This window comes from Cereibacter azotoformans (assembly GCF_021391315.1).
Classification (GTDB): Bacteria; Pseudomonadota; Alphaproteobacteria; order Rhodobacterales; family Rhodobacteraceae; genus Cereibacter_A; species Cereibacter_A azotoformans.
This window is the reverse complement of sequence record NZ_CP090021.1, coordinates 2,785,001-2,840,103: the sequence shown is the minus strand read 5'-3', so window position 1 is coordinate 2,840,103 and position 55,103 is coordinate 2,785,001. Positions and strand designations below refer to the sequence as shown.

Here is a 55,103-nt window from a genome sequence, read left to right as displayed (position 1 = left end):
TACAAGCACTGCCACGGCCGCCTCGACTGATTGCGGCGAGATTGAGGCATAAACCGGCTTCTTTCTCACGCTGAGCGGGAGGAAGCCGGTTCTATCGCGGGCATCGGCAAGTTGTTGCCACCAATTTGCCCCGTTTCCTCCTTATCAGCTTCTGACCGGCAGCAGGCAGGGCGGAAGGATGGAGCGGGTTCGGAGACTGGCAACAGCCGGGGTGACGGTGACGCTGGCGCTGGGTGCCGGCCACTATATGGAAGCGTCGGCCCAGCGGGCGCGCGACGATCTGCGCCCGACGCATGTCATCCCCGTTTCCGCAGAGATCCCTGCAGCCGAAACCGCTCAGACAGCCGAGAGCCCGGCGCCCAAACTTCCCCAAGGCTCGCCGACCGCAGGGTCGGACACCGAAGCGGCCTGCCTCACCGGCCTGACGCTGGCGGCCGAGCCCGCGGCCATGCTGGCCCTGACCATCACCGCCCCCTGTCGCGCCGACGAGCGCGTGGTGCTTCGGCATGGCGGCCTTGCGGTGACGGGCCGCCTCTCGTCGGCCGGCCACCTCAGCACCCACCTTCCCGCGCTCGACACCCAGGGGCGCGTGGCTGTCCTCTTCGCCGACGGGTCGCAAGCCGAAGCCGCCCAGCCGATACCCGAGGCGGCTGCCGTTCACCGCTTCGGTGTCCAGTGGCTCGGCGCGCACGGTATTGAAGTCCACGCCTTCAACGGTCCGGTGCAGCACGGAGGTCCCGGACATGTCTCGGCGGTCGATCCGGGCCGCACCTCCGGGCGGGGCGGCTTCCTCTCACTGCTGGGCGAGGCGGAGGTGCCGCTGCCCATGCTGGCCGAGATCTACACCTTTCCGATCGCCGACCCGCGCGCCACCGTTCAGCTCGAGGCCGAGGTGCGCGCGTCCACCTGCGGCCGCGCCCTGCTGGCCGAAGTGGTCGAGAGCGTCGGGGGGCGCACTTCGGTCACCGAACTCACCCTGGACATGCCGGCATGCGACGGTGTGGGCGGCCATATCGTGTTGAAGAATCTGCCCCGAGACCTGAATATGGCCGCTTCTCGGTAGGGCAGGCAGGGATTCATGGGTGTGAAGGGGTGGCACGCGGCCTGTCTCGCCGCGCTTTTCTGGCTGGCCGGATCGGCCTCAGCGCAGGACATCACCCTCACGTCGCGCAGCGGCGCCATCACGCTTGAGGGAACGCTGCTCGGCTTCGACGGCGAATTCTACCGGATCGGGACGAAGTACGGGCCGCTGACGGTGGATTCGGCGGGTGTCACCTGCTCGGGGCCAGAATGCCCCGAACTGGTCGCGCCGCTGGCCGAGATCCGGATCCTCGGGGCGACCGAGGCGGGACATGGCCTGCTGCCCCGACTTTTGCGGGCGCAGGCCGAGGCGCGCGGCTATGCCCTCCGGTCCTTGAAGGCGGAGGCAGGTTTCGCGACCGAGGTTCTGGACGGAAAGGGCGCTCCCGTGGCGCGGGTGAGCTTCACGCCAGCCACCCCGGCAAAGGCTGCCGAGGCGCTCGCCTCCGGCGCGGCCGACCTGGTGATCACGGCCCATGCGGATCCCGAGATGACGACCCGGGTGCTGGCCCTCGACGCTCTGGTGCCGATCGTGGCGACCGACAATCCGTTGCCGCGCATATCCACCCGCGATCTCGCGCGGGCGCTGTCGGGAGAGGTGAAGAACTGGAAAGACCTCGGCGGGCCTGACATGCCGCTCGTGCTCCATGCGCTGGCGCGCGACATCAGCCTTGAGGCCGCGCTCGAGGCGCGGCTCGGCCGGCCCATTGCGGCAAGCGTTACCCATGGCGATCTGGCGAGCCTTGCCGCCGGCGTGGCCCGTGACCCTTATGCGCTCGCAATTACGGGGCTCACGGCGCAGGGCCGGGCGCGGGCGCTGCCTCTGACCGACAGCTGCGGCTTTCCCCTCATCCCCTCGCCGCTCGCGGTGAAATCAGAGGACTACCCGCTCTCCCTTCCGGTCTTTCTGGTGACTCCGCGTCGTCGCCTCCCGCTTTTTGCGCGCGAGTTCCTAGAGTTTCTTTCGACGGCGCCGGCCCAGCGTGCGGTGGCTGAAGCGGGCTTCGTGGATCGTCGGCCGAGCCGCGTGCCGCTCGTGTCCGACGGGCAGAGGTTGATGAACGCGATCCGCGTGGCGGGCGAAGAGGTCCCGCTTGCGGAACTCAAACGGCTGACCGGCCTGATGGCCGGCGCCGAGCGCCTGTCGATCACCTTCCGCTTCGAGGAGGGCGGCAACAAGCTGGAGGCACAGAGCCGTGAGGCCCTGACGGACCTCGTCAAGCTGGTGGAGGTCGGCCGCTTCCGGGACCAGCAGCTGATGCTGGTCGGATTTTCCGATGGACGCGGGTCGGCCGAGGCGAACCTCTCCCTCTCGCGCGATCGGGCAGCAACCGTGGCGAGGGCGCTGCAGGAGGCCGCCCCCGATCTTGCACCGCCGCTCGTCGAAGGGTTCGGCGAAGCCCTTCCCCTGGCCTGCGATACGACCGTGGCCGGGCGGCGCATGAACCGGCGGGTGGAGCTGTGGCTTCGGCCGCTCACAGGTAACCTTGGGCCCTGAAGCTGAGCTCCCGCTCGCGGCCCACGATCAGATGGTCGTGGAGCACGATGCCCAGCGTGGCCGCCGCGTCCTGGATCTGGCCCGTCATGGCGATATCCTGTTCCGAAGGTGTCGGATCGCCTGAGGGGTGATTGTGGACGAGAATCAGCGCCGAAGCGTTCAGCTCCAGCGCGCGCTTGACCACCTCGCGCGGATAGACGGGGACGTGATCCACCGTTCCCCGCGCCTGCTCTTCATCCGCGATCAGGACGTTCTTTCGGTCGAGGAACAGAACACGGAACTGCTCGGTCGCGCGGTGGGCCATGGCCGTATGGCAGTAGTCGAGCAGCGCCGCCCACGACGACAGCACCGGCCGATGCATGACCCGTGCCCGCGCCATTCGCTGGGCCACGGCCTCGACCAGTTTGAGATCCTGCGCCACCGCCTCTCCGACCCCGTCGATCTCGAGGAGGCGAACGGGCTCGGCGGCAATGACGCTGTTCAGGTCGCCGAACCGGTCGATCAGGCGCCGCGCCAGCGGCTTCACGTCCTGACGCGGAAGGGAGCGGAACAGCAGCAACTCCAGCAGTTCGTAATCCGGCATGGCCGCAGCCCCACCTTCCTGAAACCTCAGGCGGAGGCGCTTGCGGTGATCGGCGATATAGGACGGCAGCCGGCCGGCGATCGGCGCTGCCGTAGCCTCATCCCCGTCGCCGGGGAAAAGGGGAAGCGCCGCTTCATGAAAGGCCCGAGTCGCACACATGGTGCCCAGTCTGCGCGGCACAGGGTTGCAAAACCCTTAACGACTCATGCAAACCGCTCGGAAGGGGCTGCGCCGGCCGGGGCGCAGCCCTCGGACCGGCTCAGCCGGTCATTCCATCCCAGAAGCCCTTCACCTTCGAGAAGAAGCTCTTGCCCTCGGGATTGTTGTCCTCGGACAGCTTCTCGAACTCGCGCAGAAGCTCTTTCTGGCGCGCGGTCAGGTTCACCGGCGTCTCGACGGCAAGCTCGATCAGCATGTCGCCCGCGCCACCGCCGCGAAGGGCAGGCATCCCCTTGCCGCGCAGACGCATCTGCTTGCCGGTCTGGCTGCCGGCCGGGATCTTCACCCGGCTCGAACCGCCGTCGATGGTCGGCACCTCGACCTCGCCGCCGAGTGCGGCCGCGGTGATCGAGACCGGCACGCGGCAGAAGAGATGCACGCCGTCGCGCTGGAACAGCGCATGCTCACGCACCTCGATGAAGATATAGAGGTCGCCCGAAGGGCCGCCCCGCATCCCGGCCTCGCCCTCGCCGGCGAGGCGGATCCGGGTTCCGGTCTCGACCCCGGCGGGAATGTTGACCGAGAGCGTGCGTTCCTTCTCGACCCGTCCGGCGCCGTGGCAGGACTTGCACGGGTTCTTCACGATCTGCCCCATGCCGTTGCAGGTCGGGCAGGTGCGTTCCACCGTGAAGAAGCCCTGCTGGGCCCGCACCTTGCCCATGCCCGAACAGGTCGGGCAGGTCACGGGCTCGGCCCCGCCCTCGGCGCCGGTGCCCTTGCAGCTGTCGCAGGCGACCGAGGCCGGCACGTTGATCGTCTTCTGGACCCCGCGATAGGCCTCGTCGAGCGTCACGCGCAGGTTGTAGCGCAGGTCCGAGCCGCGCTGCGCACGGCTGCGGGCGGCGCCGCCACGGCCCCCCATGAAATCGCCGAAAAGATCCTCGAACACGTCCGAAAAGGCCGACGCGAAATCGGCCTGCTGGCCGTAGGCGCCGCGCGCACCGCCGCCACCGCCCATGCCGCCCTCGAAGGCCGCATGCCCGTAGCGGTCATAGGCCGCCTTCTTGTCGGCATCCCGCAGGACGTCGTAGGCTTCGTTCACTTCCTTGAACTGCGCCTCGGCCTGAGGATTGTCCGCGTTCCGGTCGGGGTGAAGCTCTTTCGCCTTCGTCCGGTAGGCCTTCTTCAACTCGTCCGCCGAGGCACCGCGGGAGACGCCCAGAACCTCGTAATAGTCGCGTTTTGCCATTGGCACATCCCCTTGGGCAACGTGAGTGGGGCGGCCCTTTCGAGACCGCCCCCTTCACGTTCCGCTGCGGCCTTACTTCCGCTTGTTCTCGCCGAGATCCTCGAAGTCGGCGTCGACAATGTCGTCATCCACCGACCGAGGACCGTCCTCGTCCGGCGCGGCGCCGGTCTCGGACTGGCTGGCCTTGTAGATCGCCTCGCCCAGGCGCATCGCGGCCTCGGTCAGGTTCTGGATGCCGCCCTTGATCTTGCCGGCGTCCTCGGTCTTGAGGCTTTCCTCGAGCGCGCCCATCGCCAGTTCGATGGCCTCGACGGTCGAGGGATCGACCTTGTCGCCATGCTCCTCGATCGACTTGCGGGTCGAGTGCAGCAGGCTCTCGCCCTGGTTCTTGGTCTCGACCAGCTCGCGGCGCTTCTTGTCGGCCTCGGCGTTGGCCTCGGCATCGCGCACCATCTTCTCGATGTCCTCATCGGACAGGCCGCCCGAGGCCTGGATGGTGATGTTCTGCGACTTGCCGGTGCCCTTGTCCTTGGCGCTGACCGACACGATGCCGTTGGCGTCGATGTCGAAGGTCACCTCGATCTGCGGCATCCCGCGCGGGGCCGGCGGGATGTCCTCGAGGTTGAACTGGCCGAGCATCTTGTTGTCGGCCGCCATCTCGCGCTCGCCCTGGAAGACGCGGATCGTCACCGCGTTCTGGTTGTCCTCGGCGGTCGAGAACACCTGGCTCTTCTTGGTCGGGATCGTGGTGTTGCGGTCGATCAGGCGGGTGAACACGCCGCCCAGCGTCTCGATGCCGAGGCTCAGCGGGGTCACGTCGAGCAGCACCACGTCCTTGACGTCGCCCTGCAGCACGCCCGCCTGGATGGCGGCGCCCAGAGCCACGACCTCATCGGGGTTCACGCCCTTGTGCGGCTCCTTGCCGAAGAACTTGGTGACCTCTTCCACCACCCGCGGCATCCGGGTCATGCCGCCGACGAGAACCACCTCGTCGATGTCCGATTTCGAGACGCCGGCATCCTTCAGCGCGGCCTCGCAGGGCTTCAGCGACTTCTTGATCAGGTCCGCGACCAGGCTTTCCAGCTTCGCCCGGGTCAGCTTCATCACCATGTGCAGCGGCTGCCCGGTGTTGCGGTCCATGCTGATGAAGGGCTGGTTGATCTCGGTCTGCTGGCTCGACGACAGCTCGATCTTGGCCTTTTCGGCGGCTTCCTTCAGCCGCTGCAGCGCCATCTTGTCGAGCGTGAGGTCGACCCCGTGCTCTTTCTTGAACTCGTCCGCAAGGTAGTTGACGATCCGCATGTCGAAGTCCTCGCCGCCGAGGAACGTGTCCCCGTTGGTCGATTTCACTTCGAACAGGCCGTCGTCGATCTCGAGGATGGTGATGTCGAAGGTCCCGCCGCCGAGGTCATAGACCGCGATCGTCTTGGTGTCCTTCTTGTCGAGACCGTAGGCGAGCGCCGCCGCCGTCGGCTCGTTGATGATGCGCAGCACCTCGAGGCCCGCGATCTTGCCGGCGTCCTTGGTCGCCTGACGCTGGGCGTCGTTGAAGTAGGCGGGCACGGTGATGACGGCTTGCGTCACCGACTCGCCAAGGTAGGCCTCGGCGGTCTCCTTCATCTTCTGCAGGATGAAGGCGGAAATCTGGCTGGGCGAATACTTCTCGCCGCGCACCTCGACCCAGGCGTCGCCGTTGCCGCCGTTCACGATGGCATAGGGGACGAGCTTCTTGTCCTTCTCCACCTCGGCATCGCCCACGCGCCGGCCGATCAGGCGCTTGACGGCGAAGACGGTGTTCGAGGGGTTGGTGACCGCCTGACGCTTGGCCGGCTGGCCCACGAGGCGTTCGCTGTCGGTGAAACCGACGATCGAGGGCGTCGTGCGCGCCCCTTCCGAGTTCTCGATCACACGGGGTTGCGCGCCGTCCATGATGGCAACGCAGGAGTTGGTCGTCCCGAGGTCGATCCCGATGACTTTGGCCATGTATGCACCTCTCTTGCGGCGATGTTGTGGGGGTCAGGCCCGACTGTCGGCGTCCGATCCCCGATCCCGTATTCAGGCCGAAGGAGTGGCACCCACTTCGGCTACCGGGCGTATATAGGGGGGGGCATTTGGGGCTGCAAGCGTCACGCCGCCGTGAAAATCATGTCAAACTGCCGATGATTTTCAGGCCCCGGCCGCGAGCCGGGCCTAGCGGGGAAGCGTGTCCATCACGCGCACCAGCTCGGCGCTGATGCCGGGTTCCGAAAGTGCGTGGCCCGCGAAGGGCACCAGCCGCAGGTCCGCCTTCTCCCAGCCCTCGGCCAGTTTCCAGGCAGAGAGCGGGGGGCAGATCATGTCATAGCGCCCCTGCACGATCACGGCCGGAATGTGCGCGATCCGCGAGCGGTTGGCGAGGATCCAGCCGTCCTGCTCGAGGAAACCTGCATTCGAGAAATAGTGATTCTCCAGTCGGGCGAAGGCGCGCGCATATTCCGAGGGGCTCTCGCCCACCGGAACGTCTTGCGAGACCGAGGCGAGCGCGTTCTCCCAGTTCGCCCAGGCGCGGCCGAACCGGCTCTCTTCCATCAGGTTCCCCGAGAACAGCCGCCGGTGATAGGCGGCGATCAGGTCGCCTCTCTCGGCCGCGGGGACGGGGGCCACGAACCGCGCCCAGATGTCGGGGAAGAAGGTCGCCGCGCCTCCGCCATAAAACCAGTCCAGTTCCGCCCGTGTCATCAGGAAGACGCCGCGCAGCACGAGGTTCGTCACCCGCTCGGGGTGCGAAATGGCGTAGATCAGCGCCAGAGTGGCGCCCCAGCTGCCCCCGAAGCAGGTCCAGCGGTCGATCCCGAGCTTGGCGCGGATCACCTCGATGTCCGAGACGAGATGCCAGGTCGTGTTGGCCTCGACCGAGGCATGGGGCCGCGACCGCCCGCAGCCGCGCTGGTCAAAGAGCACCACCCGGTAGCGTTCCGGGTCGAAATAGCGCCGCATCGAGGGGCTGCAGCCGCCGCCCGGTCCGCCATGAAGCACGAGCACCGCCTCACCTTGCGGGTTGCCGCACTGCTCGACATAGATCCGGTGGCCGTCGCCCATGTCGATCACCCGCTGATCGAACGGGTCGATCGACGGATAAAGGAACTCGACTGCGCGCTTTTGGCCTGATCTTTGATCCATGGTCGTCCTATATAACCCGGCCAGCCTGATCCGCTACCGCTGAAACCGCAAGGAGTTTCCCATGTCCGCCACCTCCACCATCGACCCGGCCGAAGTCGCGAAGTTCGAGGCCATGGCGGCGGAATGGTGGAACCCGCACGGAAAGTTCAAGCCCCTCCATCAGATGAACCCCTGCCGGCTGGATTACATCACCCGGCAGATCGCGGCCGAGTTCGACCGCGACCTGTCGGCCCCCCTGCCGTTCCAGGGTCTGCGGCTGCTCGACATCGGGTGCGGCGGCGGGCTTCTGTCGGAGCCGATGGCCCGCCTCGGGGCCGACGTGGTGGGCGCCGATGCGGCGCCGCGCAACATTCCGGTGGCAAGGCTGCATGCCGAACAGTCGGGCCTGACCATCGACTACCGCAACACGACCGCCGAGGATCTCGCGGCCGCAGGCGAGCGGTTCGACGTCGTGCTGAACATGGAGGTGGTCGAGCATGTGGCCGACCCGCTGGCCTATCTCACGGCCTGCCGCGAGCTGCTGAAGCCCGGTGGCCTGATGGTCTGCTCGACCCTCAACCGCAATCCCAAGAGCTTTGCGATGGCGATCGTCGGGGCCGAATGGATCATGCGCTGGCTGCCCAAGGGCACGCACGACTGGTCCAAGTTCATCACGCCGGACGAGCTCTACGACCTGATCCGCAAGGCCGGCCTCGACCCGGTGGACCGCAAGGGCATGGTGTTCAACCCCGTCAGCTGGAGCTGGAGCCTGTCTGACCGGGACCTGTCGGTGAACTACGTCACGGCCAGCGTGCGCCCGCGCTAGCGGCCGGAAGGCCGGTAGCCCGGCCCGACCGCATCATGGGTCGAGGCACGGTCGGGTCGGATCGGGAGGATCGGTCGCGGGACGAACGGCATGACCCGTTCGCCCCGGGATCAGGCGGCCTGCGGTGCGCGGGTTTCCGTCAGGATCGCGTGCAGCTTGGCCGGATCGGTGTTCGCGCGCAGCTTGGTGCAGACACCCGCATCGCGCATGGTGCGCGACACGAGCGCCAGGGCCTTGAGGTGGTCCACCCCGGAGTCCTTCGGCGCGAAGAGCGCGAAGACGAGGTCCACCGGCTGGCGGTCCACGCTGTCATAATCCAGCGGCTTTTCAAGGCGCAGGAACACGCCCACGATCCGGTCGAGATCCTCGAGCCGGGCGTGCGGCAGCGCGATTCCGTGACCGACGCCCGTCGGGCCAAGGCTCTCACGCTCCTGCAGCCCGTCGACGGCCACCGAGGCATTCAGGCCATAGGCCTGAGCGGCAACCTCTCCCAGTTCGTGGAAGAGGCGCTTCTTGCTGGTGACCTGACTCAGAACCCGAACGGCTTCCGGCATCAGAAGTTTGGATAGTTCCATGGGCGGTCGCTTGTCCTGCGCCTTGAGCGCGCGCTATTTGCTGTTGCGCGGGTCAATCCAGCCGATGTTCCCGTCATCCCGACGGTAGACGACGTTCACCCCGCCATGACCTTCATTGCGGAAGACAAGCATGTTGTGGCCCGCGAGTTCCAGCTGCATGACGGCCTCGCCCACGGTGATCGAAGGAACCTTCGTCTCCATCTCGGCGATCACCATCGGCTGAAGCGTGTCGGCCTCTCCATCCTCGACTTCCTCGGATGCGGCGAGGATATAGGAGGAACCCGGACCGAATTCAACCGGCGCCGTTCGCTCGCGGTGATGGTCCCGCAGGCGGCGCTTGTAGCGGCGCAACTGCTTGTCCATCTTCTCGCGGCAGCTCTCGAAGGCGGCGTAGATCTCGGTCGCCCGGCCCGTGGCCTGCGCGGTCAGGCCGGTGGACAGATGGATGGTGGCTTCGCAGACATGTTCATGCGCAACGCGCGAAAAGACGATCGTCGCTTCGGTGGGGCGCTGGGCGTACTTCTCGATCACCTCGCCAAGCTCGGACTTGACGTGGGTCTGCAGTGCCTCACCGATGTCGATCTGTTTCCCGCTGATCTGGTATCGCATGATTCCTCCTTTTGACTCGGCATGGCCAGTCCGCCCCGAACCGGGGTGCCCGCCGATCTGTTATTGCGGATGCGGGCAAACGTCGGGACCGGTGGGGCCTTGCACTTCTGCGGGGCCTTGAGGGAGCGGCGACGAGGGCGGGTTCTGCACGCATCAAGGTCATTTGGCTGCTTTTGGCGCGCGCTTGTCAACAGCAAGCTCAAGCCCTTCGCCTGACCTGAAGGCGCTACGAGATGCGGAAGTTCTGCCCGAGATAGACCCGCCGCACCATTTCGTCGTGAACCACTTCTTCCGTCGTTCCGCTCTTGAGGACGGTGCCGTCGTGGAGAATGTAGGCCCTGTCCACGATTTCCAGCGTTTCCCGCACGTTATGGTCGGTGATCAGCACGCCGATGCCCCGGCTCTTGAGGTCGTGGACGAGGCTGCGGATCTCGCCCACGGCGATCGGATCGACGCCTGCGAAGGGCTCGTCGAGCAGCAGGTAGCGGGGATCTGCGGCAAGACAGCGCGCAATCTCCACCCGCCGCCGCTCACCCCCGGAGAGGGCGAGCGCGGGCGTGCGCCGCAGATGGGCGATCGAGAACTCGCCCAGCAGTTCCTCGAGCCGCTCGCGCCGGGTGTGGGGGTCCTTTTCGGTGATCTCGAGCACCGCGAGGATGTTGTCCTCGACCGACAGGCCGCGGAAGATCGAGACCTCCTGCGGCAGGTAGCCGATCCCCATCCGCGCGCGGCGATACATCGGCAGGGCCGTGACGTCGCGGCCCTCGATCAGGACCTGCCCGCCCTCGGGGCTGATGAGACCGGCGATGGCGTAAAAGCAGGTCGTCTTGCCCGACCCGTTCGGCCCGAGCAGCGCCACGACCTCTCCGCGGTCGAGATGCATGGTCACGTCGCGGATGACGGGACGGCGCTTGTAGCTCTTGCGCAGGCCGATGACTTGAAGACCGGACCTTTCGTCCGAGAGGATGAACCCGGATTTCGCGTTCATGGCGACGTGCCCGGACGGAACACGGTCTGCACCCGGCCCTCCATGCGGCCGGTGCCCGCGGTGAGGTCGATCACCAGTCTCTGACCGGCCAGCGTGTTGGGCCCCTGCGTGAGCAGGACGTCGCCGGTCATCACGACCTCGCCGCTCTCGATCGTGTAGATGGCCTCCTGCGCCTCGGCCGCCTCGCGCTCGTTGGCCAGCGTGACCCCGCCCGAGGCATGGAGCCTGCGGATCCCGCCGCCTTCGGGCGCATATTCCACCCGGACCGACTGCGCGGCGAGGCGCATCGGGCCCTGAACGACGCGGACATTGCCGAGAAAGATCGCCGTTCCGTCCGCCTGGTTCACCTGCAGCTCGTCGGACTCGATCTCGACGGGCAGCGAGGTGTCCTGCGTCAGCCCCCCCCCGAAGGCCACGTTGGCGCCCTGTGCGAGCGACGCCGCGGGCAGCCAGAGCGCGGCGGCCGCCGCCATCAGGATCGTCTTCATCACATGCCTCGACATCGGGTCCATCACTTCGTCGGATCGTACACCAGCTTCACACGATTCCCGAAGGTCAGCACATAGCTGCCGGGTGCCTCGGGATCCTCGCTCAGGCGCATCGATCCGGCATCGATGCGGCCGACGGGGCCCGTTGCCTCGAGCGCGCCCACGGACCGCACGTCGGTCTCGTCCAGTCCGGCCGTCATGGCCTCGGTGGTCAGATGGTAGCCGGTCGAGGTTTCCAGTTCCACCCCGCCGCCAAGCCGCAAAAGACGCGCCTCGCCGTCGAGCGATCCGGTCGCCGCCACAAGGCTTGCAACTGCGCCGTCCGGTGTCTCGAGGCGCGCGCGCAGCGCCGCGGCCCGGCCCTCTTCACCCGCGGTCTGGCCCGGCCGGGCCTCGGCCGCCTCGACGCTGAGGGCGGCGCCGTCGCTCGTGATGCCCGCCCAGGTTGGCGCGGTGATCCGGGGTTCGCGCACCAGCCCTTCGACATCCACCTCGGCGTAGGGAATCGCATCGTCGGGATTGATGGTGCGCGCGACGAGGAACAGGGTGGACAGCACTGCCAGCGCCGCCAGCGGCAGGACGATCTTCAGCCAGGCGACCAGCCGGGAGTGAAGATTGTCGGGCCGCTGCGCCGCCATCGGTCACACCACCCCGGCGCGCAGGCAATCGTGGATGTGGATCAGCCCGGCGGCCGCGCCCGAACCCTCGGGATCGACCACGAAGAGCGAGGTGATCTTCCGGGCGTTCATCTCGGCCACGGCCCGTTCGGCCAGCGCGTCGGGTGCGATGGTGCGTGGATTGCGGGTCATCACGTCGTCAACGCAGAGCCCGAGCAGCCCGTCCAGATGACGCCGGAGGTCGCCGTCGGTGATCACCCCCTCGAGCCGCCCGTCCTGCCCGGACACGCCCAGCACCCCGAACCCGAGCCGGCTCATGGTGATCAGCGCCTCGCCCATGGGAGTGCCCGCATCCACCAGCGGCAGGTTGCGGTGCATGAGATCGGACACCTTCGCAAGCCGCGCCCCGAGCTTGCCGCCGGGGTGGAACACGCGGAAATGCTCGGGCGTGAACTGCCGATGCTCCATCAGGGCGATGGCCAGCGCATCGCCCAGGGCCAGCGTCATGGTCGTCGAGGAGGTCGGCACGATCCCGTTGCCGCAGGCCTCGGGCGCGGGTGGCAGCAGCAGCGCCACGTCCGACTGCCGCAGGAGCGTCGATTGCGCCCGGCCCGCCACGCCGATCAGCGGAATGTCGAAGCGCCGGGTGTGGGCGATGATGTCGGCCAGTTCCGGCGTCTCGCCGGAATTGGAAAGCACAAGGGCCACGTCGTCCCGCGTGACCATCCCCAGGTCGCCGTGACTGGCTTCGGCCGGATGGACGAACTGCGCGGGCGTGCCCGTCGAGGCAAGCGTTGCGGTGATCTTGCGCCCGATGTGGCCCGATTTGCCCATGCCCGAGACGATCACGCGCCCGCGCGCGCGCAGGATCATCTCGACAGCTTCGCCGAAGGCCTCGCCCAGGCTGTCGCCCAGCAGCGACAGGGCCTCGGCCTCGGTCGCGATGACCCGGCGGGCGGTGGTGAGGAAATCAGTGGTGGAAGATGTCATTCGGTTCGTCCCAGCCCATCAGGTCGAGCTCTGCCCGCGTGGGAAGGAAATCGAAGCAGCGTTGCGCCAGTTCCATCCGACCCTCGCGCAGGAGCCGCGCCTCGAGTTCCTCCTTCAGCCGGTGGAGGTGAAGCACATCCGAGGCGGCATAGTCCTTCTGGGCATCTGTCAGTTCGGCCGCGCCCCAGTCCGAGGTCTGCTGCTGCTTTGACACATCGACCCCCACCAGTTCGAGCAGGAGATACTTGAGTCCGTGCCGGTCGGTGAAGGTGCGCACCATCTTCGAGGCGATCTTGGTGCACCAGACCGGCTCGGTCCGCACGCCGAAGGCGCGCTGCAGGGCCGCGATGTCGAAGCGGCCGAAGTGGAACAGCTTCAGCACCTGCGGATCGGTCAGCAGACGTTCAAGATTCGGTGCGCGGGTCTGCCCGCGCTCGATCTGCACCAGATGCGCGTCGCCATCCCCTGCCGAGAGCTGCACGACGCACAGACGATCCCGCCGCGGGTCGAGGCCCATGGTCTCGGTGTCGATGGCGACCACCCGGCCGAGATCGAGCCCGTCCGGCAAGTCATTCCGATGCAGGTGGATTGTCACTGTCTGATCCTTCGAATTGGCACGAAGGATCGATGGTGCCCAGGAGAGGACTCGAACCTCCACGCCTTGCGGCACACGGACCTGAACCGTGCGCGTCTACCAATTCCGCCACCTGGGCCGGTGTCGTGAGCCGCGATGTATATGGGGGATTCGGCAGTGTCAACGGGGTGTCACGAAAAATCCGCAGGATCATTCACGCTTGTTCCGCTGCCGCCGTAAAGTTATGGGAAGGGGCAATCTTTGGGGCCAAGCCGGGGTGAGGACGGAAGATGAGCAAGCTGGTGACGATCTACGGCGGGTCGGGCTTCGTGGGGCGCTACATCGCGCGCCGGATGGCCCAGCAGGGCTGGCGCGTTCGCGTCGCCGTCCGCCGTCCGAACGAGGCGCTGTTCGTCAAGCCCTACGGGGTGGTCGGGCAGGTCGAGCCGGTGTTCTGCAACATCCGTGACGATGCTTCCGTGCGGGCGGTGATGCACGGAGCCGATGCGGTGGTGAACTGCGTGGGCATCCTGGCCGAGGCCGGAAAGAACCGCTTCCAGTCGGTGCAGGCCGAGGGCGCCGCCCGCGTGGCGCGGCTGGCCGCGGCCGAGGGCGTGCAGGCGCTGGTCCAGATCTCGGCCATCGGCGCCGATGCGGATTCTCCCAGCGCCTATGCGCGCAGCAAGGCCGCCGGCGAGGCCGCCGTGCTTCAGGCCTTCCCGCGCGCGGTGATCCTGCGCCCCTCGGTGATCTTCGGGCCCGAGGATGATTTCTTCAACCGCTTCGCGCGCATGGCCCGCTTCAGCCCGGTTCTGCCGGTCGTGGGCGGCGAGACCCGGTTTCAGCCGGTGTTCGTGGACGATGTGGCGCAGGCCGCCGTGGCGGGTGTGCTGGGCCGGGCGGCGCCCGGCATCTACGAGCTTGGCGGCCCCGACGCCGAGAGCTTCCGCGCGCTGATGCAGATGCTGCTGCGGGTGATCGAGCGGCGCAAGATGATCGTCAACGTGCCCTTCGGCGTGGCGAGGCTGATGGCGGCGACGCTGGATCTGCTCCAGACGGTGACGCTCGGGCTTCTGGCCAACAAGACGCTGACGCGGGATCAGGTGCGTAACCTTGCGCGCGACAATGTGGTCTCGCCCGGCGCCCGAGGGCTCGCGGATCTCGGGATCTCGCCCACCGCGATGGAGGCGGTGCTGCCCGAATATCTCTGGAGCTATCGCCCCTCGGGTCAATATGCCTCGATCAAGGCCTCGGCCCGCAACCTGCGCAAGACCTGAGACGGGCCCGATCTGAATCAACACGGAGCGACCATGACGGATTCGACCACGCTGGTCGCGCTTGTTCTCGGACTGCTGGAAGGCCTCACGGAATTCATTCCCGTCTCCTCGACGGGGCATCTTCTGCTTGCAGGCCACTTCCTCGGATTTGAGAGCGCGGGCCGCAGCTTCGAGGTGGTGATCCAGCTCGGGGCGGTGCTCGCGGTGCTGACGGTCTATGCGTCGAAACTGATCTCGGTGATCCGGGCGGCGCCGCGGGATCCGCAGGCGGCGCGCTTTCTCGCGGCGGTGCTGCTGGCGTTCCTGCCGGCGGTGGTGGTCGGCGTGATGGCGCACGGCTTCATCAAGACCGTGCTGTTCGAGACGCCCATCCTGATCGCGATCATGCTGATCCTGGGCGGCATCATCCTGCTCTTCGTGGACCGGATGGCGCCCGCGCCGCGCTACAATGACGTGACGGAGGTGCCGCTCGGGGTGGCGCTGAAGATCGGGTTCTTCCAGTGTCTCGCCATGGTCCCCGGCGTCTCGCGATCGGGGGCGACCATCGTGGGCGCCCTTCTGCTCGGAACGGGAAAGCGTGCCGCGGCCGAGTTCTCCTTCTTTCTGTCCATGCCGACGATGGCGGGGGCCTTTGCCTTCGACCTCTACAAGAACCGCGACGTCCTGGACGCCGGGGCGCTGGGCGAGATCGCCGTCGGCTTCGTCGCCGCCTTCCTTGCCGCCGTTCTCGTGGTCCGCTGGCTGCTCGGCTATGTCAGCCGGCACGGATATTCCTTGTTCGGCTGGTGGCGAATCATCGTGGGCTCGATTGCTCTGGCGGCCCTTCTGAAAGGCTTCTGAGGCGATAGGTAACATGTGCTGACCTAAATGCGGCGAAAAAGTCCCTTCCAGACCGCCGAACCGAGAAAAAAGCTCTAAATAGGTCAGCTATACTGACTTTTATCGCTGACGACCCTGCTGTATGAGGTCCGAACCCCGCAGTCGGCCTCGAGGGAGGGCTCAGCATGGCAAAAGAACCGATGCTCCAGTTCGTCAAGATGGCGAGGGAGACCCCCGAGAAACGTCCGGCCAACCTGCGGTCGCACGATTTCCATGAGATCTACCGCGAGTTCGCCGCTGCCAAGGCCGCCGAGCAAGCCAGCCGCTGCAGCCAGTGCGGTGTTCCCTTCTGCCAGTCGCACTGCCCGCTGCACAACAACATTCCCGACTGGCTGCGCCTGACCGCCACGGGCCGGCTTCAGGAAGCCTACGAGATCAGCCAGGCCACCAACACCTTCCCCGAGATCTGCGGCCGCATCTGCCCGCAGGACCGTCTGTGCGAGGGCAACTGCGTGATCGAGCAGTCGGGCCACGGCACGGTGACCATCGGCGCGGTCGAGAAATACATCACCGACATGGCCTGGGAGAACGGCTGGGTGACGCCCGGCCGCCCCATGCACGAGCGGTCGGAATCGGTGGGCATCATCGGGGCAGGGCCGGGGGGGCTTGCCGCCGCCGATGCGCTGCGCCGCGCCGGGCTTCAGGTCACGGTCTATGACCGCTACGACCGGGCCGGCGGCCTGCTGACCTACGGCATTCCGGGCTTCAAGCTGGAGAAGGACGTGGTCATGCGCCGCGTCGAGCAGCTCGAGCAGGCGGGCGTGCAATTCGTGCTCAACTGCAATGTGGGCGAGGATCTCAGCTTCGACGCGATCCGGGGCCAGCATGACGCGGTGCTGATCGCGACGGGCGTGTACAAGCAGCGCGACCTTGCGGCGCCGGGCGTGGGCTCGGCGGGCGTGGTGCAGGCGCTCGACTATCTGACCCTGTCCAACCGGCGCAGCTTCGGCGACGAGGTCGATGCCGACGGGCTCGATGCCAGCGGCAAGCGCGTCGTGGTGATCGGCGGCGGCGACACGGCGATGGACTGCGTGCGCACCGCCATCCGTCAGGGCGCCACCAGCGTGAAATGCCTCTATCGCCGCGACCGGGCCAACATGCCGGGCTCGCAGCGCGAGGTCGCCAACGCCGAGGAGGAAGGTGTCGAGTTCGTCTGGCTCGCGGCGCCGCGCGGTTTCATTGCGGGCGACGCGGTCGAGGGCGTGATCGTGCAGAAGATGCGGCTGGGCGAGCCCGACGCATCCGGCCGGCAGATGCCCGAGGTGATCGAAGGCGCCGACTATGTCGAGCCGGCCGATCTCGCCATCATGGCGCTGGGCTTCGAGCCCGAGGATCTGCCGACGCTCTGGGGGGTGCCCGAACTGGCCGTGACGCGCTGGGGCACGATCAAGGCCGACTTCCGCACCCATGCGACCAGCCTGCCCGGCGTTTATGCCGTGGGCGACATCGTGCGGGGCGCGAGCCTCGTCGTCTGGGCCATCCGCGACGGCCGCGAAGCGGCGGACGCGATCCTCGACTATCTGGCGCAACCGGCCATCGCCGCGGCCGAATAGGCGCCTCTCCGCGAAGCGACCGCCCGGAAGGTCCCGGGCGGCCGGTGCGACCGGGACCTGGGGTGCTCCGGGCGCGAGGTGATGGGACCATGGGCATGACGCTTCTGACGAAGATCCTGGCGGGAGGTCTGGCGCTGGCTGCGGCTGCGCCCGCGCTCGGCTCGGGGCGGACCTTCACGCCGCCCGAGGGGTGCACGGCCTTTCTCACCGTGCAATCGCGCGGCTGCCGGGTGTCGCATCACTACCGCTGCGAACAGGACCCGGCCGGCGACCAGTGGCGCGTGGACTTCGATCAGGATGGCCTCTTCTTCTCGTCCCACATCGACCACGAGGCGCAATGGGTCGAGAGCTACGAGATGTTTCCGACCGTGCGTCAGACACTCGACCCGAACCCGGCCGATCCGGCCTCCTTCACCGAGCTTCTGACCGGCGCGGACAGCTACGACTTCGGGCTGACGCGCGACACGGGCGAGCGGAGCCGCGTGACCGGCTATGACCGGCTGACGGGGCAGAGCTTCACCATCGACGGCGTTGTGCTGCAGGAGACGGAGTTCGAGTTCACCGAGACCAGCATCGGCGGCACCGTCCTGCGGCAGGCCCATGGCCGGGAATACATCCATCCCGAGTGGCGGCTGTTCTTTGCCGGCCCGACGCAATGGGCGGACGGAACGGGCGGCTTCCTGCCCGTCGATGGCAGCCCCGTGCAGTTCGTCTTTCCCGGCGAGCCCGGCTTCCTCGTCACCGAACCGATCTTCGACTGCGACGCGATCCTGTCGCAGGCGCCCGAAGACGGGCAGTTCCTGAAGGTGCGCCATGACCGCTGAACGGACGGGACATTGCCTCTGCGGGGCGGTGGCGGTCGCCGTGACCCACGCCCCGCACGAGATCGGTGCCTGCCATTGCGAGATGTGCCGCCGCTGGACGGGCTCGGCCTTCGTCACGATGATGGTCCCCGAGGCCGCCCTTACCGTGACCGGCGCCGACCATGTCCGGCGCTACGCCTCGTCCGGCTGGGCCGAAAGGTGCTTCTGCGGCACCTGCGGCTCGACCCTCTGGTATCGCCTGACGGCGCCGGGGATGCCGCGCGACCATTACCTGGCGGCGGGGCTGCTCGATGACCTGAGCGGCATCCGCCTCGCCCACGAGATCTACATCGACCGCAAGCCCGACGCCTGGAGCTTCGCCGGTCCGACCCACCAGATGACGGAAGCCGAGTTTCTCGCCACGCTTCCAGCCAGCCCAGAGGAGTGAGCCATGACGACCTATGATGAAGCCTGGGTGAAAGCCGAAGAAGCCAAGCGGGCCTGGCTGGATGCACACGGTCTCTACAAGGCCGATGACGAGCGCGCCTCCTGCGGCGTGGGGCTCGTGGTCTCGATCTCGGGCAAGCCCTCGCGCAAGGTGGTCGAGAACGGCATCGCCGCGCTCAAGGCGGTCTGGCACCGCGGCGCCGTCGATGCCGACGGCAAGACCGGCGACGGCGCGGGCATCCATGTCCAGATCCCGGTCAAGTTCTTCTACGACCAGATCCGCCGCACCGGCCACGAGCCCGACATGAACAAGCTCGTGGCCGTGGGCCAGGTCTTCCTGCCGCGCACCGATCTTTCGGCGCAGGAGCGGTGCCGGACCATCGTCGAGTCCGAAGTGCTGCGCATGGGCCACTACATCTACGGCTGGCGCCACGTCCCGGTGGATACGAGCGTTCTGGGCGAGAAGGCCAACGCCACCCGCCCCGAGATCGAGCAGATCCTGATCCGCTGCGAGAAGGACATCGACGACGTCCAGTTCGAGCGCGAGCTTTACATCATCCGCCGCCGGATCGAGAAGGCGGCGCAGGCGGCCTCGATCCAGGGGCTCTACCTCTGCTCGCTCTCGTGCCGGTCGATCATCTACAAGGGCATGATGCTGGCCGAGCAGGTCGCGACCTTCTACCCCGACCTGATGGACGAGCGGTTCGAGAGCGCTTTCGCCATCTACCACCAGCGTTACTCGACCAACACCTTCCCGCAATGGTGGCTGGCCCAGCCCTTCCGCATGCTCGCCCACAACGGCGAGATCAACACGATCAAGGGCAACATCAACTGGATGAAGAGCCACGAGATCCGCATGGCCTCGTCGGCCTTCGGGGACGCGGCCGAGGACATCAAGCCGATCATCCCGCAGGGCGCCTCGGACTCGGGCGCGCTGGATGCGGTGTTCGAGGTCATGGTGCGCTCGGGCCGCTCGGCGCCGATGGTCAAGACCATGATGGTCCCCGAAGCCTGGTCCAAGACCACGACCGACATGCCCAAGGCCTGGGCGGACATGTACGCCTACTGCAACGCGGTGATGGAGCCGTGGGACGGACCGGCGGCGCTGGCGATGACCGACGGCCGCTGGGTTTGCGGCGGGCTTGACCGCAACGGCCTGCGCCCGATGCGCTATGTCGTGACCGGCGACGGGCTGCTGATCGCGGGCTCGGAAGCCGGGATGGTGCCGGTCGATGAGATGAGCGTGCGCGAAAAGGGCGCGCTCGGGCCGGGCCAGCTGATCGCCGTCGACATGGCCGAGGGCAAGCTCTACCACGACGCTCCCCTCAAGGACATGCTGGCCGCCTCGCAGCCCTTCGGCGACTGGATCGAGAAGGTCGTGGACCTGAACGCGATCCTGGCCGCCGTGCCCGAGCAGCGGATGTTCGAGCCGGCCGAGCTGCGCAAGCGCCAGATCGCGGCGGGCTTCTCGGTCGAGGAGATCGAGCAGGTCCTCGTGCCGATGGCCGAGGACGGCAAGGAGATGATCGCCTCGATGGGCGACGACACGCCGCCTGCGGTGCTGTCTTCGGTCTATCGACCGCTGTCGCACTTCTTCCGGCAGAACTTCAGCCAGGTCACGAACCCGCCGATCGACAGCCTGCGCGAGAGCCGGGTGATGAGCCTCAAGACCCGGTTCGGCAACCTCAAGAACGTGCTGGAAGAACATTCCAGCCAGACCGAGATCCTGATCCTGGAAAGCCCCTTCGTCGCGAACTCGGAGTTCGAGGCGATGCTGGCCCAGTTCGGCTCGGATGTGGCGACCATCGACTGCACCTTCCCGGCCGATCATCACCATGACGCGCTGCGCCACGGGCTCGAGCGCATCCGCGCCGAGGCCGAGGATGCCGTGCGTTCGGGCGCGGCGCACATCGTGCTGACCGACCAGAACCAGGGCCCCGATGCCGTGCCGATGCCGATGATCCTCGTGACCTCGGCGGTCCATTCGTGGCTGACCCGCAAGGGGCTGCGGACCTTCTGCTCGATCAATGTGCGCTCGGCCGAGTGCATCGACCCGCACTATTTCGCGGTGCTGATCGGCTGCGGCGCCACGACGGTGAACGCCTATCTGGCGCAGGACACCATCGCCGACCGGATCGAGCGCGGCCTGCTGGAGGGGAACCTCAATGACGCGATGCGCCGCTACCGCGACGCGATCAACGCGGGCCTCCTGAAGATCATGTCGAAGATGGGGATCTCGGTGATCTCCTCCTATCGCGGCGGCCTGAACTTCGAGGCCGTGGGTCTCTCGCGCGCCATGGTGGCCGAGTATTTCCCCGGCATGCACAGCCGCATCTCGGGCATCGGCACCTCGGGCATCCAGCACAAGCTGGAGCAGATCCACGCCAAGGGCTGGCTCGGCGGGTCGGACGTGCTGCCGATCGGCGGCTTCTACAAGGCGCGGCGCTCGGGCGAAAAGCACGCCTGGGAGGCCTCGACCATGCACATGCTGCAGCAGGCCTGCGACCGGGCGAGCTATGACATCTGGAAGCAGTTCTCGGCCGCGATGCGGGCCAACCCGCCGATCCACCTGCGCGACCTGCTGGACATCAAGACGCTTGGCCGGCCGGTGCCGATCGAGGAGGTGGAATCGATCACCTCGATCCGCAAGCGGTTCGTGACGCCCGGCATGTCGCTGGGGGCGCTGTCGCCCGAGGCGCACAAGACGCTGAATATCGCGATGAACCGGATCGGCGCGAAGTCCGACTCCGGTGAGGGCGGCGAGGATCCGGCGCATTTCCTGCCGGAACCCAACGGCGACAATCCCTCGGCCAAGATCAAGCAGGTCGCCTCGGGTCGCTTCGGCGTCACCGCCGAGTACCTGAACGCCTGCGAAGAGCTTGAGATCAAGGTGGCGCAGGGCGCGAAACCGGGCGAGGGCGGCCAGCTTCCGGGCATGAAGGTGACCGAGCTCATCGCGCGGCTGCGGCACTCGACCCCCGGCGTGACGCTCATCTCGCCGCCGCCGCACCACGACATCTACTCGATCGAAGACCTCGCGCAGCTGATCTACGACCTGAAGCAGATCAACCCGCGCGCCAAGGTCACGGTCAAGCTGGTGGCGGCAAGCGGTGTGGGCACCATCGCGGCGGGCGTGGCCAAGGCCAAGGCCGACGTGATCCTGATCTCGGGCCACAACGGCGGCACCGGGGCCTCTCCGGGCACCTCGATCAAATACGCGGGCCTGCCGTGGGAGATGGGCCTGACCGAGGCGCATCAGGTGCTGGCGATGAACAACCTGCGCGAGCGGGTGACGCTGCGCACCGACGGTGGCCTGCGGACGGGCCGTGACATCGTGATGGCCGCGATGATGGGCGCCGAGGAATACGGCATCGGCACCGCCGCGCTGATCGCGATGGGCTGCATCATGGTGCGCCAGTGCCAGTCGAACACCTGCCCGGTGGGCGTCTGCACGCAGGACAAGGCGCTGCGCGACAAGTTCTCGGGCTCGGCGGACAAGGTGGTGAACCTCATCACCTTCTACGCCCAGGAGGTGCGCGAGATCCTCGCCTCGATTGGTGCGCGCTCGATGGACGAGATCATCGGCCGGGCCGACCTGCTGGTGCAGGTCAGCCGGGGGGCCGCGCATCTCGACGATCTGGACCTGAACCCGCTTCTCATCACCGTGGACGGGTCGAACCGCATCACCTACGACCGTTCGAAGCCGCGCAATGCGGTGCCGGACACGCTCGATGCCGAGATCGTCAAGGATGGGGCGCGCTTCTTCGAGGACGGCGAGAAGATGCAGCTCTCCTACGCGGTGCGGAACACGCACCGCACCATCGGCACGCGCGCCTCGAGCCACATCGTCAGGAAATACGGGATGCGGAACAACCTGCAGCCCGACCATCTGACGGTGAAGCTCACGGGCTCCTGCGGGCAGTCGCTGGGCGCCTTCGCGGCCAAGGGGCTGAAGATCGAGGTCGCGGGCGATGCCAACGACTATGTGGCCAAGGGCCTGTCGGGCGGCACCATCGTGGTCCATCCGCAGATGGAGAGCCCGCTCGTGGCGGCCGACAACACGATCATCGGCAACACCGTGCTCTATGGCGCGACCGACGGCTTCCTCTTCGCCGCCGGCCGCGCGGGCGAGCGGTTCGCGGTGCGGAACTCGGGCGCGAAGGTGGTGGTCGAGGGCTGCGGCTCGAACGGCTGCGAATACATGACCGGCGGCGTCGCGGTGATCCTTGGCCGGATCGGCGCGAACTTCGGCGCGGGCATGACGGGCGGCATGGCCTATCTCTACGACCCCAAGGGCGTGGCGGAGGATTTCATGAACCTCGAGACGCTCGTGACCTGCGCGGTCAGCCACCCGCACTGGGAGGCGCAGCTCAAGGGCCTGATCGAGCGCCATGTGCGCGAGACGGGCAGCCGGCACGCGGCGCGCATCCTGAACGACTGGGAGACCGAGCGGGCGAACTTCCTGCAGGTCTGCCCGAAGGAGATGTTGGTGCATCTGCCCTTCCCGCTGTCGGACGAGCCGCAGGCCGTCCCGGCGGAATGATCGGGAACCGGACGGGGGGCGCAAGCCTCCCGTCCTGCACACGAACCTCCTGCCCTGCGGCGGGACAGGGCGCGGAGCGGCGTTGCATCCTCCGGCCGCGACCCATCGTAGCCCCTGCCCTGCGGAATGCGGGCCCGCTTGACCCGTGGGGACGGTTCGTGTCCAAGGTCGCACCATGACCGCGCGCAAGACGACCCGTCGCAAGGCCACTCCGCCTCCGCCCGAGCCCGAGGCGCCGCCCACCCCGCTGCTGGCGCGCCGCCTGCGGCGCTGGGCGCTGACGGGTGCGGGGTGGGCGCTGGTGTCGGCGATCCTGCTCGTGCTGTTCTTCGGCCTCGTGAATCCGCCCGCCACCCCCTACATGATCAGCGAGAGCGTCCGGCTCGGCAGCGTCGATCATGAATGGGCCGACTGGGACGAGATCGCGCCGGTGATGGCCCGCTCGGTCGTGGCGGCGGAGGACGCCAACTTCTGCCTGCACTGGGGTTTCGACATGGCGGCCATCCGGGCCGCGATCAACGCGGGGGGCAACCGCGGCGCCTCGACGCTCTCGCAGCAGGTCACGAAGAACGTCTTCCTCTGGCAAGGCCGGAGCTGGCCGCGCAAGGCGCTCGAGGCCATGCTGACGCCGCTCGTGGAGACGATCTGGAGCAAACGGCGCATTCTCGAGGTCTATCTGAACGTGGCGGAGTTCGATGAAGGCGTGTTCGGGATCCGCGCCGCTTCCGAACATTACTTCGGCGTGGAGCCCGCGAGGCTGACGGCGCAGCAGGCGGCTCGGCTGGCGGCGGTCCTGCCCGATCCCAAGGTGCGCTCGGCCTCGAATCCGGGGCCGGTGGTGCGCCGGCGCTCGGCTGCCATCCTCGACGGCGCCAACACGATCCGGCGCGACGGACGGGCGGCCTGCTTCGAATAGAGGCGTGCGGGATTGCATCCCGGCGTCCTTCACGGCATTGAAGGGAGGCTCCCGGCCTCGAAAGATGACATTTGCGATGAACCGTCTCTATCACGTTCCGCTGTCCCCCTTCTGCCGCAAGGTCCGCCTGACGCTTGCCGAGAAAAAGATCGAGGTGGAGCTGATCGAGGAACGCTACTGGGAGCCGTCGCCGGACTTCCTGCGCCGCAACCCGGCCGGAAAGGTGCCGGTGCTGCGCATGGAGAGCAAGGTGCTCTCGGAAAGCCAGGCGATCTGCGAATATGTCGAGGAGATCGCGCCGAACCCGCCGCTCATGCCGCGCGACGTGGACGGCCGCTTCGAGGTGCGCCGCCTCTGCGCCTGGTTCGACGACAAGTTCCACAACGAGGTGACCTCGAAGCTGCTCTATGAGCGGGTGAACAAGAAGCTGATGGGTCAGGGGTACCCGGATTCGAAGAACGTGAAGTTCGGCTCGAACCGGATCAAGTATCACCTCGATTACATGGCCTGGCTGCTGGACCAGCGGCGCTGGCTGGCGGGCGACGTCATGACGCTGGCCGATTTCACCGCCGCGGCGCATCTGTCCTGCCTCGACTATATCTCGGACGTGGACTGGAACCGGCACGCGGTGGTCAAGGACTGGTATGCGAAGATCAAGTCGCGCCCGGCCTTCCGGCCGCTGCTGGCCGATCAGGTGCCGGGCTTTCCGCAGCCCGCGCATTACGCGGATCTGGATTTCTGAACGGAACCGGGCGGGGGGCTTCACGCCCCCCGCACCCCCCGTGGGATATTTGAGCCAGAATGAACGGTGACGAGACGCTGAGAGGGCGCCTGGAGGGGCGCGCGCGCGAAGAAGGCTTCGCGCGGCTCGGCATCTGCGCGCCCGATGCGACGCCGGAGACGGCGGGGCGGCTGCGGGCCTTTCTTGCGGCGGGGCGGCACGGGCAGATGGGCTGGATGGAAGAGCGCGAGGCCTGGCGGGGATCCGCCGCGGCGCTCTGGCCCGAGGCGCGCTCGGTCATCATGCTGGCCGAGCCATACACGCCGGCGGAGGATCCGCGTCGGGTGCTGGAGGAGCGCGGGCGCGGCGCCGTCTCGGTCTATGCGCAGGGCAGGGATTACCACGATCTCGTCAAGAAGCGGCTCAAGCGGCTGGGGCGTTGGCTGGTGGCCGAGACGGGATGCGAGATCAAGGTCTTCGTCGATACGGCGCCGGTGATGGAGAAGCCGCTTGCCCAGGCGGCGGGGCTAGGCTGGCAGGGCAAGCACACGAACCTGCTGAGCCGTGAGCTGGGCAACTGGTTCTTTCTGGGCGCGATCTTCACCACGCTCGAGCTGCCGCGCGACGCGGCGGAGCGGGATCATTGCGGCTCGTGCCGCGCCTGCCTCGACGCCTGTCCGACCGGGGCCTTCCCGGCGCCGTTCCAGCTCGATGCGCGTCGGTGCATCTCCTACCTGACGATCGAGCATCGCGGGCCGGTGGCGGAGGAGCTGCGGGAGCGGATGGGCAACCGGATCTACGGCTGCGACGACTGCCTGGCGGCCTGCCCGTGGAACAAGTTCGCGGTGGCGGCCTCGGAGATCGGCTATGCCGCGCGCGTGGGGGCGCCGCCGCTGGCGGAGCTGGCGGCGCTTGACGATGCGGAGTTTCGGCTCCGGTTCGCGGGCAGCCCCGTCAAGCGGATCGGGCGGGACAGGTTCGTGCGCAACGTGCTCTACGCCATCGGCAATTCCGGCGATCCGGCGCTGCGCCCCGCGGCCGAGGCGCTGCTGGCCGATCCCGATCCGGCCGTGGCCGAGGCGGCGGCCTGGGCGCTGCGGCGGCTTGCCTGACGGTCCTTGGCCGACTCTGCTTGGTGCTTCAGCCGACTCGCCCTATATTGAGGCCGTCTGGAAACTGAAGGAGGACAGACATGAGCCGTCACCTCGCTGACAAGCGCACCCCTTCGGACGGCGGACGGGTGAAGAATTTCCTGAAGCTGGCGCGCAACCCGCGCGCGTTCTGGCACCGCGACGAGGCTCGGCCGATGGGGAACCGTCGGGTGGTCGAGTTCCTGCGCATCGCGCGGGGCCGCGAGGCCTGAGCCCTTAACGGAAGGGTCGAGGGCGCACCCGAGGGTGCGCCCTTTTCGTTTCCGGCCCCGTCTGGTCCGGCCCCGTCTGGCGTCAGGAGCGGACGAGCTTCTCATAGTCCGTGGCGATCTCGCGCGTTAGCGCGCCGACCTCGAAGCTGTAGTCGCCGATCTGGCCGACCGGCGTGACTTCGGCGGCGGTGCCGGTGAGCCAGCACTGCTCGAAACCCTCGAGTTCCGAGGCTTCGATATAGCGTTCGTGCACCTTGATGCCCTTGTCGCGCAGCATCCCGATGACGGTCTGCCGGGTGATCCCGTTCAGGATCGCGTCCGGCAGCGGGGTGTGCACCTCGCCATCCTTGACGAAGAAGATGTTGGCGCCGGTCGCCTCGGCCACATAGCCGCGATAGTCGAACATCATCGCGTCCGAGCAACCCTTGGCCTCGGCCGCGTGCTTGGACATGGTGCAGATCATGTAGAGCCCCGAGGCCTTGGCCGCGCTGGGGATCGTCTCGGGCGAGGGGCGCTTCCATTTCGAGATGTCGAGCTTCGCGCCCTTGAACTTGGCGTCGCCATAGTAGTTGCCCCACGACCAGACCGCGACCGCCATGCGGATCGGGTTGCGGGCGGAGGCCACGCCCATGTCCTCGCCCGCGCCGCGCCAGGCGAGCGCCCGCACATAGGCGTCGGTCAGGCCGTTGGCCTTCAGCGTCGCGTATTTGGCCTCTTCGATCTGCTCGACCGTCCAGGGCAGGGTCATGTCGAGAAGCTCGGCCGATGTCCGCAGCCGCTCGGAATGTTCCGCCGACTTGAAGATCCGGCCGTTGTAGCAACGCTCGCCTTCGAAGACCGACGAGGCATAGTGCAGCGCGTGGGTCAGGACATGGACCTTCGCCTCACGCCATTCCACCAGAGTGCCGTCCATCCAGATCTTGCCGTCCCGATCGTCATATCCTGCCATGATCACTCTCCTGCGCGAGTCGCTTTGCATTAGTTGCGCAAGATAGGTCCGCATCGGGCATAAAGTTGCGCAAATGACGGGGCTTCGGTAACAGTTGAGTCTTGGAAAGTCAACAAGGCTGACATAAAATCTGCCCGCACAAAGGAGGCGGACCATGGCGGAGGGCGGACCGGGACCGGGGGGCGGCGAGTCGCTGCTGTTCCTGACGGATGAGCAGCTCAGGAAGGGCATCGAGGCGATGTTCTTCGCCTACCGCGGCTTCACCGCCGACCCCGACAGGATCCTCGGCGATCTCGACTATGGCCGGGCGCACCACCGGGCCATGCATTTCATCCACCGCAGCCCGGGCACGACGGTCAACAACCTGCTCTCGATCCTTGGCGTCACCAAGCAGAGCCTGAACCGGGTGTTGCGGACCCTGATCGAGGACGGGCTTGTCGAGAGCCGGGTGGGGCGGGTGGACAAGCGCGAACGACACCTCTACCTCACCCCGAAGGGGACCGACCTCGAGCGGGCGCTGTCGGATGCGCAGCGCGCACGGATGCGGGCCGCCTACCGCGCGGCGGGGCCCGCGGCGGTTCAGGGCTTCCGGCAGGTGCTGGAGGCGATGATGGATCCCGAGTTGCGTCGGCAGTATCAAACGCTGAAGGAGGGTGGGGCGTGAGCGAGCCGCAGGCGCATCTTCTGGTGGTGGACGATGATGAGCGCATTCGGAGCCTTCTACAGAAGTTCCTGATCAGGAACGGGTTTCTCGTCTCCTCCGCCCGGGATGCGGCGCAGGCGCGCCGGCTGCTCGACGGGCTCGAGTTCGATCTGATCGTGCTTGATGTGATGATGCCGGGCGAGGATGGCGTCTCGCTGACGCGCGCGCTGCGCGAGGATCTGGCGACACCGATCCTGCTGCTGACGGCGCGGGGAGAGACGTCGCATCGGATCGAGGGGCTCGAGGCGGGGGCGGACGACTATCTGGCCAAGCCGTTCGAGCCGAAGGAACTGCTGCTCAGGATCAACGCGATCCTGCGGCGTGTGCCGTCGGCGCGGCCGGAGCTGGGGCCGAAGGTGCTGCATCTGGGCGACGTGCGCTACGATCTGGAGCGGGGCGAGCTTTGGCGCGGCACGGAGCCGGTGCGGCTGACGGCGACCGAGGCTGCGCTGATGCGGATCTTTGCGGCGCAGCCCGGCGAAGCGGTGAGCCGCGAGCGGCTGGTGGGGGACCTCGGTCGCGACGAGGGCCAGAGCCAGGAACGCGCGGTGGATGTGCAGATCACCCGCCTCCGCCGGAAGATCGAGGTCGATCCGCGGCAGCCGCGCTATCTTCAGACCGTCCGCGGCTCGGGCTACATGCTCGCGCCGGACTGACGCGGCAGCCGGCCGGTCATTCGCGAAGCGCGAATGACCGGGCCTCCCTTCGTCGCGCTTGAGATGCCGGCGCTTTCCCCGCAGGCTCGGGCAGCGGACATGGGAGGGAACGGCATGACGGTGGTCTGGATTTCGCACGCGGCCTCGGAAGGGCATGTGACGCCCGAGGGGCATCCCGAGCGGATCGAGCGCATGGCGGCGGTGGAGGCGGCTCTCGACGGGCTGCCACTCGAGAGGCGCTACGCGCCGATGGCCGCCGACGCCGAGGTGCTGCGCTGTCACCCGCAGAGCCATCTCGACCGGATTCGCCGTGCGGAGCCCGTCGAAGGCATCGTCGGACTGGATCCCGACACCTGGATGTCGCCGGGCTCGTTCGAGGCGGCGATGCGCGCCGTCGGCGGCACCTGTGCCGCGGTCGATCTGGTGCTGGCGGGCGAGGCCTCTTCGGCCTTCGTCGGCTGCCGCCCGCCCGGCCACCATGCGGAACGCGAGAAGCCGATGGGCTTCTGCCTCTTTGGCAGCGTGGCCATTGCGGCCAGGCGCGCGCTTGACCATCACGGTCTGGGGCGGGTTGCGGTGGTGGATTTCGACGTCCATCACGGCAACGGCACGCAGGACCTGCTGTGGGACGAGGGGCGGGCCCTGTTCGTCTCGAGCCACCAGATGCCGCTCTATCCGGGAACGGGAGCCGTGGACGAACGTGGCGCGCACGGGCAGATCCTGAACCTGCCGCTTGCCCCGGGCAGCGGGAGCGCCGAGATGCGCGAGGCCTGGGAGGCGGCCTTCCGGCGCATCGAGGACTGGCAGCCCGAACTGATCCTGATCTCGGCGGGTTTCGACGCCCATGCCGCCGACCCGCTGGCCAACCTCAACTGGCGCGAGGAGGATTTCCGCTGGCTCACCGGGCGCCTGTGCGATCTGGCTGCGGCGTCATGCGGCGGGCGGGTGGTATCGACACTCGAGGGCGGATATGATCTGGCTGCCCTCGCCGCGAGCAGCGCGGCGCATGTGGGCGTCCTTCTGGAGCGGAGCGCATGACGGAAAAAGCAGTGGCAGAGATGACATTCGAAGAGGCGATGGCCGCGCTGGAGGCGGTTGTCACGGCCTTGGAGAAGGGTGACGTGCCGCTGGACGACTCCATCCGCCTCTACGAGCGCGGCTCGGCGCTCAAGGCGCATTGCGCGCAGAAGCTGAAGGATGCCGAGGACAAGGTGGAACTGATCCGCGCCGCCGAAGGTCGCGCGACGGGGACGGTTCCGGCGGAGGGATTGTGAGCTTTTCCAAGGCTTTGACGGATGCGGCCGCGCGGGTGCAGGCGCGGCTTGACGCGGCGCTGGCGGATCGCGAGGAGCTGCCGGTGGTTCATGCCATGCGCTACGCGGTGCAGGGCGGCAAGCGGCTGCGGGGATTCCTCGTGCTCGAGTCCGCGCGCCTGCACGGGATCGCGCCCGAGGCGGCGGTAAGCGCCGCGGCGTCGATCGAGGCCCTGCACGCCTACAGCCTCGTGCATGACGACATGCCCTGCATGGACGATGACGACCTGCGCCGCGGCCTGCCGACGGTGCACCGGAAATGGGACGAATGCACCGCTGTCCTTGCGGGCGACGCGCTGCAGACGCTGGCCTTCGAGTTGCTGGCCGATCCGGCGCTGGGCCCGGCCGAGGTGCGGATCCGCCTGGTCGAGACGCTCGCCAGGGCCTCGGGGGCCGAGGGCATGGTGCTGGGCCAGGCGCTCGACATTGCCGCCGAGACGGCGGCCGTTCCCCTGACGCTCGAACAGATCACCCATCTGCAGGCGGGCAAGACGGGGGCGCTGATCCGCTGGTCTGCCGAAGCGGGCGCCATCCTGGGGCAGGCGGACACGGGGCCACTGCGCCGATACGCCACGGCGCTCGGGCTTGCGTTCCAGATCGCGGACGACATTCTCGACGTCGAGGGCGATGCGGACAAGGCGGGCAAGCGGCTCCAGAAGGATGCCGAGGCCGGCAAGGCCACGTTCGTGTCGCTGCTCGGGCTCGAGGGCGCCAAGGCGCGCGCGCGTGCTCTGGTGGAGGAGGCCGAGGCGGCGCTTGCCCCCTATGGGCCAGAGGCAGGAACATTGATCGAGGCCGCGCGCTTCGTCATATCGCGTGAAAGCTGAAGGAAGACGATGACCGACAGACCCTGCACGCCGACGCTCGACCGGGTGACGCTTCCGGTCGACATGAAGGGCCTCACGGACCGTGAGCTGCGCAACCTCGCCGACGAGTTGCGGGCCGAGACCATCTCGGCCGTGTCGGTGACGGGGGGGCATCTCGGCGCGGGCCTCGGCGTGGTGGAGCTGACCGTCGCGCTCCATGCGGTCTTCGACGCGCCGCGCGACAAGATCATCTGGGATGTGGGGCATCAGTGCTATCCTCACAAGATCCTGACCGGCCGGCGCGACCGCATCCGCACGCTGCGGCAGGGCGGGGGCCTCTCGGGCTTCACCAAACGGTCGGAAAGCCCCTATGACTGCTTCGGCGCGGGCCATTCCTCGACCTCGATCTCGGCCGCGGTGGGCTTTGCCGCCGCGCGCGAGCTGGGCGGCGACACGGGCGATGCGGTGGCGATCATTGGCGACGGCTCGATGTCGGCCGGCATGGCCTTCGAGGCGCTGAACCACGGCGGCCACCTGAAGAACCGCGTGATCGTGATCCTGAACGACAACGAGATGAGCATCGCTCCGCCGGTGGGGGCGCTCTCGTCCTATCTGTCGCGGCTCTATGCGGGTGCGCCGTTCCAGGACTTCAAGGCCGCCGCCAAGGGCGCGCTTGGCCTTCTGCCCGAACCGTTCCAGGAGGGCGCGCGCCGCGCCAAGGAGATGCTTAAGAGCGTGACCGTCGGCGGCACGCTGTTCGAGGAGTTGGGCTTCTCCTACGTCGGGCCCATCGACGGGCACGATCTCGACCAGCTTCTGCCGGTGCTGCGCACGGTCAAGCAACGCGCGAGCGCGCCGGTTCTCATTCACGTGATCACGAAGAAGGGCAAAGGCTACGCGCCCGCCGAGGCCGCGCGCGATCGCGGCCATGCCACGAACAAGTTCAACGTCCTGACCGGCGCGCAGGTCAAGCCGGTCTCGAACGCGCCCTCCTACACCAAGGTCTTCGCCCAGAGCCTCATCAAGGAGGCCGAGGTGGACGAGCGCATCTGCGCCGTGACCGCCGCCATGCCGGACGGGACGGGGCTCAACCTCTTCGCGGACCGTTTCCCCAAGCGGATCTTTGACGTTGGGATTGCCGAGCAGCACGCCGTCACCTTCTCGGCCGGCCTTGCGGCGGGCGGGATGCGGCCCTTCTGCGCGATCTATTCCACGTTCCTGCAGCGCGGCTACGACCAGATCGTGCATGACGTGGCGATCCAGCGCCTGCCGGTGCGCTTCGCCATCGACCGGGCGGGGCTGGTGGGCGCGGACGGCGCCACCCATGCGGGCTCGTTCGACGTGGCCTTCCTGTCGAACCTGCCCGGCATCGTGGTGATGGCCGCCGCCGATGAGGCCGAGCTTGTCCATATGGTCGCCACCGCCGCCGCCCACGACGAGGGGCCCATCGCCTTCCGCTACCCGCGCGGCGATGGCGTGGGGGTCGAGATGCCGGCGAAGGGCGTGCCGCTCCAGATCGGCCGCGGCCGGGTGGTGAGCGAGGGCACGCGGATCGCGCTCCTGTCCTTCGGCACCCGCCTGTCGGAAGTGCAGGTGGCCGCCGAGGCGCTGGCGGCGCGCGGGATCTCGCCCACGGTGGCGGATGCGCGCTTTGCCAAGCCGCTCGACCGCGACCTGATCCTGCAGCTGGCCGCCCATCACGAGGCGCTGATCACCATCGAGGAAGGCGCCATCGGCGGCTTCGGCAGCCATGTGGCGCAGCTTCTGGCCGAGGCGGGAGTCTTCGACCGCGGCTTCCGCTACCGCTCGATGGTGCTGCCCGACACGTTCATCGACCACAACAGCGCCGAGGCCATGTATGCCACGGCGGGCCTGAACGCCGCCGACATCGAGCGCAAGGCCTTGGAAACGCTGGGTGTGGAGGTTCTGGCCCGACGCGCCTGACCCCGGGCAGGGCCCCGCCGGGCGGGGCCCCTTCCGTTCAGCCGCCCGTCGCGAGAAGGGCGCGCAGCCCCGAGCGGTAATCGGGATGGATGAGGCGGACCCCCAGCCGTTCCTTGATCCGATCGTTCCGCACCCTCTTGGATTCGGCGTAGAAGCTGCGCGCCATCGGCGTCATCTCGGCCTCGTCATAGGGCACCTCGGGCGGAGGAGGCAGGCCGATCAATTCGGCCGCATAGCCCAGCACATCCTCGGGCGGCGCCGGATCGTCGTCGCAGACATTGTAGATCGCGCCCGGCTCGGGATGCCGGATCGAGGCCTCCAGAACCTGCGCGATGTCCTCGACATGGATGCGGCTGAAGACCTGCCCCGGCTTCACGATGCGGCGCGCCGTCCCGTCGCGGACCTTCTCGAACGGGCCGCGTCCGGGGCCGTAGATCCCCGCAAGCCGGAAGATATGGAGCGGCAGACCCAGCGCCTGCCACTGGCGCTCGGCCGCGACACGGGACCGGCCGCGTTCGGTCGAGGGGGTGAGGGCGGTGTCCTCATCCACCCAGCCGCCCTGATGGTCGCCATAGACGCCCGTGGTCGAGAGGTAGCCCACCCACTCCGGCCGGGCCTCGGCCATTCGCGAAGCGTGAGTGGCGAGGAACGGATCGCCCTCCGGGCCCGGGGCGGCCGAGGCGAGGATGTGGGTGGCCTGAGCGAGGGCCGGGCCGGGGTCGCCGGGCCAGAGCAGCGGCTCGATGCCCTGTGCGCGCAGGGCATCGGCCTTGGCCGCGCTCCGCGTGGTGCCGATCACCCGCCAGCCGGCGGGAAGAAGCCGGCGCGCAAGCGCCTGCGCCGAATAGCCATGTCCGAGGGAAAGCAACGTCTTCATGCCGCCACTATCCGCAGGGCCGGTGCGGGCCGCAAGAGGAGAACGGGTCCGCCCTCGCCGGTGCGGAGAGGCTTGATCCCCGCCGATGAGCCTGCGCATCCTTCGGCGAGGCAGCGACAGAAAGAGACAGATCCGTGACCGACGCGCCCCTTCCCCTACTCGTGCCCGATGTGCCTGCCCCCGAGAGCTTCACGGACCCCGCCGAGGCGGTCCGGCGGCTGGAGGAGATCTACGCCCTGTCCACCCGCTTCCTGTCGGGCCATTTCAGCGCCGCCGCCGCCTCGGGCCGTCCCGCCTCGCGCGTGCGGGCCTACTATCCCGAGATCCGCCTGACGACCACCAGCTTCACCCGCGCCGACAGCCGGCTGAGCTTCGGCCATGTCGCCGAGCCCGGCACCTATTCGACGACCGTGACGCGGCCCGACCTGTTCCGCAACTACCTGATCCAGCAGATCGGGCTGCTGATGCAGAACCACGGCGTGCCGGTCGAGATCGGCGTGTCGGCGACGCCCATGCCGGTGCATTTCGCGGTGGCGAACGATCCCTCGGTCGCCGTCCCGCAGGACGGCGTGCTGTCGTTCCCGCTGCGCGACGTGTTCGACGTGCCCGATCTGGCGACCACCAACGACGACATCGTGAACGGCTCGCGCCTCAGCCATCCCGACGGCTCGCTGCCGCTGGCGCCCTTCACGGCGCAGCGGGTGGATTACTCACTTGCGCGGCTCACGCATTACACGGCGACCAATCCGCGCCACTTCCAGAACCACGTCCTCTTCACCAACTACCAGTTCTATGTGGACGAGTTCGAGGCCATCGGGCGGGCGGCCCTTGCGGATCCGAACTCCGGCTACAGCGCCTTCGTGGGGCCGGGCGATCAGGAGATCACCGATCCCGAAACGCCGCTCGTCCTGCTGCCGCGCCTGCCGCAGATGCCGACCTACCACCTCAAGCGGCCGGACGGGCAGGGGATCACGCTGGTCAACATCGGCGTCGGCCCCTCGAACGCCAAGACCGCGACCGACCATATCGCGGTCCTGCGGCCCCATGCCTGGCTGATGGTGGGCCATTGCGCGGGCCTGCGGAACTCGCAGAGCCTTGGGGATTTCGTGCTGGCCCATGCCTATCTGCGCGAGGATCACGTCCTGGACGATGACCTTCCGGTGTGGGTGCCGATCCCGGCGCTGGCCGAGATCCAGATCGCGCTCGAGGATGCGGTCGAGGAGGTGACCCAGCTTCAGGGCTACGAGCTGAAGCGCATCATGCGGACGGGCACCGTCGCCACGATCGACAACCGCAACTGGGAGTTGCGCGACCAGTCCGGGCCGGTGCAGCGGCTGAGCCAGAGCCGGGCGGTGGCGCTCGACATGGAAAGCGCGACGATCGCGGCCAACGGCTTCCGCTTCCGGGTGCCCTACGGCACGCTGCTCTGCGTGTCCGACAAGCCGCTCCATGGCGAGCTGAAGCTGCCCGGCATGGCCAGCGATTTCTACCGCACGCAGGTTGCCCGCCACCTGCGCATCGGGATTCGCGCGATGGAAATGTTGCGTGAGACGCCGATCGAACGCATCCACAGCCGAAAGTTGCGCAGCTTCGAGGAAACCGCTTTCCTCTAGGCGTGTTGACGCGGGGGCAGGCCGGGAATAGGGCTTGATTTGTGCTGCAAAACAAGGTGTAGCCCTTGCATTAGCCCCCCGAGGCAGGAACAGACCCCGCGTCCAGCGGGGCAAGACCAGGAGACTCTCATGTCGAAACCGATGACCAAGACGCAGCTCGTGGCGACACTCGCTGACGAGATGGGCGCGGACAAGAAGACGGCCAATGCGGCTCTCGACGCGATCGCGTCCATCGTGGCCCGCCAAGTGGCCGCCGGCGGCGCGGTCACGCTGCCGGGCCTCGGCAAGGTCGTCTGCCGCGAGCGGCCCGAGCGTCAGGTGCGCAACCCCGCCACCGGCGAGCAGGTGACCAAGGCCGCCGACAAGCAGGTGAAATTCACGATCGCCAAGGCGCTGAAGGACAGCGTGAACGCCTGATCCTTCGGGCTCGGCCTTGGCAGCCATCCGAGGGTCGCCTGTCGGCGGCCCTTTTTTCATGGGGGGAGCGGGATGGATCTGCGCAGCATCGGAATGGGCCTGGCCTTCGCCTTCATGTGGTCCTCGGCCTTCGCCTCGGCGCGGATCATCGTGGCCCATGCGCCGCCCCTGAGCGCCCTGTCGCTGCGCTTTCTCGTCTCGGGGCTCATCGCGCTGGCCATCGGTGCGGCGCTTGGCCAGTCGGCCCGGCTGACGCCCGCGCAGTGGCGCGGCGTGGTGATCTTTGGCCTGTGCCAGAACGCGCTCTACCTCGGGCTCAACTTCGTCGCGATGCGCTGGGTCAGCGCCAGCTTTGCCGCGATCGTGGCCTCGATCATGCCGCTGCTGGTGGCGCTGGCGGGCTGGATCTTCCTGCACGAGCGGCTGCGGCCGCTGACGGCGCTGGGGCTGCTTGCGGGAATGACGGGCGTGGTGATGATCATGGGCACGCGGCTCTCGGGTGGCGAGGACGGGCTCGGCTTCCTCCTCTGCGTCGTGGGGGTGATCGCCCTGACGGCGGCGACGCTCACGGTCCGGGTGGCCTCGTCGGGGGGCAACCTGCTGATCATCGTGGGGCTGCAGATGCTGGTGGGCTCGGCCGCGCTCGCCCCCGTGGCGCTTGCGATTGAGACCCCGCTCGAGGTTGCCTGGAGTCTCAGCCTTCTTGCGGCCTTCGCCTACACGACCCTCGTGCCGGGGTTGCTCGCGACCTGGGTCTGGTTTCTCCTCGTGGGCCGGATCGGGGCGGTGCGGGCCGCCACCTTCCACTTCCTCAACCCGTTCTTCGGCGTGGCCGTGGCGGCGGTGCTTCTGGGCGAACGGATGGGGGTCTGGGACGCGGTCGGCGTCGTCGTGATCGCCGCGGGCATCCTTGCCGTGCAGCTGTCGCGCGTGCCTGAGGCCGCTCGGCGCTAGGCTTCGCCGATCGGGCCGCGCAGGCCGCCCGTCTGGCCACGGTCGAGGAGCAGGTGGTCGAGCAGAACGCAGGCCATCATCGCCTCGCCCACCGGCACCGCGCGGATGCCCACGCAGGGATCATGCCGGCCCTTGGTCACCACCTCCACCTCGCGGCCGTCGGTCGTGATCGAGCGCCGCGGCGTCAGGATCGATGAGGTGGGCTTCACGGCAAAGCGCACCACCACATCCTGCCCGGTCGAGATGCCGCCGAGGATGCCGCCCGCGTGGTTCGAGAGGAACTCGGGGCCATGCGCCCCCATGCGGATCTCGTCGGCGTTCTCGCTGCCGGTGAGGCAGGCCGCCGCCATGCCCTCGCCGATCTCCACGCCCTTCACGGCGTTGATCGTCATCATCGCCGCGGCAAGGTCGCTGTCGAGCTTGCCGTAGATCGGCGCGCCAAGCCCCGCAGGCACGCCCGAGGCGCGGATCTCGACGATGGCGCCCACCGAGTCATGCGCCTTGCGCAGCCCGTCGAGATAATCGGACCAGAGCGCGGCCGTATCCGGGTCGGGGCACCAGAAGGGGTTGCGCTCGATCTCGGCCCGGTCGAACCGGCTGCGGTCGATGGCGTGCGGGCCGATCTGCACCATGTAGCCCTCGATCCGCAGATCCGGCACCAGCTCGGACAGGGCCGCCCGTGCGATCCCGCCGGCCGCCACCCGTGCCGCCGTCTCGCGCGCCGAGGACCGGCCGCCGCCGCGATAGTCGCGCAGCCCGTATTTCCAGTGGTAGGTGATGTCGGCATGGCCGGGGCGGAAGCTCTGGGCGATCTCGCCGTAATCCTTGGACCTCTGATCGGTGTTCTCGATCATGAGTTGGATCGGCGTGCCGGTCGAACGGCCCTCGAATGTGCCCGACAGGATCCGCACCGCGTCGGGCTCCTGCCGCTGGGTGGTGAAGCGGTTCTGCCCCGGCTTGCGCCGGTCCAGCCAATGCTGGATCGCCTCGGCGTCGATGGCGATGCCGGGCGGGCAGCCGTCCACGGTGGCGCCGAGCGCGGGTCCGTGGCTCTCGCCCCAGGTGGTGACGCGGAAGATGTGGCCGAAGGTGTTGAAGCTCATGACGTCTGTCCCCGTTTGGGCCGAGCCATAGGGCAGATGCGGCCGCCGGGGAACCGGATTCTGGCGGGCGGGCCGGCTTTCCTGTTGCGGCGGCAGGCCGCGTCGCTATGGTCGGGGGCACCTCGGGGTGCCTGCAAGGGCTGAGACGCGCGCTGCGAACCCGTTGAACCTGACCCGGTTAGGACCGGCGGAGGGAAGGTGCATGGCTCCTCATCCCGTTCCGCCCGCGTCGTGAGAGGAGGATGAGATGAAGTTTCCGATGCTTGCTGCGGGTTTCGTGCTGACGGCCGGGGTGGCCGCGGCGCAAACCCCCGTGTTGACCGTGCTGACCTACGACAGCTTCACCTCGGAATGGGGCCCCGGCCCGGCCGTCGAGACGGCGTTCGAGGAGGTCTGCGGCTGCGACCTGCGCTTCGTGGCGGCGGGCGACGGCGCGGCGCTGCTGGCGCGCCTCCAGCTCGAGGGGGCGCGGAGCGAGGCCGATGTCGTGGTGGGTCTCGATACCAACCTCACGGCGGCGGCGGCGGCCACGGGGCTTTTCGCCCCCCATGGCGCGGCGGTCGAGGTCGATCTGCCGGTGGCGTGGGACGATCCCCTGTTCCTGCCCTTCGACTGGGGGTGGTTTGCCTTCGTCCATGATCGCAAGATGGCCGAGGTTCCGGGCTCCTTCGAGGAGCTTGCCGCCTCGGACGCCCGGATCGTCATTCAGGATCCGCGCAGCTCGACCCCCGGCCTTGGCCTGCTGATGTGGGTGAAGGCGGCCTACGGCGATCGCGCGCCCGAGATCTGGGGTGCGCTGGCCGACAATATCGTGACGGTGACGCCGGGATGGTCCGAGGCCTATGGTCTCTTCCTCGAGGGCGAGGCCGACATGGTGCTGAGCTACACGACCTCGCCCGCCTACCACCTGATCGCCGAAGAGGATGACAGCAAGGCCGCGGCCCCCTTCCGCGAGGGCCACTACCTGCAGGTCGAGGTGGCGGGCAAGCTCGCCGCCTCCGACCAGCCCGAGCTGGCCGACCGATTCCTCGCCTTCCTGCTCGAAGAGCCGGTGCAGTCGGTGCTGCCCACGACCAACTGGATGTATCCGGCCAGGTTGCCCGCCGGCGGGCTGCCCGAAGGGTTCGAGACGCTGGTCCGGCCCGATGTGTCGCTGCTTCTCTCGGCCGATGAGGCGCTCTCGCTGCGGCCGGAGGCCCTCCGCGAATGGCAAGACGCGCTGGCGCGCTGATCGTTGCCGCGGCCCTTGCCGCGCTGACGCTGGGGCCGCTCGCGCTGGTGATGGCGCGGGCGGGCGGCGGCGCGCTGGGGGCTGCCGACTGGGCCGCGCTGCGCTTCACGATCCTGCAGGCGGCGCTTTCGTCCCTCGTGTCGGTGCTGCTCGCCGTTCCGGTGGCGCGGGCGCTGGCGCGGCGCAGCTTTCCGGGCCGCGGGCTGATGATCGCGCTTCTGGGCGCGCCCTTCCTGCTGCCGGTCATTGTCGCCGTGCTGGGGATCATCGCGGTCTTCGGCCGGGCCGGCCTGTTCAATCGCGGGTTCGAGGCGCTGGGCCTGGCGCCCCTCTCGATCTACGGGCTGCATGGGGTGGTGCTGGCGCATGTCTTCTTCAACATGCCCTTCGCCGTCCGGCTGATCCTGCAGGGGTGGCTCGCCATTCCATCCGAGCGGTTCCGCCTCGCGGCGGCGCTGGGGTTCGGCCCGTCCGACGTCGCGCGGCACCTCGAGCGGCCGATGCTGCGCGAGGTGCTGCCGGGCGTGGTGCTCGTGGTCTTCGTGATCTGCCTGTCAAGCTTTGCCGTCGCCCTGACGCTGGGCGGGGGTCCGAGGGCCACGACGGTGGAGCTTGCGATCTATCAGGCGCTCCGCTTCGAGTTCGACTTGGGGCGGGCGGCCTTGCTGGCCGCGCTGCAATTCACGATCTGTGGCGCGGCGGTGCTCGCCACGGGGGCCGTGGCCCTGCCCTCGGCCTTCGGAGCGGGCCTTGATCGCGCCGCCGTGCCCTTTGCGCCGCGTGGCTGGCGCCGAGTGGCGGATGCTCTCGTGTTGACAGCAGCGGCCGCCTTTCTTCTTCTGCCGATGGCCATGGTCGCGGCGCGCGGGCTGCCCGGACTGTTCCAGCTGCCGCCCGAAGTCTGGGCGGCTGCCGGCCGGTCGCTGTCGGTGGCGCTGCCTTCGGCCTTCCTGTCCGTCTCCGGGGCGTTGGTTCTGGCGCTGGCCTCTCCGCGATTCGGGCTGGTGGCCACGCTTCCGCTTGCGGCCTCGTCGCTCGTGCTCGGGACCGGGCTGTTCCTAGCCGTCCATCCGTTCCTGAATCCGACGCTGGTCGCGCTGCCGGTGACGATGCTGGTCAATGCGGTCCTGTCGCTGCCCTTCGCCTACCGCATCCTCGCGCCCGAGGCCCGCGCGCTCGAGGCCGATTACGGGCGACTTGCTCAGGCGCTGGGGCTGGGCGGGCTGGCACGGCTCCGTTGGCTGACGCTGCCCCGGCTGCGGCGACCGCTCGGCTTTGCGTTGGGGGTTTCGGCGGCGCTGGCGATGGGGGATCTTGGCGTGATCGCGCTGTTCGCGGGGGAAGGCGGCGCCACGCTGCCGCTCTTGGTTCAGCGTCTGATGGGGGCCTACCGGCTCGAGCAGGCGGCGGGAGCGGCGCTTCTTCTGGTGCTGACCAGCTTTGCCCTGTTCTGGATCTTTGACCGTGGAGGCCGCCATGCTGCATCTTGACCGGGTGGGGGTGCGGCTCGGCAGCTTCACCCTCAGCGCCGACTGGCAGGCGGCCGCGGGCGAGCGTCTGGCCGTGATCGGGCCGTCCGGCGGGGGCAAGTCCACGCTGCTGATGGCGATCGCGGGCTTCGTCGCGTTGGCGGAGGGGAGGGTGCTCTGGCAGGGCCGTGATCTCGGGCCCATGGCCCCGGGCGAGCGGCCGGTGAGCATCCTGTTTCAGGATCAGAACCTCTTCCCGCACCTCACGCTGCGCGAAAACCTGGGGCTCGGCCTGTCGCCGCGGCTGCGGCTCGGACCGCGGGACAGGGAGCGGATCGAGGCCGCGCTTGAGCGTGTCGGTCTGTCGGGACTCGGCGATGCGCGGCCGGGGCGGCTGTCGGGCGGCCAGCAGGGGAGGGCGGCGCTGGCCCGCGCCCTCCTCCGGGCGCGGCCGATCCTCTTGCTGGACGAACCCTTCGCCGCCCTTGGTCCCGCGCTCAAGTCCGAGATGCTGACGCTGGTGGCCGAGATCGCCGCCGAAACGCAGGCCACGGTGCTGATGGTGACCCACGATCCCGAGGATACCCGCCGCTTTGCCGGGCGGACGGTGCTGGTGGCGGAGGGTCTCGCCCAGCCGCCGCGCGAGACCGAGGCGCTCTTTGCCGATCCGCCGCCCGCTTTGCGGCACTATCTCGGCACCTGATCGGGCCCTTGAAATGCCGAAGGCCCCGCGCGAGCGGGGCCTTCGGGTCGATCCGTTGCGGGATCAGGCTTCGGTCTTCTTCTTGCCCTTCACGCCGGCCCAGAGCCGCTTGTTCGTCAGGTAGAGCAGGACGGACAGGACGGTCAGGAACATCACGGCGGTGAAGCCGGCCTGCTTGCGGGCCATCATCTTCGGCTCGGCCGTCCACATCAGGAAGGCCGAGACATCTTCGGCCATCGCGTGAACGCTGGCATCGTGGCCGTCGGAATATTCCACAAGATCATCCATGAGCGGAGGCGGCATGGCGATCCAGCTGCCGGCCACGGTCTTGACGCCATTGGCATCCTTGCAGCTGTCCGGCACCGCGCCGTTCTGGAACACGCGGTTGTAGTAGTAGCCGTCGGGTTCGTTGTCGATGGCGCACTTCGGCGGCTCATCCGGGTAGCCGGTGAGGATCGAGAACATGTACTCGGCCCCGCCCATCCCGTTGAAGAGCTGGCTGAGACCCGTGCCCATCGGGCCGTGGAAGCCCGCGCGCGACTTCGTCATCAGGCTGAGGTCGGGCGCGTTCTCAAGCTGCGAGACCGGGAAGTGGTCGGTCGGCGCGCCGTCGCGGTCCTCGCCGGTCTCGGCATCCACCACCGTGAACTGGGTGGCATAGGCCCGGACCTGGTCCTCGGGCAGCTCGGGGCCGCCCTTGTCCGAGAGGCTGCGGATCGGGACATACTTCAGCCCGTGGCAGGCCGAGCAGACCTCGGTATAGACCTGAAGGCCGCGTTGCAGCTGGTGCTGGTCGAAGGTGCCGAACGGGCCCTCGAACACGAAGTCCACATCCTCGATATGGCCGGCGCCACCGGCCGCCATCGCAGCCCCGCCCGAAAGGGCGAGCGCCGTGACGGCTGTGAGAGTGAGTTTCCGGATCATCGTCACTGTCCTTTCCCTTACTCGGCCACGACGGTTTTCGTGCCGCCGGTTTCCGGCGAGTAGTGGGCGTTGAAGTCTTCCTCGATGGTCGCGGGCGCGGCCAGCGGCTTCTCGATGGCGCCAAGGATCGGCAGGATCACCAGGAAGTAGGCGAACCAGTAGGTCGAGGCGATCAGCGAGATCCAGTCGTAGGGGAAGTCGGTCTGCTGCGCGCCGACCCAGGTGAGCACCACGAAGTCCACGACCAGAAGCCAGAAGTAGATCTTGAACATCGGGCGGTAGCGGCCCGACCGCACCGGCGAGGTGTCAAGCCACGGCACCAGCGCCATCACGAGGATCGCGCCGAACATCGCGAGCACGCCGAAGAACTTGGCGTCAACGATGCCGAAGGTGATGAACTGGACGATCTGCACCACCCAGACGTCGGCGGTGAAGGCGCGCAGGATCGCGTAGAACGGCAGGAAGTACCATTCGGGCACGATATGCGCCGGCGTCGAGAGCGGGTTGGCCTCGATGTAGTTGTCGGGGTGGCCGAGGTAGTTCGGCATGAAGCCGACGATGGCGAAGAACACCAGCAGGACGACGGCGAGAGCGAAGAGGTCCTTGATGATGAAGTAGGGCCAGAAGGGAAGCGCGTCCTTCTGGGCTTCCGCCTTGGAGGTGCGGCGGACTTCGACGCCGGTCGGGTTGTTGTTGCCGGTGGCATGGAAGGCCCAGACGTGGATCGCGACGAGGGCGACGATCACGAAGGGCAGCAGATAGTGCAGCGAGAAGAAGCGGTTGAGCGTCGCGTTGTCCACCGCCGGGCCGCCGAGCAGCCAGGTCTGGATCGGCGCGCCGATGCCCGGGATCGCGCCGAAGAGGCCGGTGATCACGGTGGCGCCCCAGAAGGACATCTGACCCCACGGAAGCACATAGCCCATGAAGGCCGTGGCCATCATCGCGAGGTAGATCAGCATGCCGACGATCCAGGTGATCTCGCGCGGGGCCTTGTAGCTGCCGTAGTAGAGGCCGCGGAAGATGTGCAGATAGACGGCGATGAAGAACAGCGAGGCGCCGTTGGCATGCAGGTAGCGCATCATGTGGCCGGCGTTCACGTTGCGCATGATGTGCTCGACCGAGGCAAAGGCCAGATCGACATGCGGGGTGTAGTGCATCGCGAGAATGATGCCGGTGACGATCTGCAGCACGAGGCAGAACACCAGCACGACACCCCAGATCCACATCCAGTTCAGGTTCTTGGGTGTGGGGATCATGATCGTGTCATAGGCCAGCGCCACGATCGGCAGCCGGCGGTGCAGCCACTTCTCGATGCCTGTCCGCGGCTCGTAGTGGTCGTGGGGGATTCCGGACATGGCTTGTTCCTTACCCGAGCTGGATGGTGGTTTCGTCGATGAACTGGGCGAGCGGGATCGGCAGGTTCTCGGGGGCCGGGCCCTTGCGGATGCGGCCGGCGCTGTCGTAGTGCGACCCGTGGCAGGGGCAGAACCAGCCGCCGAAGTCGCCCGAGGCGCCGCCGATCGGCACGCAGCCGAGGTGCGTGCAGACCCCCCACATCACCAGCCACTCGCCGGCTTCGTCCAGCGTGCGGTTCTGGTCGGAAGCATCGGCTCCGCCCTCGATGTTGGCGTTGCGCGCGCTCTGGTCCGGGAGTTGGCTCAGCTGCACCGCACGGGCGGCCTCGATGTCGACCTCGGTGCGGCGGCGGATGAAGATCGGCTTGCCAAGGAACTTGACCGTAAGCTGAACGCCCGGATCGACGGCGCTGACATCGACGAAGATGGAGGCGAGAGCCTGCACGTCAGCCGATGGGTTCATCTGGTTGATCAGCGGCCAGACGGCGGCCCCGGTGGCCACCGCCCCGGCCCCGGCCGTGGCATAATACAGGAAATCCCTGCGGGTGCCTGCGTGATCTTCTGCGTTGGACACGAGAACTTCTCCCTTCCTCGGGCCGCTGCAGGCCCACAAGATGACCGGGCCGCGCAAACGCAGCCTTGCCTGTCGCCTTCTAATTCCCATGCGGCGTTGCGTCCAGCGGACAAACAGGCGCAGCAGATGTTTGAAGAGGGCCTTACATGCCGGTTTGGCGGCCACTTCCGGTGACCTGCTGCTGCAGGAATCGTCACGAGTGCGTGAGGGCGAGGGCGATTCCGCCGAAGATCGCGGGCCGGAGCGGCGCGGATCTCATCGGCCAGGGCGCGGCAGCGGCACCGGTCATTCGCGCTTCGCGAATGACCGGTCCGAGTCTCAGCCGACGGGCGCGGTCGCGATCATGGAGGGGCGCTGGCTGAAGCCGGCCTCCCAGCCGGCCAGCGCCGGGTGGGCCGCGCGCCAGGTGCGCCCGGCGTGGCGGAAGTCCAGATAGGCGAGCGCGCAGCCCATCGCGATCTGGCCGATATCCAGCGGGCCGCAGAGCTGGCTCATCCAGCGGGCCTCGACGGCCTGAAGGCTGCGGGCGATCTTGCTCCATTGCCCTTCGATCCAGGGCTCGTGACGCTTCTCCTCGGGCCGGGTGCGGATTTCATAGACCATCAGCACCGCCGCCTCGAGAATCCCGTCGGCCGTCGCCTCGAGGGTCAGCGCATCCCAGAGCCGGGGCGGCGGCGGGTAGAGGCCCGCGTTCGCGACCGAGTCGAGGTAGCGGCAGATCACCCGGCTGTCATAGAGGGCGGGCCCCTCCTCCCGCTCGAGCACCGGGATCTTGCCAAGCGGGTTCAGCGCGAGGGGCAGCGTGCCCGGATCGACGGGCGTGCCACCGGCCACCACCCGCTCGACCTGATCGGCAAGCCCTGTCTCGTGCAGCACGACATCCACCTTGCGCACGAAGGGCGAGGTGGCGGACGCATGGAGGCGCATGGGTCACACTTTCCGGATGCGAAGCCTGCCGAGCCAGGCCGCGTCGATCTCGACGCCTCCGCCCGACCAGGTGAGGGTGCGGCGGACTCTTGCGGCGGCGTTGGTCTGGCGCGTGTCCGCCGAGGCGCGATCGGCCGGACGGTGGAGCGAAAGTCCCTCGCCCAGATCGTCGAGGGCATCCTCGGCCCTCTGGTCGGTGCGACCCGGGCGGACGATGGCGCGGCGGGCGAGCCAGACGAGTCCGGCGACGGCACCGGCGCGCAGCGCGAAGGCGGCGACGGGAACGATGGGCAGGGGCATGGCGACCTCCTCTGTCGGCCCCCGGATGGTAGGGCGGAGGTCCGGCTCTGGCAACCGCCCTGCCGGGGCCGGGTAAACGGCCCGCCACGGCGTCGCTCCGCGGCCTGCGCCTCTGGCGGGGTTCCACCGCGGGGCGCTGGATATGAGAAGGCCGCCTCGGGATGGTCCCGGGCGGCCTTTCTGTCCCTCGAAGTCCGAAGCGATCAGCCCTGGCGGGCCTTGTAACGCTTCTGCGTCTTGTTGATCACATAGACGCGGCCCTTGCGGCGCACGACCTGGCAGTCGCGGTGGCGCAGCTTGAGCGAGCGGAGCGAGTTCGCAACCTTCATCTCTCTTCTCCCTTTCGCGGCGCGCGTGCGCCTTGAAAAAACGATGCCCCCGAACCGGGGGCGGTGAAAATGGTGGGCGGTACTGGGATCGAACCAGTGACCACTACGATGTCAACGTAGTGCTCTACCGCTGAGCTAACCGCCCACTCTGACTTCGGCCGTGTCATCCTGCGGAAGGATGGACGAAGCCGCGTCGGTGCGCTGGTCTATAAATAGAGTCGGCGGGGTGTTCAAGGGGTTTTGGAGGGCTAGAAAATGAAGCACTATCGGGCGGTGAAGGAACCCAGATGACCCCGGACGCCTATACGCTGATCCGCCCGGAAAGGCGCGACACATCCGTGATCTTTTCCTCGCCGCACAGCGGGCGGGATTACCCGGCCGCGCTGGTGGGGCGCACGATTCTCGACGAGCGGACGCTGCGTTCCTCGGAAGATGCCTTCGTGGACGAGCTTCTGGCCCCGGCACCGCTGCTGGGGGCGCCGCTCCTGCTGGCCCGTATTCCGCGCGCCTATGTGGACATGAACCGCGCCGCCGACGAGATGGATCCGGCGCTGATCGAGGGGATCTCGCGCGCGCCGCACAATCCGCGCGTCAGTTCGGGACTGGGAGTGATTCCGCGAGTCGTGGCGAACGGGCGGTCGATCTACCGCGGCAAGATGCCCCTCTCGGAAGCCGAGGCGCGGATCGCCCGCTACTGGACGCCCTATCATCGGGCGCTGCGCGACCTGATCGACGAGAGCCGCACCCTGTTCGACGAGGCGGTTCTCGTCGATTGCCACTCGATGCCGCACGAGGCGATCGAGACTCACGCCCGGCCCGGCCAGCCCACGCCCGAGGTCGTGCTGGGGGACCGTTTTGGCGCGGCCGCCTCGCGCGAGGTGGTGGACCGGATCGAGGAGGCCTTCGTCTCGGCGGGCCTGCGCGTGGTGCGCAACGCGCCCTTTGCAGGGGCCTATATCGCGCAGGCCTACGGCCGCCCCTCGCGCAACCAGCATGTCGTGCAGGTCGAGGTGGACCGCTCTCTCTACATGGACGAGATGCGCATCGAGCGCAGCGCGCGCTTTCCGGCCTTTGCCGAGCTGATGGCCTCGGTCGTGTCCGAGATTGCCGGGGTGGGCCGGCCCGCGATGCCCCTGGCCGCCGAGTGATCAGCGCAGCGCCCGGCCCTTGATGATCGCCTCGCGGCCGAAGCGCGCGCGGATCGCATCTGTCGCCCGCTCGGCCGCCATGCGCTTGCCCGCGGTCGGATCGAGTAGGTCGCCCGTAAGATCCGCCTCGGTTGCCCCGGCGAGATCCGAGAGGCCGACGCCGATCAGCCGGAACGGCCCCGCGATTCGGGCTGCATCGAAAAGGGCGCGGACCTCGCGGTAGATGCGGTCCGCCGACTGTGTGGGCCCGGCGAGCGCGTGCCGCCGCGTGACCAGCGCGAAGTCCGTGCGCTTCAGTTTCAGCGTGACGGTGCGGCCCGACAGGCCGCGCGCCTTGGCCCGGTCCGCGACCTGCTCGGAAAGGCGCCACAGATGGCCGTCGAGGATCTCGGGGTCGGCGGTGTCTTCATGGAAGGTCGTCTCCTTCGAGATCGACTTCAGCGCATGGTCGGGGGCGACGCGCCGGCGGTCCTCGCCGCGGGCCAGATGCCAGAGCCGCTCGCCGGTCTGGCCGAAGCGCGCGACAAGGTCCGCCTTCTCCCAGCGCAGGAGATCCGAGATGGTGCGGATGCCCGCCCGTTCGAGCGCGCCCTGCGTGGCGGTTCCCACGCCCCAGATGATGCGCACCGGCTTTTCACGCAGGAAGTCGGCCGTCTCGGCACGTCCGATCACCGAGAAGCCGCGCGGCTTGTCGAGATCCGAAGCGATCTTGGCGAGGAACTTGTTGTGCGACAGCCCGACCGACCCGGTGATGCCAAGCTCGGTCTCCATGCGGCGCAGGAGGCGGGCGAGCAGCACGGCCGGCGGGGCGCGGTGCAGCCGCTCTGTGCCCGACAGGTCGAGAAAGGCCTCGTCGAGCGAGAGCGGTTCGATGGCCGGGGTCAGCGTCTCCATCATGGCGCGGATCTGGCGCGAGACGCCCGCATAGACCTCCATCCGCGGCTTCACGACCGCCGCCTCGGGGCAGAGCTTGAGCGCCTGGAACATCGGCATCGCCGAGCGCACGCCCGAGATGCGCGCGATGTAGCAGCAGGTCGAGACGACGCCGCGGGTGCCTCCGCCCACGATCAACGGCCTGTCGCGCAACGACGGATCGTCCCGCTTCTCGACGCTGGCGTAGAAGGCGTCGCAATCCATGTGCGCGATCGAGAGCGAGAACAGCTCGGGATGTGCCGTCACCCGGGGCGAGCGGCAGGAGGGGCAGCGGGCGCCGCCGTCGAACGTGGAAAGGCAGTCGCGGCACAGGGCAGACATTCCCTGATCATACAGCCGCGCCGTCGGCTGCGGTAGATCGTCAGCCAGATCTTTACCTCCTTGCGCAAAGCTCGCGCGGCCGAAGCCTTCCCGGCATCAAGGTCGGAAGGTGATCAAGGAGCGAACATGGAACCCGCGTATTTCATCGGCGCAAACGCCGTCCTTCTGGCACGGGCGGCCTTCCTCATCCTCTGTGTCTTCCTGGGCGTGCGGATCGTGCCCCAGTCGCAGAAGCATGGGGTCGAGCAAGGTGGGCCTGGGTGGTGGGCGGGCGGCTCATCGGGATCGTGCAGATCCTGGTTCCGGGCTTCGTCTTCCTGGGCTTCGCGGCCGGGGCCGTGGTGACGGGCGGGCTGATCTGGCTGGGCTCGAGGCGGGCCTGCCGCTCCTCCTTGCCAGTTTTCGCGCTGGTGTCGCTGGGGGTCTGGCTCGCCATGCGCCGGGTCTTCGGCCTGTCACAAGCGTCGGTCAAGGTTTGGGGCAGGGACATCAATGACAACTGACGAGCGGGCGGTGCTCCGCCTCTCGCTTGGCGGGCTTCCGCTCTTGCCCCGCTTGCGGCCCGACAAGCGGGAACCGCTCGCGGCGAGGTCTGTTCTCTTGCCAAGGAAACAGGAAGGAGGTTCTCATGTCTGACTATCGTCGCGACCCCGGCCCGACCCCCACCAACCGGACCCCGGGCGAACGCCCCGTGGAGTCATCGAGCTCGCGGACCATGTGGTATGTGGTCGGCGCGGTCATCGTGCTGCTCCTGGTGCTGTGGTTCCTGTTCGGCGGCTCCAGCGCCACCGACGATGCCACGATGGATACGCCGCCCGCGGCCACCACGACGACCACCGATCCGGCGCCCGATGCCGCTGCGCCGCCGGCCGTCACGCCTGCTCCGGATGCGACCACGCCCGCACCCGACGCGGAGCCGGTCACTCCCGCGCCTGACGCGACCACCCCGGCCGCTCCTGCGCAATAAGGTTCAGCCGCGGGCCGGCAGCTCTGCCTGGACGGCAAGGGCGGCGGCCCGCGGATCTTCCGCCTGCCAGATCGGCCGGCCCACGACGATATGGTCGGCCCCGTCGAGAATGGCGCGGGCCGGCGTTGCCACGCGCTTCTGGTCGCCGAGGGCGGCCCCGGCTGGCCGCACGCCCGGCGTGACGATCAGCCGGCCCGCCGCCTGGGGCAGGGCCCGGATGGCGGCCGCTTCCTGAGGGCTCGCGATCACGCCATGCGCTCCGGCGTCGAAGGCGCGCGCGGCGCGCTCGAGCGTGATCTCGGCCAGCTCTCCGGGCCTGATCATGTTCGCGTCCAGATCCGCCCGGTCGAGCGAGGTCAGCACCGTCACCGCGAGGATGCGCAGCCCGCTGCCCGCAGCGCCCTCGGCCGCTGCGCGCACCACCTGCGGATCGCCGTGGACAGTAAGAAAGTCGATGTCATAGCGCGCAAACCCGCGGACGGCGGCCTCGATGGTCGCGCCGATGTCAAAGAGCTTCATGTCGAGGAAGATGCGCTTGCCGTGCTCCTGCTTGAGCTCGTTGGCCAGCCCCAGCCCGCCTCCGGTCAGCATCCCCAGTCCGATCTTGTAGAACGAGACCGAATCCCCCAGCCGCTGGGCCAGATCCATCCCCTGCAGCACGTTGGGCAGGTCGAGTGCCACGATCAGGCGGTCGTCGGCCATGAAAAGCTCCTTTCGCTCAGGGTCGCGCGGTCATGCGGCCGAAGGGCGGACCTGTCAAGCCGGACCATTCCGTCCGCCGCGCGCGGCTGCTATCAGCCAGCCATGCTGATCGCCTTCGACATTGGCGGATCCCGCATCCGCGCCGCCCGGGTCTTTGCGCCCGATCACCTGGAGCCTCTGGGGGAGCTGCCCATGCCGCCGAGCTTTCCCGGTTTCATCCGGGCGCTGGGGCAGCTGGTTCCGCGCGCCTCCCGCGCTGTGGCGATCTCGATTGCAGGGGTGATCGATCCCGCAAGCGGGCGACTCACCTCGGCCAATCTGCCGGCGGTGAACGGCCGGCGGCTTGCGGGCGATCTGGCGGCGGCACTCGGGCGTCCGGTCTGGATCGGCAACGATGCGGATTGTTTCGTGCTGACCGAGGCCCGGCGGGGTGTGGCCCGCGGGCATCGCAATGTCTTTGGCATCATCCTGGGCAGCGGCGTGGGCGGCGGGCTGGTGCTCGACGGCGCCCTTGTCGCGGGCGCGGGGGGGATCACGGGCGAGTGGGGGCACGGCCCGGTGCTGGACCAGCGGCCGCTCGGCCACGACCTGCCCCGGCTGCGCTGCGGGTGCGGGCAGACCGGGTGCCTCGACACGGTGGGCGGCGCCCGCGGGATCGAGCGGCTCCACCTTCACCTGTCGGGGCGGGGGCTGGAAAGCCGCGAGATCCTCTCGGCCTGGCGCGCGGGGGAAATGGCCGCGGCCGAAACCGTGTCGGTCTGGCTGGAGCTGGTCTCGGGTCCGCTGGCGGTGGTGCTGAACGTGGTCGGCTCGTCGGTGGTGCCGGTGGGTGGCGGGCTGGCGAACGACCGCGATCTGGTGGCGGCGCTCGATCGGGCCGTGCGTCAGCGTCTCCTGCGCCCGACGACCGAGCCCGTGCTGCGGCCCGCGATCCATCCCGAGCCCGGACTTGTGGGCGCGGCGCTCGCGGGCCTCGAGACCTTTGGCTGAGGGCGCGCCTCAGGCCGCGCGCTCGACCTGCGGCTCATAGCGGGCGAGGAACAGCGTCTTGGCGCTGTCGATCAGCCGCTCGCGCAGCGGGGCGCCGCCCCGGGCGGGCTCGGTGGTGAAGATCCGGCGGACATAGGGCACTGGGCGCGCGCTGTCCTTGACCAGCAGCGCGACGGTAGCCTCGACCTGACCGAAATCGCGCGCATAGTGGGCGCGCTCGACGGTGGCAGAGAGGATACGCATCATGGACACTCCTCGTGTGACCGGCGGGCCGGTCGGGTTCGGGTTCGCCGGTCTGGACCTGACGGACGAAAGCGGAGGGGTGCCGCCTCTTTCCGATGGGTGCCAGCCGGTTGGCTTGTGGATAAATCAACGTGGGGTGCCTTCGGTTCCGGCGCAGGGGGCGGCCGGACACGGCTGCTTGAGTGCTTCGTGATCCTTGAAATCGCCCGGGGCCGCGACCACCTGATCAGCAAGACCCGGAACGGGCCGTGCCGACTGTCGGGCGGAAGGGCCGGGGGCTTTGTCAGAGGAGTGACCGATGAACCTGGAAAAGTTCACGGAGCGGTCGCGCGGGTTCCTTCAGGCCGCGCAGACCATCGCGATGCGCGAGAGCCACCAGCGGCTGGCGCCCGAGCATCTCTTGAAGGCGCTGATGGATGACGATCAGGGGCTGGCCTCGAACCTGATCCGCCGGTCGGGGGGCGAACCGGCCCGCGTGGCCGAGGCGGTCGAACTGACCCTTGCCAAGCTGCCCAAGGTCTCGGGTGACGCGCAGCCCTTCATGGATCCGGGCCTCGTGCGCGTGCTGGACGAGGCCGAGAAGGTCGCGAAGAAGGCGGGCGACAGTTTCGTCCCTGTCGAGCGGATCCTGATGGCGCTTGCCATGGTGGCGTCCAAGGCCAAGGACGCGCTGGACGCCGGTGCGGTGACGGCGCAGAAGCTGAATGCGGCGATCAACGACATCCGCAAGGGCCGGACGGCCGACACGGCTTCGGCCGAGGAAGGCTATGACGCGCTGAAGAAATACGCCCGCGACCTGACGCAGGCGGCGCGCGACGGCAAGATCGACCCGATCATCGGCCGCGACGACGAGATCCGCCGCGCGATGCAGGTGCTGAGCCGGCGCACCAAGAACAACCCGGTGCTGATCGGCGAACCCGGCGTCGGCAAGACCGCCATCGCGGAAGGATTGGCGTTGCGCATCGTGAACGGCGACGTGCCGGAAAGTCTGAAGAACAAGCGGCTGCTGTCGCTCGACATGGGCGCACTGATCGCCGGCGCGAAATACCGCGGCGAGTTCGAGGAGCGGCTGAAGGCCGTGCTGAACGAGGTCACCTCGGCCGCGGGCGAGATCATCCTCTTCATCGACGAGATGCACACGCTGGTGGGCGCGGGCAAGTCCGAGGGCGCGATGGACGCCGCGAACCTCATCAAGCCGGCGCTGGCGCGGGGCGAGCTGCATTGCGTGGGCGCGACGACGCTCGACGAATATCGCAAGCATGTCGAGAAGGACGCGGCTTTGGCCCGGCGGTTCCAGCCGCTGATGGTGAGCGAGCCGACGGTCGAGGACACGATCTCGATCCTGCGCGGCATCAAGGAGAAGTATGAGCTGCACCACGGGGTGAGGATCGCCGACGCGGCACTGGTGGCGGCGGCGACGCTGTCGCACCGCTACATCACCGACCGCTTCCTGCCCGACAAGGCGATTGACCTGATGGACGAGGCGGCCTCGCGCCTGCGGATGGAAGTGGACAGCAAGCCCGAAGAGTTGGACGCGCTGGATCGCCAGATCCTGCAGGCGCAGATCGAGGCCGAGGCTCTTCGCCGCGAGGACGACGCAGCGTCGAAGGACCGGCTGGCGAAGCTGGAGAAGGACCTCTCCGAGATGACCCAGAACGCGGCCGAGATGACCGCGAAATGGCAGGCCGAGCGCGACAAGCTGGAGGTGGCGCGCGACCTGAAGGAGCAGCTCGACCGGGCGCGCGCCGAACTCGATCAGGTCAAGCGCGAGGGCAACCTCGCCCGTGCGGGCGAACTGTCCTACGGCGTCATTCCTCAGCTTGAGAAGAAGCTGGAGGAGGCCGAGGCGCGCGAGGGCGACCTTCTGGTGGCCGAGGCCGTCCGCCCCGAGCAGATTGCCGAGGTTGTGGAGCGTTGGACCGGCATCCCGACCTCGAAGATGCTCGAGGGCGAGCGCGAGAAGCTTCTCAAGATGGAAGAGGAACTCGGCAAGCGGGTGATTGGCCAGCGGCCGGCGCTGACAGCGGTCGCCAATGCCGTGCGCCGCGCCCGCGCCGGGCTGAACGACGAAAGGCGTCCGCTGGGCAGCTTCCTGTTCCTCGGGCCCACCGGCGTCGGCAAGACCGAGCTGACGAAGGCGGTGGCCGAATATCTCTTTGACGACGATCAGGCGATGGTGCGCATCGACATGTCGGAATTCATGGAGAAGCACTCGGTCGCGCGACTGATCGGCGCGCCTCCGGGCTATGTCGGCTACGACGAGGGCGGCGTGCTGACCGAGGCCGTGCGGCGCCGGCCCTATCAGGTCGTGCTGTTCGACGAGGTGGAAAAGGCCCACCCCGAGGTGTTCAACGTGCTGCTGCAGGTTCTCGACGACGGGGTGCTGACCGACGGTCAGGGCCGGACGGTGGACTTCAAGCAGACGCTGATCATCCTGACCTCGAACCTCGGCGCCTACGCGCTGAGCCAACTGCCCGAGGGTGCGGACCCTGCGCCCGCGCGTGCGGCGGTGATGGAGGCGGTGCGCGGTCACTTCCGCCCGGAGTTCCTGAACCGTCTGGACGAGATGGTGATCTTCGACCGGCTCAGCCGCGACGACATGGGCCGTATCGTCGAGATCCAGCTCGGGCTTCTGGAGAAGCGGCTGGCGAACCGCAAGGTGACGCTCGAACTCGATGCGGCGGCGAAGCAGTGGCTGGCCGACGAGGGCTACGATCCGGTCTATGGCGCCCGTCCGCTGAAGCGGGTGATCCAGCGTCACCTGCAGGACCCGCTGGCCGAGATGATCCTGGCCGGGGATGTGCTCGACGGTTCGGTGGTCAAGGTCAGCGCCGGAGTGGATGGCCTGATCATCGGCGACCGGATCTCGGCCTCGCGGCGAGACCGGCCGCAGGACGCCGTGGTCCACTGATCGAGCGAGTCTCATCGGGGGCCCGCCCCGCCGGGGCGGGCCCTTCCGCTGTCAGGCGCCCGGCATCAGCACGCCGTCGATCACATGGATCACCCCGTTCGAGGCATCCACGTCCGGCTGCGAGATCGCGGTGCCATTCACCTTCGGGCCGCCCTCGAGCGTGATGGTGAGTTCGCCCCCCTGCACGGTTTCGGCGGTCATGCCTTCGGCAAGATCGGATGACATGACCTCGCCGGGGACGACGTGATAGGTCAGGATCTCGGTCAGCCGTTCCTTGTTCTCGGGCTTCAGCAGATCCTCGACCGTGCCTTCGGGCAGGGCCGCAAAGGCCGCATCCGTGGGCGCGAAGACCGTGAAGGGCCCCTCACCCTTCAGCGTTTCGACCAGATCCGCGGCCTCGGCTGCGGCCAGCAGGGTCGTGAAATTGCCCGCACCCGTGGCGGTCTCGACGATGTCTCCGGTCTGGGCAAAGGCAGGGGCCGCGAGAATGGCGGCTGTTCCAAGCGCGAGAAGTGTCGTTCGCATCAATCCAGTCCTCCTGTGTCATGCCGGGATCGGCGAAAGGCTTACGGGCCGATGCGCGCCTCGGATCGGGCGCCCGCAAGGCCGTGATCCGTCGTGATCGGCCGTGAGCACGGTCCCCGCCTTGTGAACGCGAGGGGATTTGAAATCCGGTGCCGCCCATGCACCTATGGGGCAGGCAAAGGAGAGAGAGACGATGCGCAAGATCGGATGGTCGGAGGTGACGCCCAGGGCGGACTGGCTGAACCGGCGCCAGCTCATGGCGGCGGCCGGGGTGATCGGTCTCGCCGGTCCGGCCTTTGCCCGCGTCGAAGCGCGGCCGAGCCGCTTCTCGACCGACGAGAAGCCCAACACGTTCGAGGAAATCTCGAACTACAACAATTTCTACGAGTTCGGCCTCGACAAGGCGGACCCGGCGCGGCACGCGGGTGCACTGACGGTCGATCCCTGGTCGGTCGAGATTGCCGGGCTGGTGGAGCGTCCCGGCTCCTACCCGCTCGACGACATCCTGAAGTCTGTCACGCTCGAGGAGCGGATCTACCGGCTGCGCTGCGTCGAGGGATGGTCGATGGTCGTGCCCTGGATCGGGTTCGAGTTGCGAGAGCTGCTCGAGCGCGCGGGGGTCCGGCCCGCGGCGAAGTTCGTGGCCTTCGAGACCCTTGTCCGTCCCGAGGAAATGCCGGGCGTGCGCAGCCGGATCCTCGACTGGCCCTACCGCGAGGGCTTGCGTCTGGACGAGGCGATGCATCCGCTGACGATCCTCGCCACCGGCCTTTATGGTGAGGAGATGCCGAAGCAGAACGGTGCGCCGATCCGGCTGGTGGTGCCGTGGAAATACGGCTTCAAGTCGATCAAGAGCATCGTTCGGATTTCGCTGGTCGAGACCATGCCGGCCACCTCCTGGAACATGCAGAACCCGCGCGAGTATGGCTTTTACAGCAACGTGAACCCGGCCGTGGACCATCCGCGCTGGAGTCAGGCCTCGGAGCGGCGGATCGGCTCGGGCTTCTTTGCGCCCCGGATCGAGACGCGGCTGTTCAACGGCTACGAGGAAGAGGTCGCACACCTCTACGCCGGGCAGGATCTGAAGGTCGATTTCTGAATGATTGCGCAGCGGATCAACGGGGTCCTGCGGCCGGTGCCGACGGGCTTCGTCTATGCGGCGGGGCTTGTGCCGCTGGCCCTTCTGGTCTGGCAGGCGGCGACCGGAGGGCTGGGGGTCGATCCGGTCAAGGCGATCGAGCATCGGCTGGGCGAGCTTGCGCTTCAGTTCCTCGTGGGCGTGCTGGCCATCAGCCCGCTGCGCTGGTGGACCGGCGTGAACCTCATCCGGTTCCGGCGGG

General features: G+C 68.1%; 57 protein-coding genes, 2 tRNA genes, 1 pseudogene and 1 riboswitch (2 of these 61 running past the window's edge). Of the genes and pseudogenes, 34 read left to right on the top strand and 26 right to left on the bottom strand.

The features are described from left to right. The 3 genes from secA to LV780_RS14220 all read left to right on the top strand — a co-directional run. On the top strand, positions 1-30 hold the 3' portion of the coding sequence (secA, locus tag LV780_RS14230; protein WP_011909709.1) for a preprotein translocase subunit SecA. It extends 2,691 nt beyond the left edge of the window; only the last 30 of its 2,721 coding nucleotides appear in the window; the start codon falls outside the window, past its left edge; its stop codon occupies positions 28-30. 148 nt (positions 31-178) lie between these two features. Continuing rightward, on the top strand, positions 179-1,063 hold the full coding sequence (locus tag LV780_RS14225; RefSeq protein WP_146172295.1) for a hypothetical protein: 885 nt from the start codon (positions 179-181) through the stop codon (positions 1,061-1,063). Between the two features lie 15 nt (positions 1,064-1,078). Continuing rightward, positions 1,079-2,578: a phosphate ABC transporter substrate-binding/OmpA family protein gene (locus tag LV780_RS14220; protein ID WP_108220909.1), complete on the top strand. Its 1,500-nt coding sequence runs from the start codon at positions 1,079-1,081 to the stop codon at positions 2,576-2,578. Here LV780_RS14220 and radC read toward each other — a convergent pair. The 4 genes from radC to pip form a co-directional block, all read right to left on the bottom strand. Continuing rightward, positions 2,556-3,320 carry a RadC family protein gene (radC, locus tag LV780_RS14215; protein ID WP_101339628.1) on the bottom strand — a complete coding sequence of 255 codons (765 nt, stop codon included), beginning with the start codon at positions 3,318-3,320 and terminating at the stop codon, positions 2,556-2,558. The genes LV780_RS14220 and radC overlap by 23 nt on opposite strands. A 100-nt stretch (positions 3,321-3,420) precedes the next feature. After that, on the bottom strand, positions 3,421-4,569 hold the full coding sequence (dnaJ, locus tag LV780_RS14210) for a molecular chaperone DnaJ (protein WP_011909713.1): 1,149 nt from the start codon (positions 4,567-4,569) through the stop codon (positions 3,421-3,423). A gap of 72 nt (positions 4,570-4,641) precedes the next feature. Continuing rightward, entirely contained in the window at positions 4,642-6,552 is a 1,911-nt protein-coding gene (gene dnaK / locus LV780_RS14205; protein ID WP_011909714.1) for a molecular chaperone DnaK, read from the bottom strand. Positions 6,553-6,759: 207 nt separating this feature from the next. Continuing rightward, positions 6,760-7,728 (bottom strand): prolyl aminopeptidase, encoded by a 969-nt coding sequence (gene pip / locus LV780_RS14200; protein WP_101339627.1) that lies wholly within the window; start codon positions 7,726-7,728, stop codon positions 6,760-6,762. Positions 7,729-7,789: 61 nt separating this feature from the next. Between pip and ubiG the strand changes: the two genes are divergently transcribed. Beyond that, positions 7,790-8,533, top strand: coding sequence for a bifunctional 2-polyprenyl-6-hydroxyphenol methylase/3-demethylubiquinol 3-O-methyltransferase UbiG (gene ubiG, locus LV780_RS14195; protein WP_108220910.1), 744 nt, complete (start codon positions 7,790-7,792; stop codon positions 8,531-8,533). Positions 8,534-8,643: 110 nt separating this feature from the next. On the opposite strand, the gene LV780_RS14190 is transcribed toward ubiG, so the two are convergent. The 8 genes from LV780_RS14190 to LV780_RS14155 all read right to left on the bottom strand — a co-directional run bounded on the left by LV780_RS14190 (position 8,644) and on the right by LV780_RS14155 (position 13,513). Then, the gene (locus LV780_RS14190; RefSeq protein WP_108220911.1) at positions 8,644-9,108 is read right to left on the bottom strand and encodes a PTS sugar transporter subunit IIA; all 465 of its coding nucleotides are present in this window, start codon (positions 9,106-9,108) and stop codon (positions 8,644-8,646) included. Positions 9,109-9,141: 33 nt separating this feature from the next. After that, complete coding sequence (gene hpf, locus LV780_RS14185) at positions 9,142-9,717, bottom strand: ribosome hibernation-promoting factor, HPF/YfiA family (RefSeq protein WP_011909718.1); 576 nt, start codon at positions 9,715-9,717, stop codon at positions 9,142-9,144. 226 nt (positions 9,718-9,943) lie between these two features. After that, positions 9,944-10,705, bottom strand: a complete 762-nt coding sequence (gene lptB, locus LV780_RS14180; protein ID WP_011909719.1) for an LPS export ABC transporter ATP-binding protein — start codon at positions 10,703-10,705, stop codon at positions 9,944-9,946. Then, a complete protein-coding gene (locus LV780_RS14175; protein ID WP_044248905.1) occupies positions 10,702-11,193 on the bottom strand; it encodes an LptA/OstA family protein in 492 nt (163 codons plus the stop codon). The genes lptB and LV780_RS14175 overlap by 4 nt, the downstream gene beginning before the upstream one ends. 23 nt (positions 11,194-11,216) lie before the next feature. Next, positions 11,217-11,831 carry a hypothetical protein gene (locus LV780_RS14170; protein ID WP_108220912.1) on the bottom strand — a complete coding sequence of 205 codons (615 nt, stop codon included), beginning with the start codon at positions 11,829-11,831 and terminating at the stop codon, positions 11,217-11,219. Between the two features lie 3 nt (positions 11,832-11,834). Next, entirely contained in the window at positions 11,835-12,800 is a 966-nt protein-coding gene (locus LV780_RS14165; protein ID WP_108220913.1) for a KpsF/GutQ family sugar-phosphate isomerase, read from the bottom strand. Further along, a complete protein-coding gene (locus LV780_RS14160; protein ID WP_011909723.1) occupies positions 12,781-13,395 on the bottom strand; it encodes a ribonuclease D in 615 nt (204 codons plus the stop codon). The genes LV780_RS14165 and LV780_RS14160 overlap by 20 nt, the downstream gene beginning before the upstream one ends. Before the next feature lie 33 nt (positions 13,396-13,428). Then, positions 13,429-13,513, bottom strand: a tRNA-Leu gene (locus LV780_RS14155). Positions 13,514-13,664: 151 nt separating this feature from the next. Between LV780_RS14155 and LV780_RS14150 the strand changes: the two genes are divergently transcribed. From LV780_RS14150 to LV780_RS14105, 10 genes are all read left to right on the top strand, one after another. Next, a complete protein-coding gene (locus tag LV780_RS14150) occupies positions 13,665-14,651 on the top strand; it encodes a complex I NDUFA9 subunit family protein (protein ID WP_011909724.1) in 987 nt (328 codons plus the stop codon). A 33-nt stretch (positions 14,652-14,684) separates the two neighbouring features. Then, positions 14,685-15,491, top strand: a complete 807-nt coding sequence (locus LV780_RS14145; protein ID WP_011909725.1) for an undecaprenyl-diphosphate phosphatase — start codon at positions 14,685-14,687, stop codon at positions 15,489-15,491. Between the two features lie 164 nt (positions 15,492-15,655). Continuing rightward, complete coding sequence (locus tag LV780_RS14140; protein ID WP_011909726.1) at positions 15,656-17,083, top strand: NAD(P)-dependent oxidoreductase; 1,428 nt, start codon at positions 15,656-15,658, stop codon at positions 17,081-17,083. Positions 17,084-17,178: 95 nt separating this feature from the next. Beyond that, positions 17,179-17,907 (top strand): hypothetical protein, encoded by a 729-nt coding sequence (locus LV780_RS14135; protein WP_233863839.1) that lies wholly within the window; start codon positions 17,179-17,181, stop codon positions 17,905-17,907. After that, positions 17,897-18,334, top strand: a complete 438-nt coding sequence (locus LV780_RS14130; protein WP_108220914.1) for a GFA family protein — start codon at positions 17,897-17,899, stop codon at positions 18,332-18,334. The genes LV780_RS14135 and LV780_RS14130 overlap by 11 nt, the downstream gene beginning before the upstream one ends. Before the next feature lie 3 nt (positions 18,335-18,337). Then, a complete protein-coding gene (gene gltB, locus LV780_RS14125) occupies positions 18,338-22,876 on the top strand; it encodes a glutamate synthase large subunit (RefSeq protein ID WP_108220915.1) in 4,539 nt (1,512 codons plus the stop codon). 175 nt (positions 22,877-23,051) lie between these two features. Further along, complete coding sequence (mtgA, locus tag LV780_RS14120; RefSeq protein ID WP_108220916.1) at positions 23,052-23,792, top strand: monofunctional biosynthetic peptidoglycan transglycosylase; 741 nt, start codon at positions 23,052-23,054, stop codon at positions 23,790-23,792. Between the two features lie 76 nt (positions 23,793-23,868). Continuing rightward, complete coding sequence (gene fzlA, locus LV780_RS14115) at positions 23,869-24,534, top strand: FtsZ-binding protein FzlA (RefSeq protein ID WP_044248373.1); 666 nt, start codon at positions 23,869-23,871, stop codon at positions 24,532-24,534. Between the two features lie 59 nt (positions 24,535-24,593). Continuing rightward, positions 24,594-25,625: a tRNA epoxyqueuosine(34) reductase QueG gene (queG, locus tag LV780_RS14110; protein ID WP_108220917.1), complete on the top strand. Its 1,032-nt coding sequence runs from the start codon at positions 24,594-24,596 to the stop codon at positions 25,623-25,625. Between the two features lie 80 nt (positions 25,626-25,705). Beyond that, positions 25,706-25,876 (top strand): hypothetical protein, encoded by a 171-nt coding sequence (locus LV780_RS14105; RefSeq protein WP_011909733.1) that lies wholly within the window; start codon positions 25,706-25,708, stop codon positions 25,874-25,876. 82 nt (positions 25,877-25,958) lie between these two features. Here LV780_RS14105 and LV780_RS14100 read toward each other — a convergent pair whose 3' ends face one another. Then, positions 25,959-26,825: a branched-chain amino acid aminotransferase gene (locus LV780_RS14100; protein WP_108220918.1), complete on the bottom strand. Its 867-nt coding sequence runs from the start codon at positions 26,823-26,825 to the stop codon at positions 25,959-25,961. 154 nt (positions 26,826-26,979) lie between these two features. Here LV780_RS14100 and LV780_RS14095 point away from each other — a divergent pair, with 154 nt between their 5' ends. From LV780_RS14095 to dxs, 6 genes are all read left to right on the top strand, one after another. Further along, complete coding sequence (locus tag LV780_RS14095; RefSeq protein ID WP_011909735.1) at positions 26,980-27,489, top strand: MarR family winged helix-turn-helix transcriptional regulator; 510 nt, start codon at positions 26,980-26,982, stop codon at positions 27,487-27,489. Further along, on the top strand, positions 27,486-28,184 hold the full coding sequence (locus LV780_RS14090) for a response regulator (protein WP_011909736.1): 699 nt from the start codon (positions 27,486-27,488) through the stop codon (positions 28,182-28,184). Before LV780_RS14095 ends, LV780_RS14090 begins: the two co-directional genes overlap by 4 nt. Positions 28,185-28,298: 114 nt before the next feature. Next, complete coding sequence (locus LV780_RS14085) at positions 28,299-29,222, top strand: histone deacetylase family protein (protein ID WP_108220919.1); 924 nt, start codon at positions 28,299-28,301, stop codon at positions 29,220-29,222. Next, the gene (locus LV780_RS14080; protein ID WP_011909738.1) at positions 29,219-29,458 is read left to right on the top strand and encodes an exodeoxyribonuclease VII small subunit; all 240 of its coding nucleotides are present in this window, start codon (positions 29,219-29,221) and stop codon (positions 29,456-29,458) included. Before LV780_RS14085 ends, LV780_RS14080 begins: the two co-directional genes overlap by 4 nt. Then, positions 29,455-30,324, top strand: a complete 870-nt coding sequence (locus tag LV780_RS14075; protein ID WP_108220920.1) for a polyprenyl synthetase family protein — start codon at positions 29,455-29,457, stop codon at positions 30,322-30,324. The genes LV780_RS14080 and LV780_RS14075 overlap by 4 nt, the downstream gene beginning before the upstream one ends. A gap of 9 nt (positions 30,325-30,333) precedes the next feature. Further along, complete coding sequence (dxs, locus tag LV780_RS14070; RefSeq protein WP_011909740.1) at positions 30,334-32,247, top strand: 1-deoxy-D-xylulose-5-phosphate synthase; 1,914 nt, start codon at positions 30,334-30,336, stop codon at positions 32,245-32,247. 37 nt (positions 32,248-32,284) lie between these two features. On the opposite strand, the gene LV780_RS14065 is transcribed toward dxs, so the two are convergent. Next, entirely contained in the window at positions 32,285-33,124 is an 840-nt protein-coding gene (locus LV780_RS14065) for an SDR family oxidoreductase (protein ID WP_101339616.1), read from the bottom strand. 134 nt (positions 33,125-33,258) lie between these two features. Between LV780_RS14065 and LV780_RS14060 the strand changes: the two genes are divergently transcribed. From LV780_RS14060 to LV780_RS14050, 3 genes are all read left to right on the top strand, one after another. Beyond that, positions 33,259-34,737, top strand: coding sequence for an AMP nucleosidase (locus tag LV780_RS14060; protein WP_101339615.1), 1,479 nt, complete (start codon positions 33,259-33,261; stop codon positions 34,735-34,737). A gap of 129 nt (positions 34,738-34,866) precedes the next feature. Further along, positions 34,867-35,154, top strand: a complete 288-nt coding sequence (locus LV780_RS14055; protein WP_108220921.1) for an HU family DNA-binding protein — start codon at positions 34,867-34,869, stop codon at positions 35,152-35,154. Between the two features lie 72 nt (positions 35,155-35,226). Continuing rightward, entirely contained in the window at positions 35,227-36,108 is an 882-nt protein-coding gene (locus LV780_RS14050; RefSeq protein ID WP_108220922.1) for a DMT family transporter, read from the top strand. On the opposite strand, the gene aroC is transcribed toward LV780_RS14050, so the two are convergent. Next, a complete protein-coding gene (gene aroC / locus LV780_RS14045; protein ID WP_108220923.1) occupies positions 36,105-37,211 on the bottom strand; it encodes a chorismate synthase in 1,107 nt (368 codons plus the stop codon). The two genes, LV780_RS14050 and aroC, sit on opposite strands and share 4 nt — an antisense overlap. 113 nt (positions 37,212-37,324) lie before the next feature. Beyond that, a riboswitch (TPP riboswitch) is annotated at positions 37,325-37,424 on the top strand. A gap of 34 nt (positions 37,425-37,458) precedes the next feature. On the opposite strand from aroC, the gene thiB reads away from it, so the two are divergent. Genes thiB through LV780_RS14030 form a run of 3 tightly spaced genes read left to right on the top strand, consistent with a single transcriptional unit; the run spans position 37,459 to position 40,614 of the window. Next, the gene (gene thiB / locus LV780_RS14040) at positions 37,459-38,442 is read left to right on the top strand and encodes a thiamine ABC transporter substrate binding subunit (RefSeq protein WP_108220924.1); all 984 of its coding nucleotides are present in this window, start codon (positions 37,459-37,461) and stop codon (positions 38,440-38,442) included. Beyond that, entirely contained in the window at positions 38,418-39,932 is a 1,515-nt protein-coding gene (locus tag LV780_RS14035) for a thiamine/thiamine pyrophosphate ABC transporter permease ThiP (protein WP_108220925.1), read from the top strand. The genes thiB and LV780_RS14035 overlap by 25 nt, the downstream gene beginning before the upstream one ends. After that, positions 39,919-40,614, top strand: a complete 696-nt coding sequence (locus tag LV780_RS14030; RefSeq protein WP_101339707.1) for a thiamine ABC transporter ATP-binding protein — start codon at positions 39,919-39,921, stop codon at positions 40,612-40,614. Before LV780_RS14035 ends, LV780_RS14030 begins: the two co-directional genes overlap by 14 nt. A gap of 63 nt (positions 40,615-40,677) precedes the next feature. Here the strand turns inward: LV780_RS14030 and petC are convergent, their stop codons facing one another. The 7 genes from petC to LV780_RS13995 all read right to left on the bottom strand — a co-directional run bounded on the left by petC (position 40,678) and on the right by LV780_RS13995 (position 45,168). Further along, a complete protein-coding gene (gene petC, locus LV780_RS14025) occupies positions 40,678-41,538 on the bottom strand; it encodes a cytochrome c1 (RefSeq protein WP_011909749.1) in 861 nt (286 codons plus the stop codon). 17 nt (positions 41,539-41,555) lie between these two features. Further along, the gene (gene petB / locus LV780_RS14020) at positions 41,556-42,893 is read right to left on the bottom strand and encodes a cytochrome b (RefSeq protein WP_101339610.1); all 1,338 of its coding nucleotides are present in this window, start codon (positions 42,891-42,893) and stop codon (positions 41,556-41,558) included. Between the two features lie 10 nt (positions 42,894-42,903). Beyond that, positions 42,904-43,467: a ubiquinol-cytochrome c reductase iron-sulfur subunit gene (petA, locus tag LV780_RS14015; RefSeq protein WP_011909751.1), complete on the bottom strand. Its 564-nt coding sequence runs from the start codon at positions 43,465-43,467 to the stop codon at positions 42,904-42,906. A gap of 318 nt (positions 43,468-43,785) precedes the next feature. After that, on the bottom strand, positions 43,786-44,394 hold the full coding sequence (locus tag LV780_RS14010; RefSeq protein ID WP_108220926.1) for a glutathione S-transferase: 609 nt from the start codon (positions 44,392-44,394) through the stop codon (positions 43,786-43,788). A gap of 3 nt (positions 44,395-44,397) precedes the next feature. After that, positions 44,398-44,694 (bottom strand): hypothetical protein, encoded by a 297-nt coding sequence (locus tag LV780_RS14005; protein WP_108220927.1) that lies wholly within the window; start codon positions 44,692-44,694, stop codon positions 44,398-44,400. A 203-nt stretch (positions 44,695-44,897) separates the two neighbouring features. Further along, positions 44,898-45,023, bottom strand: a complete 126-nt coding sequence (gene ykgO, locus LV780_RS14000; protein WP_002722020.1) for a type B 50S ribosomal protein L36 — start codon at positions 45,021-45,023, stop codon at positions 44,898-44,900. Positions 45,024-45,093: 70 nt separating this feature from the next. Beyond that, positions 45,094-45,168: transfer RNA gene (locus tag LV780_RS13995), tRNA-Val, on the bottom strand. A gap of 142 nt (positions 45,169-45,310) precedes the next feature. On the opposite strand from LV780_RS13995, the gene LV780_RS13990 reads away from it, so the two are divergent. Then, the gene (locus LV780_RS13990) at positions 45,311-46,171 is read left to right on the top strand and encodes an N-formylglutamate amidohydrolase (RefSeq protein WP_011909754.1); all 861 of its coding nucleotides are present in this window, start codon (positions 45,311-45,313) and stop codon (positions 46,169-46,171) included. On the opposite strand, the gene LV780_RS13985 is transcribed toward LV780_RS13990, so the two are convergent. Then, complete coding sequence (locus LV780_RS13985) at positions 46,172-47,425, bottom strand: DNA polymerase IV (protein WP_108220928.1); 1,254 nt, start codon at positions 47,423-47,425, stop codon at positions 46,172-46,174. It lies immediately after the preceding gene. Positions 47,426-47,551: 126 nt separating this feature from the next. Between LV780_RS13985 and LV780_RS13980 the strand changes: the two are divergent. The 3 genes and pseudogenes from LV780_RS13980 to LV780_RS13970 form a co-directional block, all read left to right on the top strand. Further along, positions 47,552-47,680: pseudogene (locus tag LV780_RS13980) on the top strand (SPFH domain-containing protein); the annotation flags it as partial. Positions 47,681-47,688: 8 nt separating this feature from the next. After that, positions 47,689-47,928: an NfeD family protein gene (locus LV780_RS13975; RefSeq protein WP_233863836.1), complete on the top strand. Its 240-nt coding sequence runs from the start codon at positions 47,689-47,691 to the stop codon at positions 47,926-47,928. 125 nt (positions 47,929-48,053) lie between these two features. After that, positions 48,054-48,392 carry a hypothetical protein gene (locus LV780_RS13970; RefSeq protein WP_011909758.1) on the top strand — a complete coding sequence of 113 codons (339 nt, stop codon included), beginning with the start codon at positions 48,054-48,056 and terminating at the stop codon, positions 48,390-48,392. 3 nt (positions 48,393-48,395) lie between these two features. On the opposite strand, the gene pyrF is transcribed toward LV780_RS13970, so the two are convergent. After that, entirely contained in the window at positions 48,396-49,094 is a 699-nt protein-coding gene (pyrF, locus tag LV780_RS13965; RefSeq protein WP_011909759.1) for an orotidine-5'-phosphate decarboxylase, read from the bottom strand. Between the two features lie 102 nt (positions 49,095-49,196). Here pyrF and LV780_RS13960 point away from each other — a divergent pair, with 102 nt between their 5' ends. Beyond that, a complete protein-coding gene (locus tag LV780_RS13960; RefSeq protein WP_101339604.1) occupies positions 49,197-50,084 on the top strand; it encodes an ROK family protein in 888 nt (295 codons plus the stop codon). Positions 50,085-50,093: 9 nt separating this feature from the next. On the opposite strand, the gene LV780_RS13955 is transcribed toward LV780_RS13960, so the two are convergent. After that, entirely contained in the window at positions 50,094-50,330 is a 237-nt protein-coding gene (locus LV780_RS13955) for a hypothetical protein (RefSeq protein WP_233863834.1), read from the bottom strand. Between the two features lie 295 nt (positions 50,331-50,625). Here LV780_RS13955 and clpB point away from each other — a divergent pair, with 295 nt between their 5' ends. Then, entirely contained in the window at positions 50,626-53,238 is a 2,613-nt protein-coding gene (gene clpB, locus LV780_RS13950; RefSeq protein ID WP_101339603.1) for an ATP-dependent chaperone ClpB, read from the top strand. Between the two features lie 51 nt (positions 53,239-53,289). Here clpB and LV780_RS13945 read toward each other — a convergent pair whose 3' ends face one another. After that, positions 53,290-53,763: a fasciclin domain-containing protein gene (locus LV780_RS13945; protein ID WP_108220929.1), complete on the bottom strand. Its 474-nt coding sequence runs from the start codon at positions 53,761-53,763 to the stop codon at positions 53,290-53,292. A 193-nt stretch (positions 53,764-53,956) separates the two neighbouring features. Between LV780_RS13945 and msrP the strand changes: the two genes are divergently transcribed. Together msrP and msrQ are read left to right on the top strand one after the other, a co-directional pair. After that, positions 53,957-54,862, top strand: a complete 906-nt coding sequence (gene msrP / locus LV780_RS13940; RefSeq protein ID WP_101339602.1) for a protein-methionine-sulfoxide reductase catalytic subunit MsrP — start codon at positions 53,957-53,959, stop codon at positions 54,860-54,862. Continuing rightward, positions 54,863-55,103: the 5' end (the start) of a protein-methionine-sulfoxide reductase heme-binding subunit MsrQ gene (msrQ, locus tag LV780_RS13935; RefSeq protein WP_108220930.1), read on the top strand. 365 nt of this gene lie beyond the right edge of the window; 241 of the gene's 606 nt are visible here — the first part of the coding sequence; the start codon lies at positions 54,863-54,865; the stop codon falls past the right edge of the window. It abuts the gene before it with no gap.

Coding starts and splice junctions, on each gene's coding strand:
- LV780_RS14225 (WP_146172295.1), top strand. CDS start 179: ATGGAGCGGGTTCGGAGACTGGCAACAGCCGGGGTGACGGTGACGCTG.
- LV780_RS14220 (WP_108220909.1), top strand. CDS start 1,079: ATGGGTGTGAAGGGGTGGCACGCGGCCTGTCTCGCCGCGCTTTTCTGG.
- radC (WP_101339628.1), bottom strand. CDS start 3,320: ATGTGTGCGACTCGGGCCTTTCATGAAGCGGCGCTTCCCCTTTTCCCC.
- dnaJ (WP_011909713.1), bottom strand. CDS start 4,569: ATGGCAAAACGCGACTATTACGAGGTTCTGGGCGTCTCCCGCGGTGCC.
- dnaK (WP_011909714.1), bottom strand. CDS start 6,552: ATGGCCAAAGTCATCGGGATCGACCTCGGGACGACCAACTCCTGCGTT.
- pip (WP_101339627.1), bottom strand. CDS start 7,728: ATGGATCAAAGATCAGGCCAAAAGCGCGCAGTCGAGTTCCTTTATCCG.
- ubiG (WP_108220910.1), top strand. CDS start 7,790: ATGTCCGCCACCTCCACCATCGACCCGGCCGAAGTCGCGAAGTTCGAG.
- LV780_RS14190 (WP_108220911.1), bottom strand. CDS start 9,108: ATGGAACTATCCAAACTTCTGATGCCGGAAGCCGTTCGGGTTCTGAGT.
- hpf (WP_011909718.1), bottom strand. CDS start 9,717: ATGCGATACCAGATCAGCGGGAAACAGATCGACATCGGTGAGGCACTG.
- lptB (WP_011909719.1), bottom strand. CDS start 10,705: ATGAACGCGAAATCCGGGTTCATCCTCTCGGACGAAAGGTCCGGTCTT.
- LV780_RS14175 (WP_044248905.1), bottom strand. CDS start 11,193: ATGAAGACGATCCTGATGGCGGCGGCCGCCGCGCTCTGGCTGCCCGCG.
- LV780_RS14170 (WP_108220912.1), bottom strand. CDS start 11,831: ATGGCGGCGCAGCGGCCCGACAATCTTCACTCCCGGCTGGTCGCCTGG.
- LV780_RS14165 (WP_108220913.1), bottom strand. CDS start 12,800: ATGACATCTTCCACCACTGATTTCCTCACCACCGCCCGCCGGGTCATC.
- LV780_RS14150 (WP_011909724.1), top strand. CDS start 13,665: ATGAGCAAGCTGGTGACGATCTACGGCGGGTCGGGCTTCGTGGGGCGC.
- LV780_RS14145 (WP_011909725.1), top strand. CDS start 14,685: ATGACGGATTCGACCACGCTGGTCGCGCTTGTTCTCGGACTGCTGGAA.
- LV780_RS14140 (WP_011909726.1), top strand. CDS start 15,656: ATGGCAAAAGAACCGATGCTCCAGTTCGTCAAGATGGCGAGGGAGACC.
- LV780_RS14135 (WP_233863839.1), top strand. CDS start 17,179: ATGACGCTTCTGACGAAGATCCTGGCGGGAGGTCTGGCGCTGGCTGCG.
- LV780_RS14130 (WP_108220914.1), top strand. CDS start 17,897: ATGACCGCTGAACGGACGGGACATTGCCTCTGCGGGGCGGTGGCGGTC.
- gltB (WP_108220915.1), top strand. CDS start 18,338: ATGACGACCTATGATGAAGCCTGGGTGAAAGCCGAAGAAGCCAAGCGG.
- mtgA (WP_108220916.1), top strand. CDS start 23,052: ATGACCGCGCGCAAGACGACCCGTCGCAAGGCCACTCCGCCTCCGCCC.
- fzlA (WP_044248373.1), top strand. CDS start 23,869: ATGAACCGTCTCTATCACGTTCCGCTGTCCCCCTTCTGCCGCAAGGTC.
- queG (WP_108220917.1), top strand. CDS start 24,594: ATGAACGGTGACGAGACGCTGAGAGGGCGCCTGGAGGGGCGCGCGCGC.
- LV780_RS14105 (WP_011909733.1), top strand. CDS start 25,706: ATGAGCCGTCACCTCGCTGACAAGCGCACCCCTTCGGACGGCGGACGG.
- LV780_RS14100 (WP_108220918.1), bottom strand. CDS start 26,825: ATGGCAGGATATGACGATCGGGACGGCAAGATCTGGATGGACGGCACT.
- LV780_RS14095 (WP_011909735.1), top strand. CDS start 26,980: ATGGCGGAGGGCGGACCGGGACCGGGGGGCGGCGAGTCGCTGCTGTTC.
- LV780_RS14085 (WP_108220919.1), top strand. CDS start 28,299: ATGACGGTGGTCTGGATTTCGCACGCGGCCTCGGAAGGGCATGTGACG.
- LV780_RS14080 (WP_011909738.1), top strand. CDS start 29,219: ATGACGGAAAAAGCAGTGGCAGAGATGACATTCGAAGAGGCGATGGCC.
- dxs (WP_011909740.1), top strand. CDS start 30,334: ATGACCGACAGACCCTGCACGCCGACGCTCGACCGGGTGACGCTTCCG.
- LV780_RS14065 (WP_101339616.1), bottom strand. CDS start 33,124: ATGAAGACGTTGCTTTCCCTCGGACATGGCTATTCGGCGCAGGCGCTT.
- LV780_RS14055 (WP_108220921.1), top strand. CDS start 34,867: ATGTCGAAACCGATGACCAAGACGCAGCTCGTGGCGACACTCGCTGAC.
- LV780_RS14050 (WP_108220922.1), top strand. CDS start 35,227: ATGGATCTGCGCAGCATCGGAATGGGCCTGGCCTTCGCCTTCATGTGG.
- aroC (WP_108220923.1), bottom strand. CDS start 37,211: ATGAGCTTCAACACCTTCGGCCACATCTTCCGCGTCACCACCTGGGGC.
- thiB (WP_108220924.1), top strand. CDS start 37,459: ATGAAGTTTCCGATGCTTGCTGCGGGTTTCGTGCTGACGGCCGGGGTG.
- LV780_RS14035 (WP_108220925.1), top strand. CDS start 38,418: ATGGCAAGACGCGCTGGCGCGCTGATCGTTGCCGCGGCCCTTGCCGCG.
- LV780_RS14030 (WP_101339707.1), top strand. CDS start 39,919: ATGCTGCATCTTGACCGGGTGGGGGTGCGGCTCGGCAGCTTCACCCTC.
- petC (WP_011909749.1), bottom strand. CDS start 41,538: ATGATCCGGAAACTCACTCTCACAGCCGTCACGGCGCTCGCCCTTTCG.
- petB (WP_101339610.1), bottom strand. CDS start 42,893: ATGTCCGGAATCCCCCACGACCACTACGAGCCGCGGACAGGCATCGAG.
- LV780_RS14010 (WP_108220926.1), bottom strand. CDS start 44,394: ATGCGCCTCCATGCGTCCGCCACCTCGCCCTTCGTGCGCAAGGTGGAT.
- LV780_RS14005 (WP_108220927.1), bottom strand. CDS start 44,694: ATGCCCCTGCCCATCGTTCCCGTCGCCGCCTTCGCGCTGCGCGCCGGT.
- ykgO (WP_002722020.1), bottom strand. CDS start 45,023: ATGAAGGTTGCGAACTCGCTCCGCTCGCTCAAGCTGCGCCACCGCGAC.
- LV780_RS13990 (WP_011909754.1), top strand. CDS start 45,311: ATGACCCCGGACGCCTATACGCTGATCCGCCCGGAAAGGCGCGACACA.
- LV780_RS13985 (WP_108220928.1), bottom strand. CDS start 47,425: ATGTCTGCCCTGTGCCGCGACTGCCTTTCCACGTTCGACGGCGGCGCC.
- LV780_RS13970 (WP_011909758.1), top strand. CDS start 48,054: ATGTCTGACTATCGTCGCGACCCCGGCCCGACCCCCACCAACCGGACC.
- pyrF (WP_011909759.1), bottom strand. CDS start 49,094: ATGGCCGACGACCGCCTGATCGTGGCACTCGACCTGCCCAACGTGCTG.
- LV780_RS13960 (WP_101339604.1), top strand. CDS start 49,197: ATGCTGATCGCCTTCGACATTGGCGGATCCCGCATCCGCGCCGCCCGG.
- LV780_RS13955 (WP_233863834.1), bottom strand. CDS start 50,330: ATGATGCGTATCCTCTCTGCCACCGTCGAGCGCGCCCACTATGCGCGC.
- clpB (WP_101339603.1), top strand. CDS start 50,626: ATGAACCTGGAAAAGTTCACGGAGCGGTCGCGCGGGTTCCTTCAGGCC.
- LV780_RS13945 (WP_108220929.1), bottom strand. CDS start 53,763: ATGCGAACGACACTTCTCGCGCTTGGAACAGCCGCCATTCTCGCGGCC.
- msrP (WP_101339602.1), top strand. CDS start 53,957: ATGCGCAAGATCGGATGGTCGGAGGTGACGCCCAGGGCGGACTGGCTG.